Genomic DNA, 57,671 nt, shown 5'->3' on the forward strand with positions numbered 1-57,671 from the left:
GTTGGTCACCAAGAGCGAATCCTTCATCAAAGGCGCCACGTTCAAGGAAATCGCCCGGTTTGTCGGCGACGGACTCGTCATCAGCGACGGGGAGAAGCACAAGAGGCACCGCCGGATGCTTCAACCCCATTTCACCCGCGCCCACATCCAGCATTACGCCGAACAGATGACCGACATCGCTTCCGCCCATGCGGAACTGTGGAAAGACGGCGAGGAACGCCTATTGACGGAGGACCTCTTCGGCATTACGTTCGACATTATCGCCCGCACGGTGTTCACTTTCGAGTCCGGCGAGGAGTTGATGAAGATCGGCCGCTCCTACTCCTCGATCAACCGGATCGCGACGGAGAAGATGCGCACGCTGTTCAAGCTTCCGCTGTTCGTGCCGACGAAGCGGAACAAAGAGTATTTGGACGCCATCAAGACGCTAGACGAAATCGTCTACACCCTCATTTCACAACGTCGTACCGAAAAGGATACCGCCCACCGGGACCTTCTCTCCGTACTCATGTCCGCCGTGGACGAATCCGACCAATCGGAATTCTCGGACGAACAAGTGCGGGACGAACTGATGACGATGTTCCTGGCGGGCCACGAGACGACGGCCAATACGCTCTCTTGGACGTTCCATTATTTGATTCAGAATCCCGAGGCGGAACGGAAGCTTCGCGAAGAATGGGACCGGGTTCTGGGAGAACGAGACGCAACGGCGGACGATTATCCGCAGCTCACCTATACGCAGAACGTGCTCTGGGAGACGCTTCGGCTGACGCCGGCGGGATATCTGACCGGCCGTACCGCCGCGCATGATGTGATAGTCGGCGATCATCAGTTCCGCAAGGAGGAAATCCTTTTCATCAGCTCGTTCCCGCTTCACCGCAGTTCGGACTATTTCCCCGATCCGCTCGTTTTCCGGCCGGAGAGGTTCGAGAACGAGATGCTGAAGACGATCCCCCAATTCGCCTACTTCCCGTTCGGCGGAGGACCGCGGGCTTGCATCGGCAACCACTACGCCATGCTGGAGATGGTCATGGTCCTGTGCGCGATCGGCCGGCGTTTCCGCTTCCGGCTCGCCCCGAACCACCATGAAATCGTGCCGGAGGCGCTGCTCACCCTTCGGCCGAAAGGCGGTATCCGAGTCATTGCGAATAAGCAGGAGGTGAACTAATTTGCGAAAAAAAAGATACCTCGTCGCGGTTGCAGCGGCGGTCGTTCTGTGTGCCGTTGTTCAAAGTGCGGCAGCTGCGGATATCAGAAATGGAGGACATAACGAGCCGCCTGTCGGCGGTGCAGCCATTGCGAACGGCGGACATAACGATCCACCTACGGGAGGATAAAGTTGCTGCGAGGCAGCCCGAAAGCCGCAGGGAGCGTTGCGCTCTACTGCGGCTTATCGTTGCTTTCTAACGTTCCTGACCTGTCCCCGAAACTGCTGCGCCTGCGCCCCGCGGAGGAGAAATAACCCACCGAGCTTTAGCCTCATGTGCGGCCGAAACGTTGCAGCGGTCTTGAGCATGGGATGAGAATGAATTTACAAGAAGGTATCCACGGAAATAAACTGCGGAGGAACATGGTCTGCCAACAAGATTCGATGATTTCCCTCATAGAAGTGAATCCCTGCACGGTTAGCTTCAGCCGCATTGATTTTAAGGATGACCGGATTCGTATCCTTACGTTTGCCCACCGCTTGCGCGATTTCGATTTCCGTCGAGAGATGCACGTACTGCCTACTCATTGGAAATAACCCTTCACTCATAATGATTTTCTCTAAATTTCTTGAAGTCCCGTGGTACAGCTGCGGGGGTGGTGATGCCGGCGTCTTCATGATTTTTTGAGCAGTAGAATGCCCATAGAGCGCCCTGATTTTCTGGCCGTCGATTTCGTGACGCGTCTTGTCCGAAAGTTGAATCATCGTAACCAGGTGAGAGTGATCCAACGACTCCCACTGCTTATCGGATCGCAATGCCTCGATTAATTGCTCCACGCCTACCCAGCCTTCAGGGTCCAACTCTAACTCATACTCCCAAGGGGCATGCCTTAGTGCGTATGAAACCTCTTTGCTCAATTTTAAGTAGTCCATTTATTCGCGCTCCTGCCGCTTCGACTTATTTCCTAATCATTCTTACGATGAACCTGCTGACATCCCGAATCACTTTCCAGAAAAACAGCAATAAAAAGAAAATCGCAGAGAATACAATGGCGGAGGCACCGAACCGATTCCATATGGACGGTCCGTCGGAGCCGTTGAACACAGGCGGGGATTCGTAATCTCTTAATACTTGTTCTTCGGCGAGCTTTACCCATTTATCAATCTCTTGCTGCGAGACGTTCGGAACCATGGACAGGTCTTTAAACACCTCAACCGAATGCCCAAAGATGATATCCGATTCGAATACCTCCGGATCATTCTTCCTTACGAACGCAACAGCTTCGGTATCCGTCATGGTTTCATCTTGAAAAGAATCCCCGGAAATCGAAACGCCGGATTCATACGTTTGAATCGGATCATTCTCATACTTCTGTATCACCATCTCGTCGACAAGAATCCGTTTGTCAAAATCATCCCACCTGATCTTCGTAATCACATGGCGCAGGATTACCTTGTCATCATCCAGTAAATCCGCGCTTACAGCAGTAGGGCTGAGGAGTAAACAGGCGATAGTGAATAAACATATTTGCAGCTTTTTCATGTAACACCGACCAGTATCTTAATCTCGTAATCTAAAGCTTCTTTAATGACGACATTACTAATGTTTTCAATTTAATCCTTTGGCGCTTACGATCATTTCATCCCATACCTCGTAATACTCATAGAGTTCTTCATCGGAATCTTCCACAAGATTCATTAAGAATGCGTAAGGACTCATTTCGTAACCTGCCAATCCGCCGACGTCATAGCACGTTGCCCGCTTCTTCGTAGGTGAAGGCGTACCACGTTGCGTCGCTGTATTCCTCGCGGGTTTTGCGGTTCATGAAGTCATAGGTATACTTCGTCGTGACGCCGCCCGGCTTCGTCTCCTGGATCACGTTGCCGGTCGGGTCATAGGCGTACGTGAATAGGTTCCGTAGTTCGGCGTTCACTCAGGTCATACGACCTGCCGTACGTAGGTATAACGCATCACTTCACCTACTTTGTTGTACTCAACCGAGGTGCGTCCATCGAAGTCCGGTGGCGGTTCCCTAAGAGGATATAAAAAAAGACCACATGGAGTTGTTATACTCGCATGTGGTTTATACAGCCCCCATTAAAACTCATTTAATCATTTAGTATTAAATATCCAAAACGGACGATCATAAAATCTCTGGTTGTTCCCATTTAAAGAGATTTTCAAAAATCCACTATTCAAGAGTAGGGACACTTATATTTCCACAATCAACATATCTATGGATAGTTTTGTCGATTCTTCGAAGCATTACAAACAAGGGGGGAGGGGCTTTAAATCAATTGACTTTGCCGGAGGCGGTAGTTTTTAAAGATCTTACCTGTCGGTGTCAACCAATGCCTTTAACCCTTACCTTATGGAAACAAACGGCTTGCCCGCTGTTGATTCGTGGCCGCAGGGCGGCTTGCAGCCTTTTTCTACCGTTGCGGACAGGATTCCTGTCATCGGTATTGTGAAGGCTGCAAGCCACTCCTGCGGGGGAATCAACTTGTGGGCAAGCCGTTTGTCTGGGCATAAGGTTAGGTTTAGCATGTTGCGAGAGGCGTAGGCTTTGGGCAAAAAAGAACCACATGGAGTAACACCCGCATGTGGCTTAATGAAATAACTGTTATTGTATTAAAAAAGTGCTAAATGATCATCTTCCACTTCGCCAGTGAGAGAAAACACAATTGAATAGCGACCTGCATACATGTCTTTATAATGCAGTTCCACAGTAATGACAACATGGTTATAGCCTTCCTCGGGCCAATTTGTAATCCTTAAAGCAACGCTATCGACAGATAGTTTCAAGTCACTCTCGTTAAAATCTGGAAACGTTGCTTTGAATTCTTCTTCATGCTCTTTTCGAAAATTATTAAAATAGTTCCAAAAACTCTTTATACTCCTCTCTTCCAAGTTATTCACAAACACAAAATTCTTAAGGCTTTGTATGTCCATATGATCACCTTTCACTTAAGGCTAATGCCTTCCAAAATAGGTGAAGACAACCTGTTTAAGTTTTTCGTCCCAGTTACCATAGAGGCGATAATCACCAAACTCTTTTGATATATTTTTTAATTCATACTGATACCATGTTCCGTTTATTTTTTTTCCTTTACCTGTAAGCCTTTTAATTCCCGCTTCTCCCTCTGCTCGAACAAAGCCTTTTTCTAATGCTTTTAAGAACTCAGTGACGCCTTTTTTGCCGATTTTGTTTCTAACCTCATTATAAACCGAATGCTTAATGAAACCTTCTGCAATTTTCTTTATGGATAAGGCTGCTGCTCCTCCGCCAGATAAATATGACATTTTATCTGAGGACCAGACCAAGAAACCAAATCCCGTTGGATCGTTCTCAATCCAATCAAAGGTGCTTGCCCAAGCGATTGCATTGACCATTTCCTCTGGAATCGCAAAGTCAGAAACTTGCATAATATCCGCTTCGGTATAACCTTTTTCTTTGAACCATTTCGCTTTCCTTATCCCATTACGTAACTTTTCAGCCTCTTGAGCCCAGTATTTCATTTTCTTTTGATCGCCAGCTTTAAATGCCTTTTGCCATTGCCACTTCATCTCATTAATTGTCCAGTTTGCAGTTATTTCAGTAGCCCAATGACCAGTGGGATCCACGTAGTTCATTGGATTATTGTTAACATACACATACAAATTCAAACTCTGCGGATTCTCGATCTGTCCTTCATAACTATCCTCAGAAATAAACCGAGCGGAACGAGCATCGTAATAACGAGCCTGCAGGTAATAGAATTGCGTCTTACGATCCCAATAGTAGCCTGCATAGCGGATCGGGTTTTCCTTGACCAGATCCGTCGTGATGTCAGCCGTCGGCTCGGTCTCGGTTCCTACAGTCAGTGCTTCTTCCACGGTAACCGATGAATCGACCGGCGTCGGAGCTGCTTCTTGTGTCGAATTAGAATCAGCAGTTGCGGACGCTTCTGCGGGTGCAGTTGCTTCCGTACTAATTTCTCCGCTCGGCACCGGACCTTTCACCTTGACTTGGCCCTTCCCATTGCCGTCGCCATTGCCATTCCCGTTACCCGTACCGTTGTTCTGCCCGTTGCCCGGGTGGTAGTCCGGAACGGTATTGCCGGTGTCGTCCTCTGGGCCTTGGACGGAGCCGGGGCTGCCGTTGCCGGTGCCGAGGTCGCCGATCCAGCCGATGCCTTCGCGGACGCGCTCGCCGTAGCGGTTGTACATGCGGGTGACGAGACCCCAGGCATCGTACTCGTAGCGGGCGGCGACGTTGCCGTCCTTGTCGGTCAGCGCCATGACGTCGCCGTGGCCGTTGTAGACGTACCAGAACGTCTGGCCTCTGAACGTGATCGACAACGGGCGGTCGTTGGCGTCGTAGGTGTAGGTTTTGTCGGATTCGCCGTCGTTCTCGTCTCCGGTGACGATCTCTTCGGTGAGTACCCACGTGTCGCCTTTGTAGCGATAGGTCGTCGTTTGCTGAGTCTCGCCTCGGTGATTAAACTGCGTCTTGGTCACGCGACGGCCGAGCAAATCGTAGGTGTACTTCTCGCCGAACCCGTCCGGGAACGTCACCTTGGTAAGCTGCCCCAAGGCGTTCCATTCGTACTTGCTGCGTCCATCGGTCAGCAGGTTGCCGGCATCGTCGTAGACATAGTCGTACTCTTCGTAGCGGGTCAGATTCTCCCGATGGATCAGCTGATTGCGGGAGTTATACGTATAGTTCGTGCCGATGACCGTATATCCCTTGCCGACCTCGCGGATTCGTTCGAAAAGCTTCGTATGCTCGCCCGGCGGCAGGTTGACTTCGCCGTTGACGATGTTGTCAATGGCGGCCAGGATATGCTCGATTTGGCCGGTCTCGAACATGGTCGCAACATCGATGTTATCACCGAACTGTTTGCCGAACTGTTTGCCAAGCTTCTTGTAGAGGCCCAGCTTCTTGCCTTTGCCCTTCTCCAGCGCCTTCAGCCAGCCACAGCCGCCACCATTAGAAGAGTTGTCAGACGGGTCGTTGCCGTTACCTTGTCCATTACCTTTGCCATCGACATTCCCATGGCCATTGTCTTTTCCGTTTCCGTGTCCGTTGCCATTACCGTTGCCATTACCGTTACCGTTTCCGTTGCCTTCGCCATTTCCGTTACCATTACCGTTGCCGTTTCCGTTGCCATTGTCATTGCCGCCAGCATTGCCGCCTCCGTGATCTCCGGAGTTGCCGCCGCCGTTTCCGTTATTGCCATCGTTGCCGCCACCACTGTTTTCGCCTCCGCCGCCATTGCCGTTGCCGCCTGCAGGAGAAACCTTGATCACTGGAGCCGAGGCGTTCTTGCCATTCCCGTTGCCGTTGCCATTGCCGTTATTGCCGTTGCCGTTTCCTCCGCCATTGCCGTTCCCGTTGCCGTTGTTGCCTTTGCCATTGCCACCCTTGCCATTGCCATTCGGCTCGCAGGGCGCGGGAGTGCCGGAACCGGGACCGGGATCGGTCGGCGTCGGCAGCTTCGAACCGAAAGAGCCCAGCACCATCTCGACAAGCTCGTCGGTCGTGATGACCTTCTGCTTATCTTCCTTCGTGCCCTGAATGATCGTCTTCCGCACGGTACGGTTGCCCGCCCCGTCGTACTCGTAGAGCATGACGTCGCCTTCCGGCGTGTCGATGCGCTCGAGCTGCTCCCGGTCGTTGTACTTGTAGGCGGAAGCGTCTCCTTGATCCACGGCGGCGGTAATGAAGTCCCGCGCGTTGTACGCGTATTTGCTGGCATGCAGGTCCGCGCCGGCATGCGTTGTCTTCTGCGCTTCGATGAGATGGCCCGGCTTGTAATCGACGGACGTCACGGTGCCGTTCGGATATTTCACGGCTTTCACGTAACCGTCGGCGTCGTATTCATAGCCGTACGAGTAGCCGGCCGTGTCCGTGTAACGGGTCGGACGTCCCGCCGCGTCGAGCTCCAGCTCGGTGCGTTTGCCGTTCACGATTTCCGCGGACTTCTCGCCGTTCTCGTTGTACTCGTAAGCCACCGTGTTCCCGTTCGGGTACGTGGCCGACTTGAGTTGGTTATTGTCGTAGTACGTGTACGTGATCGTGCCTTCCGCGCCGGTGCGCGTCAGCACGTTGCCCGCCTTGTCGTAGGTGTAGGCGTACCACGTTCCGTCGCTGTATTCCTCGCGGGTTTTGCGGTTCATGAAATCATAAGTGTACTTCGTCGTGACGCCGCCCGGCTTCGTCTCCTGGATCACGTTGCCGTTCGGGTCATAGGCGTACGTGAATACGTCCTGCCCCGCGTCCGCGCGTACGACGACTTTCTGCAGACGGCGGCCGGCCTCGTCGTAGTCGTAGGTGGTGAGCTGCGAGTTGCCGTCCTTCTGGCTCGTGCGGTTCAGCGCGGCGTCGTAGGTGTATGCCGTGTCAGCCTGCGGTTCACGAACCTCCGTCAGGCTGTCGCGTTTGTCATAATCGTAGGTGGTGGTGCCGTAAACGGGACGCTGTTCTACGCGCTTGTTGCCTACGGCGTCATATTGATACGTATAGGTGCCGAAATTCGGCGTTTCCTTGGCGGTCATACGGCCCGCCGGATCATAGGTATAACGCGTCGCTTCGCCTACTTTGTTGTACTCGACCGACGTGCGTCCGTCGATGTCCAGCTCGAACCGCCGGACGTTGCCGAGCGGGTCCTTCTCCTGAAGCATGTTGCCGCGATAATCGTAGGTCCACTCCGTATCCCGTCCGAGCGGACGGCGTTCCGCGGTGACGAAGCCTGCCGGGCTGTACTCCTGTCTCACCCAGTGGCCCGACGGATCTACGCTCAGCGTCTGCTGCCCTTCTGCATCGTAGGCGTACCGAGTCGTATGGTTGTTGCCGTCGGTGGAAGCGATGAGCAAGCCGCGCGGATCGTACCGGTAAGTTTGGAAAATCCGCTCGCCCGTCATATCCGGACGCTCATAGTACGTCTCTTCCACCAGTCGGCCTTCCGGATCGAACTTGGCGCTCGTCAAATTGCCGTTCGGATCCTGCGTATACACGGCGTTCCCCGCCGCGTCGTAAACGTAGCGCGTTCTGGCCGCGATGTTGTCGGACGTAAGCGCCGTCGCTCCGTCTTTGTATTGCAGCATCGTCGTCATATGACCCGCCGCATCGTAGCGATAGGCGGTCGCATTAAGCAGTCCGTCGATCGAAACGAGTTCATTGCCGCGCGTGTCGTAGACGGAAAATTCCTTGCTGCCATCGGGGTGTTGAACCGAAATTTGCCGCCCCATGGCATCGTAATTGTATTCGGTTGCGCGTGTCGTTCCCGCGACGTTGTCCGTTTCCGTCTGCTGCGTCAAACGCCCATGAGGATCGTACGTATAGGACGTCACTAGCCCCGACGGTTCCGTCGTCTCCTGCAAATCCCCGGTCGGCGAATAACGGTGCGTCGTCACCGCCCATTGACCGTCTTTCAATTCCCGACGTTCTTCCAGCACGTTCCCCCAAGCGTCGGGTACGTATTGAATCGTCTGCGTAAGGCCGTTGCGGTCTACGGTTTCCACCCGTTCGTGAAGGCGTCCGTAAACGTCGGTCTGAAAACGGGTAAGCTGCCCTTCCTCGTTCGTAAACGAAGTCTCGTGACCAAACGCGTCATACGAGGTGGACGTAACTTCGCCGGCTTCCGAGACGGAGCGGACAAGCCGGCCGCCCGGGTCATAGGAATCCTTGCGCGAATAGACGACCGGATTGCCGTTCTCGCCTGTCGCCGGAATCAACGTCTCCACGGTCCGTCCCGTATACGAATAGGACGTCAAGTACCCGTTGCCGTCGGTTTCCGTCGACAAACGGTTCAAGTAGTCGAACGTGTACTTGCGCGTGGACAGCGTCTGTCCGGTATCTGCCGACGCGGAAGCGGCGAATGCCTGAGCAGTGCCGTCCCACTTGGGAACGGGGCCTCCGATGGATTGCTCTTTTACATTGCCGTTGCCGTCGTAGAGATAACGATCCCAGGAACCGTCGGGACGTTTCTCTTCTGCGAGACGCCCCGCACTGTCATAGCGGCGCTCCGTGACGGAGATCAGTTCCGGCAAGCTGCCCACCTGAACCGGCAACCCGGATGGCACGATCGCGCGAACGATCTGCTTCTCCTGCACGACGCGGTCCCATTCGTCATACGAGTATTCGGCCCTGCCGCCGTCCGGAGCCGTTACCGCCCGCTGGCGACCCGCTTCGTCATATTCGATCGTCGTCGTATAGCCGTTCGGCGACACGACGGTGCGGACCGGCTCGCCGGCTTCGTTGTACGAGGTGTCGGTGGTCTCTCCGCGCGTGTCCGTATGGGACGTCAGCAGCCCCCGCGAATCGTACGCGTACGTTTCTTTCACGCTGCCGGTCGTTCCCGCTTCCAGCGGAACGGTCTCGCGAGAAAGCATGTTGCCCATGCCGTCGTACGTATACTTCGTTTGCTTCAGCCCGTCGGACTCCTCAATCAGGTTCCCGCCGTCGTCGTAGCGGTAGGTGCGGGTCAGCGTCTTCGCGGCGTCGTTCTTGTCCCGCTGCACGTGTTTCGTGACGTGACCCCATAAGTCGTATTCGAAATCCTCGAGCAGACCGTCCGACGTTTCCCGGCTCATGAGCCAGCCGAACAACTTAAACGTTTGCGTCGTTACGGCCTCGTCCGGAGTACCGGCATCCACCGTGATCTTCGTGTGGTTGCCGTTCAGGTCGTTCTCGTAGGTCACGCGTGTGCCATCCGAGATCAAGAAGCCGTCCGCATTGTACGAATACTCGAAAACGTTGCCGTTTCCGTCGACCCGCTTGGAAATATCCCCTTTCAGGTTATATTCCTCAACCGTCGTGATCGGCTCACCCGCATTCACGCCTGCCGGATCGATCGCCTGCTGCGTCGTCGTTTTCTTCAGAATTTTACGGGCATTCTTCTCATATACGATCTTGACCTCATACCCGTCAGGTCCCGTCTCGCCGATCAAATCCTGGTCCTCATCGTATTCATAATGCACGATGCGTCCCGAAGGGCTCTGCTCCGCGATGACGTTATCAAAATCGTTGTACCTGTAGCGCGTCACGCGGTTCAGCGGGTCCGTCACTCGGATCAGGTTGTTGCCACTATACGCATACGTTGTCTTCGCTTCTTTCTTCCCGTCAACGGTCTGTACTTCCTCTATTCGCTCGGACGGATGCATCGCGTCGTCCCAACGGAGCGTATAACTGCCCGATGGCTGGAGCACCTTCGCTTCTTTCGAGCCGTATTCCGCGCCTAGAAACTCCTCTACTCCGTCCTGCTTGCGCGTCATGCTCATCCGCGTGATGCGGTTCTGATCGTCGTACAACCATTCCGTAATCACCGAATCCGGAGTGGCGCCTTCCACCTCGCGTTCTGCATAACCGTTGTCGATCACCTTCTTGACTCGATGCAGGTCGTCGTAAACGAAACGGGTCATTTTCCAGGAAGGATCCCGGTAGCCTACGAATTCACCTGCCTGGTTATACGCAAAGTAAAATTTGCGGGTGCCGCTGGTTGTCTCTTTGCCGTATATGTCCAAATCTTTGATGACGGTAGAGAGCAGATTGCCCGTTCCCGCATCGTAGTTGAACAGGACGACATCGGTGTTCTCAAAGTCATGGATTCTCTTGATGCGGTGATCATATCCGTGCTTGGTGGGAACTTCATCCCAATCGATCTGCATCTCCGTCGTATAGCGGTCCTGAATCAGCCATAACGTACCGTTGTTGTGGAACCGATACCGGAGCTGATTGGGCCATTCCATCAAATAGGCGTTCGGATCCCCCGCGCTGGAATTCGGAGAGAATTGAAAAATCGGATATTTCTGCTGCTGTCCGTTCACGTAAGTCTCGTAATTCACGCCGTCGCCCTTGGGCTTGAACCAATAAACCGTGCCGTCGAAACCGACCCAAGTCACGTTGCCGTCTTCCCACTTGGTGAGCCGCGAATCCAGGCTGAAGCTCCACCCGTATCCGAGATTGTTGTTAATCCGGTTCTGGTGGTTATAGGTCAGGTACATGCCCAAATTCACGCCCGGGCGCTCCTGCACGAACCCGTCGAACTTCTGCATGCCGTTGCCCGTCGCAAGGTTGATGCGGACAGTCTTCTCCGCCACGGTGGCTTCGGCGTTGGGGAGACTGCTCGAGTCCCCCGTTCCGGGAACGAACGGATAAACGGGCAGCGTATCCTCCGCCTTATTGCCGGCTGCGTCTTCGACGGTGATTTGAAGGGTCTCTCCCGCACCCGGGCGAACGGAAACCGCCGTCCGGAGCGGGCGGTTCGTCCAGTTTTGCGTCACCGAAGCGGCCCCCGCCACTTTCACGCTTTTCACGCCGCCAACGAAGTCGTGCGTTTCCACGGCAACCTGGCCGTCGCCGAGCGGATGGATGCCGACGATCTCAGGCGCGTGGCGGTCGAGCAGGATGAGCTGCTCTTCCGCTTCGTAGCTTGGTGCTTTCTTGGGCACGATGATCGGCGGGCCGCCTTTCACAGCCGGAGGCAGCACGAAGTTCACTGTCGGAGCGACAGCCGTCAACTTCCACCTGTAGTAACCATCGGGAAGCGGGTTGCCGTTGCAGTCGCCTTTCCACGAATAGGAATTCTCCCCGCTGGCGTCTTCCTTCCCGTTCACCAGCGTGCAGGTTATTTTCGTATCTTTCGTATCTTCACTTTTATCCTCGAGCTTATGGATATTTTCCAGTGTGACCGTCACCGTATATCCCGATGGAGGGTCCTGCGGCACCCCCTGTTGCTCTTTAATCCAATCCTGCAGCTTATCGTTCCAAGAGAGCTTCGCTTCCTTTACGCTCTCGGAGATATATGCCGGGGAATCGGCCATTTTCAGATACTGGCCGCCCGCCCCCGAGCGGTCGGGGTCAAGGTCATCCGTCTGCTCTTCCAGCACCTGAGTCCCCGTGAAAGAATAGTACGCGGGCGTAATGGTCCGGTCCGGACCGTCCTCCCACGTTTCCTGCGTGCTGGTCAAATTATCCTTCAGCTCGGCGAGCGCGCCTTCCAGCTTGTCCGCCGCTTCCGCCCAGACGGAAGCCGGCGCCAAACCCAGCACCAAGCTGACGACCAAAGTCATAGCCAATCCGCGAAACCAACCTGTTCCTCTCATCCTCTGCACCCCTGGACCGTTTTCCGGAAAAGCAAAAAAGCCGCAACGCCAAAAGCGTCCGGCTGCAAGAAACGATGCGGCACCCTCCACATTTCGGCGGTCTGGCGATCCAACTTGGGACCCATGACTTTGCGTCCCCATCTTGCGATGGGTTTGCCTTTTCGGTTGTTTGCGATGATTGCAAGATGAAAATTGTGGTTCTAGATGCTCACATTATAGCAAAAAATCCCTGTTTGAAAACCGATTTTAAGAGATTTTTACACTTTATTGTAGAATCATGTAGGACGATGGGTGCGGGCACAGAGGATCACACAGCAAATCTGCCGTCATGAATAGGCCACTTCATATCGGGCCCCGATCGGAATCACCTCATACAAATACTGGCGGATCAGCTCCTTCTCGACCTCGGTCACGTTACCGTCGCTATGGACGGTGAAGTGAAGCGTTCCGGTCCGATCGTCATACCGCTCGAACGACATGCCGGCGCCGGGCAGCATCCCGTTGATCAAATCGAGGACGCCGTTCGGGTCCAATTCCCTTGTCATCGCCGCTTCCACGACGCAATCCGGCAGCGGCGGCACGGGCGGAACCCCGTCCGTCCGCAACATGGAATACGCTTTCACTTCACAGCAAAGATAAGAGGGCAAATACCCGGCGGCGAACCGTTTCAGAGAAACACGGTCCCGCTCCGGCAAATCCAAGTCCTCGTGCCAGGCGTAAATCGCGACCGAATTCCTGCCCGCCGTATGAATCCTTACATACTTCAGATGGGGGTAGAATTTCCGGATCATCGCCTCCGACAACAGACGGGTTCCCATGATCATCACCTCGTCAGACAGGATAAGGATAGTTATGGATACGCTTGCAAGATCACGGAGTGAACCATTTTTGCACGAAAAAAAGGAACTGCTCCCCGCACAGAGAAAGCAGCTCCTTCCGTTTCAGAACTCCTCCGCCATCAGCTCCGAGTTCAAGCCGATGGCGGCCCGGCTTCCGTCTGCCGCCGCCACGACAAGCTGCGGCGGAACGATGTTGGAAACGTCGCCCGCCGCGAAGACGCCGTGGACGTTCGTATAGCCGAAATCGTCGGTCTTGATCCCTCCGTGCTCGTTGAACTCGCAGCCAAGCGTCCTTCCGAACGGAGTCGGGTGCGACCAGACCGGCGACACGAAGCCCCCCGCCCGGAGTTCGACCGTGCCGTCCTCGAACCTCACCCGTTCAAGCTGGCCGCCGCTTCCTTCCAGGGAGAGGATTCTCTGCTCGTACAGCCTGATGTTTTTGGCTTCGAGAATCCTCCTGTCTTCGCGGGAGACCACATAGAACCCGTTCGTGCACAGGATCAGGTCCCGGCTCCAATGGTAGATGGATTTGACGAAATCGAAGGCATGCTGGGTCTCCGAAATGACGACAAGCGGCTGGTCCCTTCTTTCCCAACCGTCGCAGTAAGGACAACTGAATAGGCTGGTTCCGTAATAGGCATGGATGCCCGGAACGCCCGGAAGCTCCTCTCTAAGTCCTGTGGCGAGCAGGAGCTTGCGGGCTTGATAGACGATCCCGTCCGCCGCCGCCAGTTGAAAAAACGGCCCGCTCTTGCGCACGTCGTTCACCCTCGTATTCCGAATCCTCACGGACGGATACCGTGCTAGCTCCTGATGCGCGACTTTCCGGAAATCGCCGGGGGAGATGCCGTCGCGCGTCACGAAGCCGTGCGTCTCCTGCGTGACCGCGTTCCTCGGCCGGTTGTCGTCGAACAGGACGACGTTCCGCCTGGATCTCCCCAGCACCAGCGCGGCGTTCAGCCCGGCAGGTCCGCCGCCGATGATTGCGCAATCCAGTATGGGTTCCACTCTCCTCCGCCTTAAACGATCATAGCCGCCTGTTGTATGTATATCCCCATTTTGCCCTTCCGATCTCTGGAAATAACCGTCGCGCCCAAGCCATATCTCCGCTCTTGCATATGATGTTTTAGCCTAAGTGAATCACTCTAAAATGAAGGAGCGTGCACGGTCATGGGTTTTTTTCCGGGTCCGGGGTTCCCGGGCGGAGGGTTTCCCGGCGGTGGAGTGCCGGGCGGAGGTTTCCCGGGAGGGGGGGTCCCCGGCGGCGGATTTCCGGGTTTTCCGGGGGGCGGCTTCCCGGGCGGAGGGTTTCCAGGCGGCGGCTTTCCGGGCGGGGGACAGGCGCCGACGTCGCCGCCTCCCCAATTCGTTCCGCAAATGCCGATTCAAGCCTATGCCGTTGACCCTGGCGGGATCAGAAGGTGTCTATTCCGGAACACGTATGTGTGGCAAACGGACGGCCAGCAGTACTGGTACTTCCCCACCTTCGTAGGCCGGAGATCGGTAGCGGGCTTTCGATGGTTCGGCTTCTTCTGGGCGTACTACGGGGTGGATTTGCGGCAAATCCGTTCGTTTACCTGCTTCTGAGCGCGATCGCCGGTCGATATGCGGGTCCAGCATATCGATTCTTTTTTTTATGGCTCATTATGGTAACGGTCAACAAATGCAGGTCTTTTTCTTCTTTCCCGTCCTGCCCATCTCGTAGACTTTGCGGATATATTCGGATGCCAGCGGCACCTTGCAAGCGGTCTGACCCGCGTTCACGTCCACTTTGCCAATAGCCTCCGCCGCCCGCATCGCTTCCTCGAACAAAGCCGGCACATAACAACCGACGGCGATGACGAAGGCGTTCATGTTGTACCGGACCCGGTTCCGTTCGTGATGGATCACCCGCTCCGCCTGGAGGAGCAGACCTCGGATTTCATTCAGATTGAGCCGCTGTTCGGCGTAATCGACAAGTAGTTCGCATACGTGCTCCAGCCCGCGACGGCGATCATCTCTTCCGGAGACGCGATCCATTCCCGGGCCAATTCCAGCGCATGCGGGCTTTCGGCCGCGATCCGCACGTCGAAGGACAAGTTAACTGCTCCAAGGGCTGTCCACAGGCGCTCGTGACCGACCTGCCGAGACAGCCCCCGCTGCCGGTCATACTCCGTATGACCGCGTATTCCCTCCATCACCCCATGCTTTACCTAAATCCAAGACTCAATATCTTCCTCGTCCGGCTCGTCCTCCAACAGACTTTCCGTTCCATGATCCCTTGGCGGCTCCTCGGCATTCCCGATCCGAAGCGAAGCGGACGGAACCTGAACCGCGCGCAGCACGGTCCTCTCCGCCGGAATGACCGTCCGGAGAGTGCGGACGCCGTTCCTCGCGATTTCGTTTAAGGTATGCAGTTCTGGGAAAACCGCCGGGCACTCTCTAAAAATTGTCTAAAGACCGGCCTTCCGCTGTATTCGGCAATCTCTCATTGGTAGAATATTCTTGTTGAAAGAATGAGAGGAGAGATAGATTTGGCGAGCTTACTCCGCAAGTTATCCGTATCGTTCCTGGCACTGGCGCTTACGTTGACATTAATGGCTTCGGCCGCATCGGCGGCGGACGCCGGCAGCGGAGCTCCGGCATCGACGCCCGCGATCGCCGCCCTTCAGAAGCTTGGCATCCTAGACGGCGAAGCAGACGGCATGTCCGCCCCGGATGCTCCGATCACGAGAGGCCAAGCGGCCATCGTGCTCCGGCGCGCCTTGAAGCTGGAGACCCAAGAGAGCGGCTCCGCATTCGATGACGTTCCGGCGGGATCCGAAATGGCCGAAGCCGTCGCGGCTTTAAAGAAGCAAGGCGTGGTGAGCGGCTACGGGAAATCTTACAAGCCCGGGAACCCGTTGACGAAAGAGCAGATGGCGACGCTGTTATCGCGGGCCTTCCATTGGAGCGACAACGGCATTCAAGTGCAATATTCGGACATGGCGACAATCGCCAAAGTCCACCAAGCGGACGCCGTCCGGCTGAAGCAGCAATTTATCGTGGACGGCAGCGTCTTCGACCCCCGGGGGCAGGTCACGCACGGGCAATTCGCCCAAGCCCTGTACCGGGCGCTGGAATTGGACTTGCGGGGGCCGGGCTACATTCCCCTGGAGGACTTTATCCGCCAACCGGCGCAAGTCGGCTTCCAGGTGTCGCCCGACGGCAAACGCCTGGCCTACCTGCAGCCGTGGAACAACCGGATGAACGTATTCGTGAAAACGATCGGCGATACCGATGAGACGCGGGTCACCGGCGCAACCGAGCGGAACATCATGGGCTTCGCCTGGGCGAACGACAATAAAATCATCTATGCCGCGGACAATGGCGGAAACGAGAACTTCCACATTTACAGCATCAACCTGGACGGCTCGGAAGCGAAGGACCTCACGCCTTACGAGAACACGACCGCCGGGCTCATCGACCAGCTGAAGGAAGACCCGGATCACATCCTGGTCGCCATGAACAAACGGGATCCCCGCCTCTTCGACGTGTACCGGATCAACATCAATACGGGCGCAGCGGAGTTAGCCGCGGAGAACCCCGGCAACATCAGCGGCTGGCTGACGGACCATGACGGCAAAATCCGCGTCGCCTTCGCCAGCGACGGCAACATCTCCACGGTACTGTACCGGGAAAAGGAAGACCAGGCGTTCCAGCCCGTTCTGACGACCGAAATCGGCGATACGTTCACGCCGGTCGGCTTTACTTACGACGACAAGCAGCTTTACGTCGTTTCCAATATCGGCCGCGACAAAACCGCCCTGATCCAATACGATCCGGCAACGAAGCAAAACGTAAGCACGATTTACGAAAACCCGGACAGCGACGTCGTCGGCATCATCCCTGCGGACAGCGAACAGAAGATTCTGGCCGTGATGTACGAGACGGACAAAGTTCATTACCATTTCTTGGACCCGAAATTGGAGAGCCTGTACAACAAGTTCAAAAACAAAGTGCCCGGCCGCGAAGCAAGCATCCTGAACGTGGACGCTCAAGGAAAAGCGATGTTCTACGCTTACGGAGACAAATCGATGGGCGCTTATTATTCCTACGATTCGTCGACGGACAAGCTGGAACTGCTCGCGGACGTCTCGCCCTGGCTCGACGAAAGCAAGCTGGCCGATATGAAGCCCGTTTCGTTCCAGTCGCGCGACGGTCTCACGATACATGGTTATTTAACGCTTCCCAAAGGCGCGGATCCGAAAAGCCTGCCTCTCGTCGTCAACCCCCATGGAGGACCTTGGGCCCGCGATTCCTGGGGCTATAACCCCGAGGTTCAGCTGCTCGCAAACCGCGGGTATGCCGTGCTGCAAGTCAATTTCCGCGGGTCGACGGGTTACGGCAAATCGTTCCTGAACGCGGGCAACAAGCAGTGGGGCAAAGCAATGCAGAACGACTTGACGGACGGTGTCCAATGGCTGGTGAAGGAAGGAATCGCCGATCCGAAGAGAGTGGCGATTTACGGAGCCTCCTACGGAGGTTACGCCGCACTGGCGGGACTGACCTTCACCCCGGACGTATACGCGGCAGGCGTCAGCTACGTTGGTCCCTCCAACCTGTTCACGCTGCTGGAGACGATCCCTCCGTACTGGGAGTCGCAAAAAGCGCTGTTCCACGAACGGATGGGCGATCCCGTCCTGGATAAGGATTTGCTCACGGCCGTTTCGCCTTTGTTCCACGCGGACCAAATCCGCGCGCCTCTGTTCGTCGCCCAAGGCGCCAACGATCCGCGGGTGAACAAGGCGGAATCGGATCAGATCGTGAATGCCCTGCGGCAACGGAACGTCGACGTTCCTTATATGCTAAAACAGAATGAAGGCCACGGATTCGCCAATATCGAGAACCAGCTGGACTTTTACCGGGCGCTCGAGAAGTTCCTCCACCGGCACTTGATGGAGTAGCGCTCCGATCGCGACATCTTACGGAAGACCGCTGCATTTGCTCCTTGATGGAGGGATGCGGCGGTCTTCTTGCGTTGGCGGGATCAGACGTTCATCTCGGGAGATTCGGCCATACCTTCCGTCATTCGGCGGAATACGATGTGTACATGCCGAACTCTTGAAGGATGTGTGTTTGCCGATGAACCTGTGGACCCATGTGGAGGAAACGTATGGGCTGAAGTTCCAAGATATCTTCAAGGTGCATGGAGTTCACCGAATCGAAACGTCCCAAGGCCGGTTCTGCCTGAAGAAGTACTCGTTTGCGGAGGATTCCGTCCGCTTCATCGCGAGATTGCTGTACGTTCTCCACGAACGAGGGTTTATGCGTGCCCAAGGCGTATATCCCACGTTGGAGCAGATCGGCTACATGAATCATGACGGCGTGTTTTACACTCTCACCAACTGGGTGGACGGGGACCGGCCCGAATTCCGCAAGACCGGGGATTTCAAGAAAGCGATTCGGACCCTGGCCCGTTTCCACTCCGCCGCACAGGGCTTTCCGGTTGCGGAAGCTCCGGAAGGGAGGGTGCGTTACGGGGAAGCCGCGGGGGATATCGAGGAGTACAAGCGGCTGCTCGGCCATTACGCGGAAACCGCGTTTCTCGTTCCGCTCTGCGAAGAGGCCCTCTGGCTGTTGGCCCAGCCCGACGCTCAGCAGGCCGTCGTTTCCGAATTTCAAGCGGCCGCATTCGTACACGGAGATTACAATTATCCGAACCTGATTAAGGACGGCCGGGGACGCCTGCACCTGATCGATTTTGAAAACACTTCCTTGAACGCGCGGATGAAGGATCTGGCGCACATTCTCCATCGAAACTTCCTCTGGAATGGAAGGGAGATGCTGCGGTGGATCGACTATTATGAGAGGAAGCGCCCGCTCAGCCCGCACGATCTGCATCTGCTGCACGCGCTGCTGACGGCGCCTTACCATGTCGTCCGCAACATCCGAATCGGCGGTTACCGCTATGCGAAATCGGTCATCCCCTCGTCATCACGCCTTCGGAAATACCGGCGGGAGCTGCGGGAGCTGTTGTAGCGGCGAAGACAAACGCGAAAAAAACCTCCAAAACCGCGCTTCAAGCGGTGAAGGAGGTTTTCTCCGTTCATTCGGTCACGATGCCGATTACAATACGCGCCGGCCGGTCACGTAACGGGTGCTCCAGTAGCCGGTGGTCATGCTGGAAATGCCGACACCGTCAAACGACGGAGAGTTGTGGATGAACTGGCCGTTGCCGAGATAGATGCCGACATGTCCGATCTCGGTGGACGAGCCGACGCGGAAGAACACCAGGTCGCCGCGGGCGAGTTCGTCCTTGGGGACGTAGGTTCCCGCATCCTTCTGATAGCGGGTGCCCCATTTGAGCGATACTCCTTCCATTCCGAAAACATACTTCGTGAAGGAGGAGCAATCCAGCAGGCTAGGAGGTTGATTCACGCCGAATTTGTAATGCGTGACGCCTTTCAGGTCCATCGCGTGCTGGATGACGCGATCCGCTTTGGATGCCGAAGGTGCCGCCGGGGCTGGCGTCGGCGACGGTGCAGTCGTCGGAGCCGGCGTCGGAGCGGGTGCAGGGCTTGTCTGCGTGTAAGCAATGTAATTAGGAGACAAGTATCCGACTTTGCCGTTTACCGATACTTTCAGCCAGTAGCGGTTTACCTGTTCCTGAACGTCGATGACAGTGCCCGGCTTCAGCAGCTGATAGACCGTGCCGCTCGTCGAAGGCGCGGACCGGAAGTTGACGCTGCGCTCCACCGTGGCGGGCGATGCGGATGCGACGGCCGACAGTGCAAGCGATACCAGACCAACCGCTGCCAGGGTAATGAAATGCTTCTTCATCGTATCCCTCCCTACGAGCGATGTTACTAGATTCATAGGGAAGTGTCCTTCGCAAAAAATATCCAATACCGCAAATCTGATAAAAATGAAGGGTTTCTCATTTTAGGCAATCGCGCGGGATCGCGGTTTTTCCAACTTTCATACCCGGAAGAGGGCTGCTATTTTTAATCTCTGAAACCGCATACAAATACCCGCCGCAGCCCTGCGGCGGGTATTTGCCGGTCCACTTTCGTTTTCTTACGTCACGCGTTTGCCGGCAGCCTAAGGTTTCAGGACCATCAAGGCGAAAATCGCCACGCCCAGGATTCCCGCCCACAAGTGAAGTGCGCGGACACGGCCGTACAATTGGATTGCCGCCGCCGACCCTTCCCGAGCGCCTACCGACTCTTGCGCCACCAATACCCGTTGCAGCTTGGATGCCGCCGGATTCAGGAAGCCGACGACCAGCACTTCAATGGCGACGTACACGAGCAGCGTGCCGAGAATCCAGACCTGCAGCCAGCTGCCGTAGGATCCGAGCCAGAAGAGCAGCAGACCGGAGAGCACGGCGAGCGTCCCGAATATTTTCGGGAACATCTCCAGGCGATTGACCAGCAGAACCGTCCGCAGCATCTCCTGATGCGTTTCCGCCTTCCTCATCACGAACGGGAAAGCGAAAGCCGGGCCTAATCCAAGCACGGCCGACAACACGTGAACCAATACCAACCATTCCATGAAGAGCAACCCCTTGTCAAATCGGAATCTTCCTCATGATAATGGCAGTGCCGGCGCTTCCGATATCGGTAAGATTACGTATCTTTCTGAGAAGGCGGGGGTAATTCTGTATCTTACGGTGCCAAATCGTGGGCCGGGTCCCCATCCAGCCCCTTCTCCACCACGTATCTCGTCAACGCGGAACGGGAACCCACCTCCAGCTTCTGATAAATCCGCTCCAGATGGGTCGTGACCGTCCGTTTGCTGATGAACAGCGATTTCGCGATTTCCTCGTTCGTCAGGCCTTTGGCCGCGAAAACGGCAACCTGGCGTTCCCGGGCGCTAAGCACCGTATGGAAGGGATCCGTCCGCTTGGCCCATTCCATGGCCGCCCGTTCTATCGCCTGACGGAACAGCAGCCTGCGGTCCGCTTCGGGCAGCGGTTCGGCGGCTCCCACGGCATCGCCGATTCTGGCGCCGAGCAATCGGAGGAATCCGTCTTCCGAGCGGTCGAACAGATCCGCCTCCGCCGTCGTCGCTTCGCAACAGACGATGCCGACCAGCCCTTCGCCGGAGAACACGGGAACGCCCAGAAAACTGGCCGCGAGCTCATGCTCCGGCTGCTCGCCCAGATATTCCGATTTCAAGCCGCCGGGAAGTCCGGACTCCTTGCGGATCGAATGAACGTACCGCAGCTGGGAGCGGATATTCCGCAAACGAATGACCCGCCGTTCCGTCCTTGCCAGGACCGCCAAACGCCTCATCGGCTCCATCGCCTCTTCCGCGCCTTTGCCTGGCGGCATGCCGCGGGAGGCGACCGGTTTCAGCCCCCCATCCTCCGTTTCCGGAATCCAGCAAGAGGCACGGCTCCAACCGAGCCGGTCGGCCAGCTCCTCCAGCAACGCCCCGAACCGTTCCGACAAAGGCGCGGCTGCCGGCATCTCTTCCAGGCAGGGCCGGACGGACAACACCTGAAAAACGAACACCGACCGAAGCGGAGGGGGATTCTCCTCGCCCGCCATCCAGGAAACGGCCAGCAAATCCTGGCGAATCCGTTCGAAGAGCGAGCCTTCCGTCTCCACGCGGAGACGGCGGGCTTCCACTTCCCAGTGCGTGAAATCTTGGGGATGCACGAGCCGCAGCAAGGCGACGGGATTCTCGTCCAGGTTTCGTGCAGTTTTGCGCAGAAGCTGATCGGCTACCGCGACCCGTGCGGCATCCACGGCCCATATTCTGGAGAGATTCGCCAGGTTGGGCGTGCCGTCGGCGGAAGCGGTGACGATCGTGGAAGGAAAAATGCCATCGAACAGAGGAAGGATCGGGGTCGTCAGCATGTCAGGAGGTCCCGCTCCTCTCCGGAATCGGACAGCCGGCTGAAGGGCCCGGCGTTTGGATGTAATAAGTATTCCCGACCAGGATAACGGAAACGCACTCCATAGGCGCGACCGCGATCGGCGGCACGAACATGTCGGGAAGCGCGATCCGGATCCGATTCTGCTCCCGTTTCAAGAAGGCGCAATCTTCCGTGTCCATGGCCTGGACTCCCGCGAACGTTCCTTTCACCTGATACGACTCGTTATCGACCCCGGAGGTCAGCAGAACGGCAAGCCGGCTGCCCGACCGGACATCCTCCCGAATACGCTGCCACTGGACGTTGCGAATATAGACCCGGAACGCACCGGATTCGGCTTCTGGCCGGCAAGCATAGGCCCTGCAGCTGAACAGCGCCCGATCCGGACGGCAAGCCGCCAGATGGATGAATTTCGGAACCTCGCGTTCCAGGAATCGGCCGAATGCATCGGGCCAGCTCATATGGCAAACCTCCCATGCCTTCAGTTTAGAAAAAAGCCGGACTCCTGTAAACGAGAAGGATTCGTAATCCGACCGATACCGGAAAGGCCTTCCGCTTCCTAGAATGGGAATGAATCCGATGAAGGAGGTTCGTTCCATGAAACAACGATTCAACATGTTCACCTTGATCCACAAAGGACTGCGGCACGCCCTGAACCGTCTTGTCTGGACCGCCGGCAGGCTGGACGTCGCGAATGCCGCGGAGAGGCAAGCTTTCCTGGAGGAGTTCCGGCACGTTGCCGAGATGCTGCATCGCCATGCGCTGGACGAAGACCGGTTTATCCAGCCGATGATCGACGAATGCGCGCCGGAAGTCAGCGCGGAGATGGAGACGCAGCACAACCGGTCGGAAGAATTGCTGAAGCGGCTTGAGCGTTACGCCGAGGAAATCGCCGGCGCCTCGCCTTTCACGGACGAGACTCGCCATGCCTGGCTTCTCTTCGTCGATGAATTGGGCCGCTTCACCGGCGACTATTACTTGCACCTGTACCATGAAGAATGCGTGGCCATGCCTGCCCTGTGGAAGGCTTACGACGATGCCAAACTGATCGAGACTTCCGTTCGCCTGCGGAGCGAAGTGCCGCCCGTTATCCAGGACCATTTTCAGAGGTACATGATTCCGGCCCTGAATATGCAAGAGAGAACGCTCCTGCTGACGACCTTGAAGAAATCGGCGCCTGAGCCGGTGTTCCGGGAGGCATGCCGCTCCTTCGAGAAGCTGCTTCCGCCGGCAGAATGGGAGGCGCTGCAGTCGAGGCTGGAAGCCGCCGTGTAAGACGCAAGAGAGCCCGGGGTTCGATGACCCGGGCTCTCTTCCTTGGCTTCAAACCTGGAACTGGCCGACGAGCGCGCGCAGCTCGACCGACATGTCCGAAAGCGCGGAAGCGGATGCATTGATTTCCTCCATGGACGCAAGCTGCTCTTCCACGAACGACGATACGTCCCGCATGCCGGAAGCGGTCGTGTCGGCGGCATCGGAGATGACGCCGATCGAGAGAACCATCTGTTCCGTACCGGCGGACATCTGTTCCGCGGCGGCGGAAACCTCCTGCATCTGCTGGGCGACCTGGGCCGCCGCATGCTGAATTTGCTCGAAGGCTTGTCCTGCCAGATTGACGGCCAGAATGCCTTCCGTCACCTCTTGTTTGCCCGCCGCCATCAGCCGTACCGTGCGGGAGGTCTCTTCCTGGATAGCCGAGACCATTTGGGCAATCTGCCCGGCGGACTCCGCTGACTGCTCGGCCAGCTTGCGCACCTCCGCGGCGACCACCGCGAACCCGCTGCCATGCTCCAAGGCCCTGGCCGCCTCGATGGACGCATTGAGAGCGAGAAGCTTCGTCTGGGAAGCGATCCCCGTCATCACCTGCACGATTTGGCCGATTTGCTCCGACCGTTCACCCAGTCCTCCCACGGCTTGTGCCAACCGGTTCACCGTCTGCTCCACGGCGTCCATCTGCCGGACGGTATCCCGGATTTTATCGTTCCCTTCGGTTGCCAGCCGCGCCGCGCGGACCGCGTTCTCCGTGACGTTCTCCGCGTTCGAGGCGATATGACCGGCTCCGACGGACATCTCTCCGACGGATGCCGCGCTTTCGCGGAGGCTCCGCATTTGTTCGTCGGAGCGGGCCGCTACGTTCTCGATCGTCGAGACGATTTGCCCGGAAGCCTTGCTGATTTGTTCCGTGCCGGACGACAAATTTTCCGCGGAAGCGGCCACATGTCCTGCGCTTCGTTCCAATTGGCGAATCAGACCGCGGAGACTGCCCGACATTTCGTTGAACGATCGGGCCAGATCGCCGATCTCGTCCCGGTTCTTCACCCGAATCGCATCCCCCGTCAAATCCCCCTCCGAAATCCGCTTGGCCGCCTTGGCCATCCGAACGATCGGCTTGGTGATCATGCGGGACATGAGGATAACGATGAGTACCCCCAGCAGGAGGGCGAAAACGCTCACCAGAGTCACGAAGCCGATCCCTGTACGGTTATGCTTGATCGTAACGTCCAGACTCGCATCCGAAACCTGCTTGTTCAAAGCAATGATATTCTCGATGGTGCTGAGAGCGTTGTCGAACGGAGTTTTCAATTCCCCGGCAACCCGGTTCGCCGTCGCGGTGTCGTTGGCCTTGCCGGCGTCGATCAACTTCGGCATCAAGGTGCCCATCGTCTGTTCGTTTGCCGTGAGCACGGCCCGAAGCCTATTCTCTTCCCCGGCGACATCTTGGGAGTCGTACTTTTTTTGCAGGCTTAGCAGATCTTGGATGGCGACGTTGATCTGCCCTTCCAGCAGCTTCTTCTGCCCGGCGTCGCCATCGATGGCCAGCCGCAAGGCCAAGCGTTCGATATTGACGATGTCCGATTTCATGTCCCCCAGCAGTGTGATCTTCGGGATGACGCGGTCCTGCAAATTCTCGGCTTCCTTCCCCATGTTCAACATCGTGCGGGTCGATACGACCGCATTCGTGATGAAAAGCGCAAGCACGACCGCGAATCCGATCATCAATTTTTTCCCGATGGTAAGCTTCATTCTTGGCACCGACCTGTCCGCCGTTACGCGATGGAGTGGGTTCACAGGGTCCAGAATAATTTGGAAAGCTGAAACGGGGATGAAAAACTGCTGAAAAGAAGCTGAAACTGCACAAAGATCCAAGGGCAGCTGGAAGCGGGATCTCGTTGCTTGTGCTGCAATCCGCCGCCGGAACGAAGCGTTCCTCCGTCCGGAGTCTGTCGCGGAACAGACGAAGAGCGGGTTGCGGTTCCATTCTCCGGACCGTCGTGAATCTCCCCGGAAGCCGTTAGTCTGAAGTTGACGAAATGGGAAAGGGAGGAAATTCTTATGTCCGCCGCAAAGACCATGCAAAGCGAATCGACGCGGTTTTTCCAAGGGGAACAAGGGTTGGTATGGACCGGGCTGCTCGGCTTCCTGCTGGCCGGCGCATGCGCTTTATGGGTGATCATGAAGGGCGGATCCGTTCCGCCGGAGGGGGACGTGTCAAAGGCGTTCTCCTTCAACGCCGCGCTCGGAATGTTCGTAGTGTCGACGGCGGCGATACTCCCGTTCTCCGGCATGGGCAGCCGAGTTCGCGCCGTTTTCCGCTGGACGTACATCGCCCTCTGCTTGTACGCCTATGGCGTGGAAACGGTCCAGCACTTCCGCGGCATCAATCCCCGGTTCACGCAATCCGGGACAGCTGCGGACGCCTTGCTTGGCGCCGTCTTCGGCCTCGTGGCCGTTCTGCTGGTCGTTTTCTACCTCATTCTGGCCGTCCAATATTTCTTCGCGAGATCCCGCGGCGATCGCCCGATCTTGAACTTGGGCATCCGATACGCCATGATTGCCACCGTCATTTCTTTCGCCGCCGGGATCTGGATCTCCGTACAGCAGGACCGCTATACCGGCACGGGCGGGAATATCATCTGGCTGCACGGTTTCGGCTTCCATGCCTTGCAGGTCCTGCCGCTCGCGGCCTGGCTGGCCGAACGGACGGCTCTCCCCGGCAGGGAGAAGCGACGAGCGGTTCATGCCGCCGGTATCCTCTATCTGGCGGGACTGAGCTCGATCGGCGTCCAAACGATGCTCGGCCGCTCCATATGGGAATTATCCGCCTTGCCGTTGTCTGCGCTCGCCTGTTTCCTGATCGGCACCGGAATCGGGATCGCCTTGCTGCGATCCTCGCCGCCTGGCCTTCGCCAAGGCCATAACATTCCTCCCAAGCATAATTCGGGGCCGACATCCTCAAAATAACGTCCGGGGACATGTTCTTCGTGTTGGCCGTCTTTCCGATCATAAGTACCGTCAGGAGGAAGCTTGAATCTGCTTGCTTCGGAGCTGTCCGCATGCGGCGTCGATGTCCGTTCCATGCTCCAACCGGACGCTGCAGCTCACTCCCTGCTTTTTCAACGTGTCGTCGATCCTCGCCGCCTGGCCTTCGCCAAGGCCATAACATTCCTCCCAAGCATAATTCGGGGCCGACATCCTCAAAATAACGTCCGGGGACATGTTCTTCGTGTTGGCCGTCTTTCCGATCATAAGTACCGTCAGGAGGAAGCTTGAATCTGCTTGCTTCGGAGCTGTCCGCATGCGGCGTCGATGTCCGTTCCATGCTCCAACCGGACGCTGCAGCTCACTCCCTGCTTTTTCAACGTGTCGTAGAACCCGTCGATCGCTTCTTTCGAGCTTCGCTGATACTGACTGTGTTCATCCACCGGATTGTAGGGGATCAAGTTTACGTTCACGAGCGGACGCCGGCTGCCGATCAGCTCCGCCAACTCAAGCGCATGCTCACTGCGGTCGTTGATGTCTCTCAGCAAGATATATTCGATCGTGATTCTCCGCTTCGTTCTCTCCAAATAATAATCGATCGCCTGCAGCAGCTTTCCGATCGGGATGGCGCGGTTGATCTTCATGATGCGAGTCCGCAGCTCGTCATTCGGGGCGTGCAGCGAAATCGCGAGGTTCACCCCGGGATCGTCGTCGGCGAATTGCTTGATCTTATCCGCGAGCCCGCTGGTCGATACGGTAATATGCCTCGGGCCGATGGCCAGGCCTTTCGCGTCTTTGATGACCGCGAGGAAATCGAGCAGGTTGCTATAGTTGTCGAACGGCTCTCCGATCCCCATCACGACGACGTGGCTCACCCGTTCCCCCCGGCCCGCCCGGTCGAGATGCAGCTGCACGTTCATGATCTGCTCCACGATTTCCCCGGCGGACAAATCCCGGCTCTTGGCCAGCAGCCCGCTCGCGCAGAAGCTGCAGCCGATGTTGCAGCCCACCTGCGTCGTGACGCAAACCGACAGGCCGAATTTGTGCCGCATCAGAACGGTCTCGATCAGGTTGCCGTCACGCAAGCGGAACAGAAACTTGACCGTCCCGTCCACGGATTCCTGCCTCGTGTGCTCCGCCATCGTTTGAATCTCATGCCGTTCCTCCAGCAGCTGCCTCAACTCCGGCCTTACGTCCTCCATGGCCGAGAATTCCGTCACCCGCTTGCGGTACAGCCAATCCCACACCTGCAAGGCCCGGGATTTCTTATGCCCGCTTTCCTCCAGCCACCGGACCAGTTGCTCGAAAGTCAGGCCGTATAGGGAAGGTTTCATGTCGATGTCCTCATTTCGAAAGCTGTCTCTTCAGGACCCATCATACCGCTCAATCCCGAAGCCGGCAATCCCGTACTCGCGTCGAGACGGATTGCCGGTCTCCGCCATGACGCCGGGAAATAAAGCGCGCCGCAACAAGATTGAGGAGCCGGATAGCCGTAGAGGTCATCCTTTGCGGAATTATTGTGAGCTTATCCATGCCGATCCATCCGCTGCCCGCGCGTCCATCCCCTGATCCTAGTGTCCGACGGTCCCGCCAGCAGCGCCAGGCGTTCCCGTCCGATGTCGTCCCGGGATGGATGTTGAGAAATTGTTGAGGTTTGTCGTTTATAATCGAATGACAACATGCAAGAACAATCTCGAGGTGACCTCCCGATGTATTTGCATGGACATTACAATTACTGGATCGTGCTGCTCTCCTTCGCGATCGCTGCGCTGGCGTCCTACTCCGCCCTGAACCTCGCCGCCAAAATATCGCGCGTCCAGGGCCGGGCCAAAACGGGGTGGCTGCTGTTGGGCGCTTTCGTGATGGGCAGCGGCGTATGGTCCATGCACTTCATCGGCATGATGGCCTTCCACCTGGACATCCCGGTCAACTACAACGTGACCGTCACGATCCTGTCCATGGCGGCGAGCATCGTTTCCTCCTATATCGCGTTTCGCATTACGCTGCCGCAGAACATCAATTGGAGAAATTTCGCGGTCGGCGGTTTTTTCATGGGCATCGGGATCGTCGCCATGCACTATACCGGCATGTCGGCTATGCGCATGAACGCGATGCTCAGTTACGATCCCTTGTACTGGACGCTGTCCGCGCTGATCGCCCTTGCAGCTTCCTATGCGGCGATGCTGCTGTTCATCCGGTTCCGCGGCGATCCCAAAGCCAGCTGGTGGAAAGGATTGGCGTCGGTCGTCATGGGGATCGCCATCTGCGGCATGCATTATACCGGGATGAGGGCCGCCCGATTCTGGTGCGGAACCTCCGTCTCCGGGCAGGCGGAACCCTCGGAAATCAATTTGTTCCTGCTGATCGGCGTGGCGGTAACGACCCTGGTCATCCTGCTGGTATCCTGGGGCGCCATGTTCCTCGACCGGCACATCCTGGAGAAGCTCGCGTACAGCGACTCCCTGACGGGGCTGCCGAACCGTCACGAGATGAACCGCTATTTCGAGGAGCACGCAGGCAAATTATCCGGCACCGCCGTGCTGTTCATCGACCTGGACCAGTTCAAAACGATTAACGATACACTGGGGCACGGCGTCGGCGACAAGCTGGTGCAGAGGGTCGGCGAGCGGCTTCAGGCTTTCTTGAACCCCGACTGCCTCGTCTTCCGCATCGGCGGGGATGAATACCTGGTCGTACTGAAGGATAGTAAACCGGGACAAGCAGAGGGGTTGGCAGAAAACATTCTGGAGGCGATCAAAGCCCCTTATTTGATCGAAGAGAACGAGCTGTACGTCACCGCCAGCATCGGGATCAGCAAGTCTCCCGAACACGGCACGGACCGTTCCGCGCTGCTGAAGGCGGCGGACACCGCGATGTACAACGCCAAGAACGCGGGCAAGAACCGGTACTGCCTCTTCGACGAGGAAATGGACAGATCCCTGATCCGCAGGATGACGCTGGAGAAGGATCTTCGCAAAGCGGTGAAGCAGCGGGAGTTCTTCATCGTGTACCAACCCAAATGGAACGCGCAAACGGATCGCCCCGTCGGCTTCGAAGCGCTGCTTCGCTGGAATCATGGCACGCTCGGCATCGTCCCTCCGGAGGAATTCATTCCGCTCGCCGAAGAGACGGGACTCATCGTCCCCATGACGCGCTGGATACTGGAAGAAGCCTGCCGCCAGAACAAGCAATGGATCGAAGAAGGGATGCCGGAGCTGCCGGTTTCGGTGAATTTGTCCGTGCGGGTGTTCCTAAGCCGGAGTCTGGTGGACATGGTCGGGCAAGCCCTTCTCGAGACCGGGCTGCCGTCACGTCTGCTGGAGCTGGAGATCACGGAGTCGATCGTGCTCTACGACCTGGAAGATATCGTGAACCAGCTCAAGCCTCTGCGCGATCTCGGGGTCGTCATTTCCATGGACGATTTCGGGGCGGGCTACTCCTCCCTCGGCTCGCTGGACCGCATCCCGATCGACACCTTGAAAATCGATAAGACATTCATCCAGGAAAGCGATTCGGCCTCCAAACGGGCCATCATAGGCGCGATGATCGTCATGGCCACGCAGCTTCAGCTGAACGTGGTGGCGGAAGGGGTCGAGAAGAAGGAGCAGATCGATTTCCTGAGCGGCATCGGCTGCAACGTCATGCAAGGATTCTATTACGGGAAACCGATGAAACCCGCCGAATTCACGAATTGGCTGCTGCAGCACGCGTAAAAAGGGACGTTCCCCCATTTACCGGACCATGAGGATAGGTGGCGGTTTCGCTCGTCCCTTCCTCCGAATACGATTAGTCGAAGCGCTTCCCAGCCCCGGCGTGTTCAGAGCCCGCGGCGGCGCCGGCGGCCTGAGGCCGAACCGGGTGCTGTTCAATAACAACACGGGCAGTACGGTCCGGATTATCCTGAACATCGCGGTTCAGAACTCGGCCCGGAATACCCGGAACCTGGACCGCACGTCCAGCTGGCTGCTGAATTTAGCCGTCCTTCCGTCACGTTAATGCCGGGCGGGAGAGGAATAAGAATGAACGCCCTGGACGGTCTAATCGGTTCCAGGGCGTTCATTCGTTATGGCTCCTCCCGGTTCGCCAGCTTCTTCTGGGCGAGCCGGATCATTTCCCGGACCATGGTTCCGCCAATTTTGCCGCCGACGTGGCCGACCGATTCCGTGGACAGCTCTCCGTTGTCGCCGGGCTGCAAGGGGACGCCAAGCTCCTTGGCCACCTCGAACTTCACGTCGTCCGGCCGGTTCGGATTCACTTCGTACCCTTCCCGCCGCATGACTTCGGCTTTGAAATTCCGCATGCCCTGTTCGGCGCCGGGCACGACGTATCTCCGGTTTCTTCTTGCCATTCCCGCCCACTCCCTTGCTTTTCTCCATAACATGCCCGGGAGCGGATCAAGTTATCCCTGAAGGCAATCCCCTCGAAAAACTGGGGATATCGAGGCCAGTTATCCCCAGAATGCCCCCACTTTATCCACAATCCGCACAGACGCGAGCGTTCCCGTATGGCTTCCTCACTTGGCGGGAGCCGGATTCGTGTTTGCCGGCGTGATGCTCGTTTCCGACTTCGGCGCGCAAAGGAACGAAAACGGGGCTGCCCCGACAGCCGATACGGCCATCCGGACAACCCCTGCGCTTCCTCATCGGACAACCTTGCGGGACGTGGCGGAGAAACCAATCCAGAACGCGAAGGCCACCACGGCAATGAACCCGAATCCTCCGAAAATGTCCATTTTCGAGGAGAAATAACCGAATCCGATCCCGACTATGCTCACGACCGCGTTTTCCCCCAGCGACTGGAAGGAACCGATCGTCGCCCGCATGGAGGAATCGGCCCGGTGGTGCAAGTAGCCGGAGGCGAGCGGTTCGATCATGCCGCCCAGCGTGCAGACGAATGCAAGCGCCGCCAAGCCTTCGAAGCCCCTTGAGAGCGAGAGAACCAGGAATCCGGCGGCCACCCCCGCGGTCACGACGGACAGCAGCGTCCGATACCCGAACACCTCCTTCAGCTTATAGGCAAGGAGGTTGCCCGGCAGCCTGCACAAGAAGATCGCGGCCGAGACCAAACCGAAATAAACGACCGGAACGCCGACCCGATTCAGGTACGTCTGCCAGAATTCGTCGACGAAATTGATTGCCGCTCCGGTGACCATGCCCGACAAGACGACGAGCCTGACTCCCGGATTGCGCCGGAAGAAGCGCAAGGAAGCGGTCCAATACGTCCGCATCGGCATCGGCCGGTCCACCGCTTGTTCTTCGCGGTACGCGGAAGGCGGTTCGGCGAGCGTAAACGTGACGGCCAGGCAGATGAGCATGCTTCCCAAGGAAATCCAGTAATTGAACTCGAGACCGTAACGGCCCGCGAGCAGGCTCCCGCATAAAGCGGCCAGGATCGTCGAAGAGATATCGACCGAGTTCAGGCGGCCCAGAATCTTCTCGAACGCTCCCTCCCGGCCGGCTGACCGCAAGGAATCGTACAGCAAGGCATCCCCGGCCCCGCTGGCGGCCGAGCTCCCGATCGCCGCGAGAAAGACGACCAAGGCGAAGTGCCAGAATTCGGACGCATACAGCAAAATCAGAAATTCGAGGCAACCCATAGCCGCGGCCAACATCAGCATGCGCTTGCGACCCCATCTGTCCGCGATCATTCCCGTGGGAACCTCGAGCAGAACGTTCGAGGCGGCGTAGATGATCTCCGCATAGACGACCAACGGAATGGTCATGCCCCGCTCTTCCCAATACAGTCTCTCGATTACGTAAGCGGGAATGAGACTGTGGAAGAACCGGATCGCATACAGCTTCCCTATATTCGGCAACACGTTAGGCAAAATGTTCATATGGAGCTCCCTCCGCTTCGGATGATCAGGGTGTCAACCGAAGCTGGGGGCGCTCGCGAACGGTTAGCCGTTACGCATTAGCAGGGAGGTCTTGCGAAGGTCATCGCCATCTTCTCCTTTCATGTACGGGCTTTCCTGCTTCTAGTTTACGCGATCGGAACGGGTTTCGCATCTCGTGAAACGAGAAAAACGGCTACGCCGTCCTTTATGGACGGGTAGACGTTTTATCGGAGGTGATTCAGAAAAGGATGGCGGATTCGATACTTTCTGAATCACCGAGAAAAGCTGTCCCTCCGGCCGCACGGGACCTGCTGGGACAGCTTCTGCGTTTCACAATCGATTAAGACTGAATCTCGTTAACGATTTGACGGAATCCTTCGCTGAGCGGCGTAACCGGGCGGCCCAGCAATTTCTCGAGATCGCCGCTGACAACCTCCAGCGTGCGGTCCCGGATCCCCTTCTGGATCCCCACGAGAATCGGCACGACGAACTCGGGCACGCCCGCGCCCGACATGATGCCGGCATACGTTTCGTCGTCGACCTGCTGCACGGGAACTTCGCGGCCCAGGACGCCGGCGAGGACGGCGGCCAATTCTTCTTGGGTTAACAGTTTGCCGGAAAGCTCGTAAACCGTATTCTCATGTCCGCTTCCCGCCAGAACTGCCGCGGCTGCATGCGCATAATCGCGGCGCGCCGCCCAGCCGACCTTGCCGGAGCCCGCGGACGTCAGCCAAGGCGCTCCGCCGAGAATGGCTTGCACCGTGCCCGTCTCATTCTCCAAGTACCAGTTATTCCGCAAGAAGGAATAAGGAATGCCCGTCGCGCGGATCGCTTCTTCCGTCACGCGGTGCACTTCGGCAAGGAACAGCGACGATTCGCTTGCATTCGGCGCGCTCGTATACGCGATGAAGCCGACGTTCGCGCGTTTGGCCGCCGCGACGGCAGCCTGATGCTGGCGGATCCGGGTTTCGGTGTCGCCATCCGCCGAGATGATCAGCAGACGGTCCACGCCGGCGAACGCCCGATCCAGCGTCTCCGGCCGGTCGAAATCGCCCTGCCGGACGTCTACGCCCCGGTCTCGCAGGGACGCCGCTTTCTCCGGGTTGCGGACGCTGACCGCCAAGTCTCCGGCCGGCACGGTTTCCAGCAACTTCTCCACCACGAGAGATCCCAATTTTCCTGTCGCTCCGGTTACCATCATTTTCATGACCATGATTCCTCCACTTTTGGTAAATTTGTTGTAACCTATGTTGTTATAACAACTCCGATTACAACTTGGTTATAAAAAAAGCCCTTCAGAGGCTTTTCTTATTGAAACCGGGAAATGAGCTGGTCCACCGTGACTTGAGCCAGCCTCCGCTCCATGGCGGATTGGGCTTCCGTCAGCTCCGCGCGGAGGGCGGACTCGATGTTGCGTCCCACCGGACAATTCGGATTCGGATTGTCATGGAAGTTGAACAGCTGCCCTTCTTCGATCACTTGCACGGCGCGGTAGACGTCGAGAAGCGTGATCTGAGACGGTTCTTTCCGCAAGGAAGCGCCGCCGACTCCGGCACGCACGTCCACCAGACCCGCTTTCTTGAGCATGCCCATGATCCTGCGGATAATCACGGGGTTGGTGTTCACGCTGGCCGCGAGAAAATCGCCGGTACATTCCTTGGGGCTGACCGCGAGCAAGATAAGGACATGGACCGCGATGGAAAATCTGCTGCTGATCTGTTTCACAGGTCTCACCACCGTTGTAACCATTGTAGTTACTTCTTGACGGAATGTCAACACGAGCTTGTCTTGAGAGCGTCCGAAAAAGGAAAAACACGAAACGTATCGAATTATAGCAACATGACATGGATAACGAGAAGCAAACACGCCCTGAAATATATCGCCACGATGATTCTTTTTCTCTCCGCCCTGCTAGGCATGCGGTGGCTGTGGGCTCATCTGTATCCAACGCCCGAGCATCCGACTGCCGTGCAAGGCGTTCTTGATCTCCGCGGATGGGACTTCAAGAGCTCCCCATCCGTTCCCTTGGATGGAGTATGGGAGTTCTACCCCGGAAAACTTCTGAAAGACGGGGACTTGCGGCAGCCATCCGCCGACCGCCCGCGCTTCATTCACGTTCCAGGAGATTGGCGGAGAGACATGTCTGCAGGATCCGGCTCCTCGACCGGTTACGGAACCTATCGGCTGCGCATTCTCGCGAACACGGAGCCGGATCAGCATTTCGCTTTCTGGATCCAAGACATTCAGGCCTCCGCCGCCATCGAAATCAACGGACGCCTGGCCGGCTTGATCGGGCTCCCGGCAGACCGCGCGGAAGCGTACAAGCCCCAGCGGTATCCCGATACCGTCTACTATACGGCACACGGAGAGCAAGAGATCGAACTGCTCGTTCGCGTCGCCAATTTCGAGAACCCGTTCCTCGGCGGCTTGGTCAAGAACATCCGTTTCGGCACGGAGAAGGCCGTCGATACCGAACGGTGGCACTCGGTCGGCTTCCAGTTCGTGACCTTCATCGTCATCCTGCTGCATGCTGTCTATACGTGTATCCTATACTTCTTCCATCCGCGGGAAAAGACGTTTGTCGTCTTCTTCCTGCTGCTCTTGACGGCCGCCTTCACCGTCATCACCGCCGACAATCAGCTGTTGCCAAGATGGATCCCTCTGAGCTTCGCCTGGGCTTTGAAAATCCGGGTGCTGTCTTACCTATGGATAGCTTTCTTCATCCTGCTGATGGCGAGAATCTTCGGGAAGATCCGAATCTGGACGGTGCCGTTCCGCGCGTACTCAGCCGCCCTCGCGGTCTATTCGGGGTTCCTGCTGGCCGCGAATTCGCCGCTGATTTACTACTCTATCGAATATAGAATCTTTTCGGCGCTCTACCTGTTCCCATTCGCCTGGTTCTTCTATCTGATCGGCCGGATGCTGACCCGAAAACAACCCGAAGCCATCTTCTTGATGATGTCCGCCACGAGCATCATCTCCAACGTCGTCTGGGGAGCGTTCGAAAAATATTCGCCGACTCCCGGCGTGTACTATCCGATCGATCTGATCACGGCCATCGTCGGTTTCTCCGCATACTGGTTCAAGCAGTACTTCCGCAATGCCGCGGAAAACGCGCGCCTGACCGAACAGCTTCGGATGGCCGACAAGCTGAAGGACCAATTTCTCGCGCAAACCTCGCACGAGCTGCGGACGCCGCTGCACGGAATCATGAACATCGCCCAGACCGTGGCGGACAAGGAACGGAGGTCGATGGACGGCAGAAGCCTGAAGGACATGGAGCTGCTCGTTACGGTCAGCCGCCGCATGTCGCATTTGCTGGACGATCTGCTCGACGTCGTGCGATTGAAGGAAAACCGCATCACGCTGCGCAAGGAGCCGCTGTCCCTTCCCCCGCTCGTATCCGGCGTGTTCGGCATGCTCCGGTTCATGGCGGAAGGCAAGTCCGTCCGCCTCAGCATGGACATCGACGAATCGATGCCGCCCGTCTTGGCGGATGAGAAGCGGCTCGTCCAGATTTTGCTCAACTTGCTGCATAACGCGCTGAAATATACCGACAAAGGGACGATCGCCGTTTCCGCCAGGGTGGAGAACGGGCTCGCCGTCATGGAGGTATCCGATACCGGGGCCGGAATGGACGAGGAAACGAAGGCTCGCGTATTCGGCCCTTACGAGCAAGGCCCGCTCGGCATCAGCGACGGGCGGGGAATCGGTCTCGGCTTAAGCATTTGCAAGCAGATGGTGGAGCTTCACGGGAGTGAACTTACGGTTCGCTCCGAGCCGGGCCGAGGCTCGGCGTTCCGCTTCTCCCTGCCGCTCGCCGGTCCGTCCGGTCTTCCTTCTTCCCGGAACCTTCCCCCGCACGAGGCATCGGGATTCGAGGAGGTTGCCGCTTCATGGATCGAGACGGACGCCGCGGACGAAGTATGGTCCGCCTCGCAGATCCATTCGTCGCCCCTTGGGGACGGAAAAGCGAACATCCTTGCGGTGGATGACGACCCCGTCAACCTGAAGGTGCTCGCCGGCATCCTCTCGTCGGAGCCTTATCGCGTCAGAACGGCGACTTCCGCGCGCGAGGCGCTGGAATTGCTCGAGTCGGAGCCTTGGGATTTGATCATCGCCGATGTCATGATGCCGCACATGTCCGGTTACGAGCTTACGCAGAAGGTGAGGGAACGATTCTCCGTTGCGGAGCTTCCGGTGCTGCTGCTGACCGCGCGCAGCGAACCGGCGGACATCTACGCGGGCTTCAAGTCCGGGGCCAACGATTACGTCACGAAGCCGGTCGACGCGCTCGAGCTGAAATACCGGATCCTGTCGCTGACCACCATGAAGCGCTCCGTCCACGAACGGCAGCGCATGGAGGCCGCTTACCTGCAGGCGCAAATCCATCCCCATTTCCTGTTCAATACGCTGAACTCGATCATGGCGCTGAGCGACCTGGACCAGGAGCGAATGCGGAAGCTCGGGGACGCCTTCACGTCCTATTTGCGGATCAGCTTCGATTACCTGAACTCGGGGAAACAGGTTGCCCTCACCCACGAGCTGGAGCTCGTCCAAGCCTATCTGTATATCGAGAAAGAACGTTTCGGAGACAGGCTGAACATCGAGTGGGAAGTAGACCCGGAAATCGAGCTGCTGCTGCCTCCGCTGACGATCCAGCCGCTGGTCGAGAACGCGGTGCGACACGGAGTCTTAAGCCGGGGCAAAGGCGGCACGGTCCGAATCCGAATCGTCCGCGGGGAGAAATCCGCAGGGATCGAGGTGCGGGATGACGGCAAGGGGATGAAACCGGAAACCGTCCGGCAAGCGCTCCTTTCGGCCGGCATAAGCCGAGGCGGAATCGGGCTGTCCAACACGAACCGCCGTCTGACGCAAATGTACGGAAAAGGCTTGTCCATCCACAGCGCGGAAGGGGAAGGCACGACCGTATCGTTCTCCGTTCCGTACCGGGATGCGCGGGAGTTGCAGGACAAGCAAGAGGCATAAAATGAGGATCGCCCTTCCCTCTGCCTGCATCGGCTTGGGGAAGGGCGATTCTATATCTCTGATCCCATTTGATAACGGATTACGGAAGTTGCTTAACCGTTACGGTGAAGGCCTTCGTGTCGAAAGCGGCTCCGTTCACGATGATCGCCGTGAGCGTCACCGTCCTTTCGGCGGTACCGGCTGCGGGACGAATGACCGTTCCGTCGTCCTTGACGATGGAGGCATCGCTGCTATACCACACGATGGTAGAGCCGTTCGCGCCTACCTTCGGCAGCGTCAGCTTGGCAGTGACGCCAGCCGCGCTGTCCGCGCCGCTGAACCCGATGGCCAGGGCGGCCTTGTCGGCGGCGACTTTCTGCGCGTCGGTCAGCTGCTGCTTCACGGTCACGGTGAACGGCTTCACGTCCGTGACTCCGTTGCTGGAGATCGTGGCGATCAGCGTCACGACCGCGTCTCCTTGGCCGGCTGCGGGGCGGTTTACGGTTTTGCCGTCGTTCGAGATGATCGCCGGAGCACTGGAAACCCACGCGATCGCAGAGCCGTTCGCCCCCACCGTCGGCAGAGTCAGCTTGGTCGTCACGTTGGCGGCGGAATCGCCTTGCGCGTAGCCGATCGCGAGCGCGGCCTTGTCTGCGGCTACCTTCTCCGCATCGGAGAGCTGCGCTTTCACGATCAGCGTAAACGTTCTGGAGTCGGTGACGCTTCCGCTCGTCAGAATCGCCGTCAAGGTGACCGTGGCGTCTCCTTGGCCGACCGTCGGACGGTTCACGGTTTTGCCGTCATTCGATACGATGGCGGGTGCGCTGGAAACCCAAGCGATCGCAGAGCCGTTCGTGCCTTTCGCGGGGAGCGTGACCGGCGAAGTGACGAAGCCGGCGTTGTCATTGCCGCTGAACCCGATGGCCAGCGCGGCTTTGTCGGCGGCGACGATCTGCGCGTCGGTAAGCTGCGCCTTCACCGTGAGTTCGAACGTTTTCGTCGCGGTTACCGCGTTCTTCGTGATCGTGGCGGTCAATACGACCTTCACGTCCGCGTCGGCCGGTCGCACGACCGTCTTGCCGTCGTTCGAGATGACCGCGGCATTGCTGGAGGTCCAGGTAATCACGGAGCCGAATTTGCCGGCCACGGGCAGGTTCAGCGCCTGCGTGACGGCTGCAGCCGTGTCCGTTCCGCTGAATCCGATGGCGAGCGCCGCCTTGTCGGCCGCGACGATTTGCTCGTCGGTTGTCGCTTGCTCTTCGCGCTTCTGCTTCTGCCGCTCGATCGCGCGTTTGATCGCTTCCCGGGCTTTCGGATTTTTGACGTGATCCAGCGCGTTCTCGAGGCCGGTCTTGTGTTTCTCCTGTTTGATCGGCTTTCCGTGCGGTTTCGCCATGGCGGTATTCGCGGCGGCAAGCGACAAGGCCAATACCGAGACGACTGCGAGATGAATCTTCTTCATTCGTTTCAACCTGCCCTTCGGGAAATGTGAGGAATCTTTTACCATACACATTCGGAAGGGCTGGGCCTATTTTAGGGGGTTGTTGGAAAATTTATTTTGTTCGTCTGCCGATGGTTCCGATTCGCGGCGTCACCCGATCATCGCCCTCATAGAAGCCCGACAACTCATAACGCGCTTCGTTGGCATGACGATATTGCTCGAGCGTACGCGCCTCCGGATCGACGATCCAATACGCGAAATGACAGTCTTCCATTTTCCTCCCCGTCCATCCCCGATACGACTAATTTTCCTGAAAGCTCCCCCATATAATGTCTCTGAGTGATAATGTCAGATCTTCGGAGGCTGGTCCCCATGACAAATAACGGATCCCCCGTCATAAACCTGAGACCTCAGACAGCCCTTCGCGGCCACGGCAAGTCCAGAACCGCGCTAATCCTACAAGGAGGATATCTTCCTCACAAACCGAGAGAGATTGCGGAGATTCTCGCGGGTCTGCTGAGAAAAGAAAACTTCCAGGTGGAAATCTCGAATACGTTGGACAGTTTGCTGGACAAGGAGAAATTAAGAAGGACGGATTTGATCGTTCCCGATTGGACCCTGGGCACGCTCACGCAGGAGCAGCTGCGGAATTTTCTGGATGCCGTCAGCCGCGGAACCGGCGTCGCCGGGATGCATGGCGGCATGGGGGATGCGTTTCGCGGCGAAATCGATTATCAGCTTATGGTAGGCGGACAATTCGTCGCCCATCCCGGAGGCGAGGGAGTCACTTACCAGGTGCACATCGTGAATCGGAACAACCCGATCACGGCGGGGATTCGGGATTTCACGGTTACTAGCGAACAGTATTACATGCTGGTTGATCCGGCCAACGAGGTTCTCGCCACCACCCGTTTCCAAGTACATCCGCCGGAGGTTTGGAGAGAAGTGATCATGCCGGTCGTCTGGACGAAGAAATACGGCAAAGGACGCGTATTCTATTGTTCGCTGGGACACTCCTTGAACATCGTCACCATGCCGGAAGTCCTGACGATGATGCAGCGCGGCATGGTTTGGGCTGCCCGATGATTCCCCGGAAGGATCCGAAGGAAGTGAATCCATGAGAATATGCGTTGCTCCTGGCGGGCATACCCTCCGGACGATCGCAAATCAGCATCGGGTCGATATCGCGGAACTTCTGGCCTTAAATCCTACGATTCGGGATCCCGACCGGAATATACAAGGGGAGCCGGTGAAGCTCCCCCCGTTCGTCACGCCGGCCAACAATCCGATCCCTCCCGTTTGTCCGCCGGATCCCCCAAGCCGTTACTTGGATCAATGGATACCGCTTACCCCGCTTGAGCAAATGGAAAAAACGGACTATGACGTGCTGATCGTCGGAACGGGAGCTGGCGGCAGTGCCGTGCTATGGAGGTTATGCGAGCGTCTGCGGGAAAGCGGCATCCGGATCGGTATCGTCGAAGCGGGCGATCTTCTCTTGCCTATGCATTCGTTCAACATCCCGACGCTCAACTTGGAGCGGTGGCGGCAGTTGTTCGAAAATCCCAAAATCTCCATCCCGATCGGCATGAGACTCCCCGATTTCCCCGCGGGAACCTTGCTTCACGCGCTGGGAGGAAGAACGCTGTTCTGGACCGGCGTCACTCCCCGCATGCATGGATCCGCGCTGCTGAAATGGCCGGTCTCATTGGAAGAGATGAGCGCTTACTATAATATCGCCGAGCAGGTGATGAGCGTGAACCGGGACTACACCAAAGGGTCCCGGGTCACGGAGGTTCTGGTCGACCGGCTACGGGCAGGCGGCTTTACCGAAGCGTCCGGCCTGCCGATGGCCGTCGATTTGGACGTGACGAAGTACGGGCAAGTCCATTCCAACGTCTTTTTCAGCAGTTTGGATTTTTTCGCTCTATCGTTAAACCGCAGGTCTTTCGATTTGGCGGTCAATGCCCGCGCGGTAAGGGTGCTCCACGAAAAAGGAAAAGTCGTCGGCGTACAGGTAATGACACCGGACAAGAGGTCGTTTTTTATCAAATCCAAGAATGTGGTCGTCTCGGCAGGAGCGCTGGAAACCCCGCAGCTATTGCTCCATTCCGGAATTCAAGGAGGAGCCGTCGGCCATTATCTCGCCATCCATTCTTTCACCATGGCGCATGGACTTTTGAACCGGGAGGACTTCCCTGAGCAATTGGGGACGCTCGGCATTCTCATTCCCCAGACGAGCGAACGGCAGCCTTATCAAATTCAGCTGTACGGACCCGGAGGCTACTTCTGGTACAAGTACGAGGACGAACCTCTGCGGAACGAATTTACCGTTCGTTTCGAGGGGTTCGGCGTGGTCGAATCGCGGTTTGACAATCAAGTGTATTTGGATCCCGCTCGCGTCGACGAATACGGCGTCCCGGACATCCAGATCCGATTCTCTTACAGCGATAAAGATTTGGAAGTCATCCAGCAAGTCGTCCGCGCGATCCGGAAAGTTTCCGAAACCATTCGGGCGCCTTTCGTTTCCCTGGACGGAAGGCCCAAGATTTGCCTCATGCCCGCGGGTCAAGACAATCATGTCTCGGGAACTTGCCGCATGAGCGAGGACAGCCGGGAAGGAGGTACGAACCGTTACGGCGAGGTGCACGGCATGTCCGGATTATTCGTAGCCGATAACAGTGTTGTCCCGCTCGTAGGAGCCTCCAATCCGACTTTATCCACGGTATCCCTCGCCATTCGCACCGCGGACTACCTCATTTCGAAGCTTTGATTCCGCGGCGTGATTTCGTGCCCGGTCAGCTGCTTACGGTTTTGAAATAGCGGTAAACCTTCTCTAATTTCTTGCTGTGTCTGCCCTTCGGACTTTCCATGTTCCCGAACTCGAAAAACTTCACTTTCCTGATGCCGACATACTGAAAGAGAGCTTTCTTCATCAGCACTTTGTGGGCGTTATACAGCCAAAATAACGGATACAGCGGCGGCCCCTTCATGGTGGAAATGCAAACGACCGACTTTCCTTTCAGAAGTCCCTCCGGCAGCAGCCTTCCATGATCTTGATAGGCGAAGCCCGAGGCAAACATTTGGTCGATATAGCCCAGGAGCATAGCCGGAGGACGTCCCCACCAGATCGGATACACGAAAACGATTTTGTCTGCCCATAAAAGTTGCTCCCTGTACTTTGCAAGGTTCGGATCTTTATGCATGTCTCTCCTGCGCTTGTTCTCGTTGAAAACCAGGAGGGGATCAAATCCCTCATCGTATAAATCCAGCACTTGGACTTCCTCGATGCCGGGGTTCTCGCCGCTTCCTTGAATGACCTTCTGCAGAAAGGCATAGCTTAAGCTCTGATGATTCGGATGAGTGTAAATGATCAGCGTCTTCAAAGCGCCACCTCTTTTGTTTATCATTTGATAAGTAAAAGGTAACACCTTTGTCTTTTAGTTGTCAAATGATAATTGTTAATTGATAATGATTTTGCTATCGTTACCGTAAGAGGTGAGCGTTGTGGACCAGAAGGCGTTTTTCCAGAAACTCGTTTCGTTCGCGACTTCCGTTCATCAAGTGACGAATGAAATGACGAAGGATATTAAATCGGATGACATTACACTTGTGCAATATGGCATTCTTCAGTATATCGCCGTCAGTCAGCCCGTTACCCTGAGCGAAATCAGCGATTGCCAGCGCATCTCCATGCCCAACACGAGCCGCGAGATCAAAAAATTATGCGAAAAAAAACTATGCGAGAAAGTTACGGATCCCCAGGATCGGCGGAAGCAGTATATCCGTCTATCCAGGGACGGAGAGGTCCTCATGAACGAGGATTTCAACCGCATGGAAGCCATTTTCCTGAAGCGAATTCAAGGGGCTTCGGATAAAGAGATGGATGAAATCGGACGGGCTCTGGACTTGCTTCATACGAAAGTGTTTTATGTGGATGCGAGGTAGACGGCGCCTGTTGCATCCTACTCGAACCATGCCCGTCTTAACCGAATGATCCCTTCGCCAATCCGCTCCTCGTTAACTCCGGCAAACCCAAGCAGGACATAGGATTCTGGGCACTGGGCCGGATCGGTCCAATGGATAGCGGGGGAATATACCTTCACGCCGTGACGGGACGCGAGATCGATCAATTCCGGGGCACTCCGGCCATACACGTCCAGGATCAGGTGAATGCCGGATTTCTGCCCGATAATGCCGACGCGCCCGCCGAAGTACTCCTGAATGGAGCGTATCAGCGTTCTGTGCCTCGATTGGTACAGGGTTCTCATTTTACGGACGTGCCCCTCGAACCCTCCACCTCTCATGAACAAATAGACGGCGGTCTGAATGAGCGGAGACACCGCTTGGCTGTAAGGCTGCATCTGCCGCTCATATACCCTGGCGAGAGACTCCGGCAGGACCATATAGCTGAGCCGGGCGCCCGGCAGGAACGATTTCGAGAACGTGCCCAGGTAGATGACCCGGTCCCCCGCATCCATCGCCTTGAGCGCCGGAATCGGCTGGCCCTGGTAGCGGAATTCGCTGTCGTAGTCGTCTTCCAGTATAAACCCGCCGCTCTCGTACGCCCACTGCAACAGTTGCGCCCGTCTTCGGACAGGCATCACGATGCCGGACGGAAACTGGTGGGACGGCGTCACGTACACCGCTTTCGCGCCGCACATGCGCAGCCGGTCGACCCGGAGCCCGTCTTCGTCGAGCGGAATGGGCACGATCTCGCGGCCATGGTTGGCAAACACGGCCCTCACCCCGTTGTAGCCCGGCTCCTCCATGGCGACTCGATCCGCGAGGGGCAGCAGCTGGCAGAGCAAGCTGACCGATTGCTGCGTCCCCGCGCTGAGGAAAATCCGGCCGGGAGAGCAGACGACACCGCGGGACTGGTACAAATACCGGGCGATCTCGTTCCGAAGCCCGAAATGGCCTTGCCGTTCCCCGTAACCGTAAACCTCGTCGAAACGGTCGTTCAGCGCGTCCGCCAAGCATTTTTTCCATGCCTTGACGGGAAACCGTTCCCGATCCACGTCCCCGTATTCGAAATCGATCGCGTCCGGTTCGTCCCGGCGCGCCCCCTCATGCTCCCCGCGTTCCGGCTCGGCTCCCGAGGTGATGCCGCTGCCTCCCAAAGTCAGCTTCTCCATCGGAAGCACCTGAATCCCGCTGCGCAGCCTGCTCTGGATGTAACCCTCCGCCATCAGCTGCTGATAAGCCGTCTCGACGGTATTTTTGCTTACGTTCAGATGGGAGGCCAGCTGCCGGATCGACGGAAGACGTTCGTTTTCCCGGAGAACGCCGCCTTCGATCTGCCGTCGGATGTAAGCGTACAGCTGATGATAGAGGGGGGATTTATTTTGCTTGTCTAGGTCCGGGGTTAAGCTGATCAACTCTCTCACCATCTGTCCCTATGATTTATTTGATCATTGTCACTTTAGGTCAGGACACATTGGGCCTAGAATGATCTTATCACACACCGGAGGAGAGAGAGGACCATGTTTCCCATTCGCATGCAAAAACGCGCATGTACGGACAACGCGAAAATCCAACGTTTTCTTGACCTGGCCAAAACGGGATTTCTGGGCTTGTCGTCAGACGATGTTCCTTATGTCGTTCCTTTGAATTTCCTGTGGCGTGACGGCGCGGTCTACTTTCATGGAGCGGCCGAGGGGAGAAAAGTCTCGGTCATGGAGAGGAATACGCGGGCGTGCTTCACGGTCAGCGAGGAGTACGGTACGATCGCCGATCCGGTGCCCGCCAATACGGATACCGCCTACATGAGCGTGATCATCGACGGAACCGTGGAGCCGGTAACGGACTTGTCGGAGGCGACGGAAGCGATGCAAGGCATGCTGGACAAATACGTGCCCGGTTATTACGACAAGCCGCTCGCGAGGATCCACGTGGAGAAATACGTCTCCTCCATGGGCAGCCGAACCGCCGTATTCAAGCTGGTCTCGTCTTCGGTCTCGGCCAAAGAGAAGGAAGTCGACCCCGCGCACATGTTTTATCCGGGGAGGACGATCCGAGGCGACAAGTAAACCAGCATAAGCGCGAGCTTCAGAACATCAAATAGGGAATGGAGAGTTTGCGGCAGATTCTGTGAGCAAGGGGTGTATCCTATGGGAAACGATCCACGAAACGGGGGAGCAAATCCGAACGTTCCCCAGCCGATCAGGCCGGACGGCGCGGGCGCAACCGATTTCGGTCCAAGAGACGTCATGCGCGATATGGAGAACCCCGACCTGCTCGTTCCGCCGGTCACCGATGCCGGAACCGTTCCCAATCTGAAGTTCTCCTTCTCCGACACGCATATGCAGTTGAATCACGGCGGCTGGTCGCGGCAAATCACGGTTAGGGAGCTGCCGATCGCCACCACGCTTGCCGGCGTCAACATGCGTCTTACGCCGGGCGGCGTGCGCGAGCTGCATTGGCACCAGCAAGCGGAATGGGCCTTCATGATTTTGGGCCGTGCCCGCATCACCGCGGTCGACCAGGACGGACGGAATTTCATCGCGGACGTAGGGGAGGGCGATCTATGGTACTTTCCGCCCGGCATTCCGCATTCCATTCAAGGATTGGAGGAAGGCTGCGAATTTCTGCTCGTTTTCGACGACGGCAGCTTCTCCGATCTCAACACTTTGTCCATCTCCGATTGGTTCGCCCACACGCCGAAGGAGGTCCTCGCGGCGAATTTCGGCGTGCCGGAGAGCGCCTTGGTCGGCATTCCCAAGGAACAGCGCTACATTTTCCAAGCCGAGTTGCCCGGTCCGCTGGAGACCCAGAAGGTTCCCGATCCCTACGGCACCGTGCCGAAGAGCTTTACTCACCGTTTGATGGCCCAGACCCCGATCGTCACGCCGGGAGGGACCGTGCGCATCGCGGATTCAACCAACTTCCCCATATCGCTCAGGATCGCGGCGGCGCTGGTCGAAATCAAGCCGGGCGGCATGAGGGAGTTGCATTGGCATCCGAATAACGATGAATGGCAATATTACCTCACGGGCACGGGACGAATGACCGTATTTGCGGCAAACGGCACCGCCCGCACCTTCGATTATCGGGCGGGCGACGTAGGCTACGTACCGTTCGCGTTCGGTCATTACATCCAGAATACCGGCGACCGAAGCCTGTGGTTTCTGGAGATGTTCAAAAGCGACCGCTTCGCCGACGTGTCCCTGAACCAATGGATGGCGCTGACGCCGAAGCAGCTCGTGCAGGACAATCTGCACGCCTCGCCGGCGCTGATGAACTCGCTGCGCAAAGAGAAGTGGCCGGTCGTAAAATACCCGGCCACGTAACGCTCCCCATCGTAACTATGGTAAAATATAGGGCAACCGCATCTGACGATCCGACGATCCGCCGTGATGTTCAGTTCGGGCCGCGGCCCTAAACGGGACGTAACCCTGGTGAAATTAAACTGGAGGACCTGCCTCGATGGAAATCGGAATCAGCACTTTTTTGGAAGCAACGCCCGACCCGGCCACGGGACAAGCCGTCAGCCACGCCGAGCGGCTGCGGCGCGCGGTCGAAGAGATCGTACTGGCCGACCAGGTCGGCTTGGACGTGTACGGGGTGGGTGAGCATCACCGTCCCGATTACGCGGGCTCCGCCCCGGCGGTCGTCCTTGCGGCTGCAGCTGCGATGACGAAGCGAATCCGGCTGACGAGCGCCGTCACCGTGCTGTCCTCGGACGATCCGGTCCGCGTCTATCAAGCCTTCTCCACCCTGGACGGCCTCTCGGACGGCCGGGCCGAAATCATGGCGGGACGCGGATCGTTCATCGAATCGTTCCCGCTGTTCGGATACGATCTGGACGATTACGACGAATTGTTCGACGAGAAGCTGGAGCTGCTGCTGGCGATCACGAAATCGGAAAAGGTAGCTTGGCCGGGCAGCCGGCATCGCGCCGCCATCCCGGGCCTCGGCGTCTATCCCCGGTCCGTCCAGGATCCGCTGCCGGTGTGGATCGCCAGCGGCGGAAACCCGCAATCGGCCGTCCGAGCGGGAGCGCTGGGGCTGCCGATCGCGTTCGCCATCATTGGCGGCATGCCGGAGAGGTTCGCACCGCTCGTCGAACTCTACAAGAGGGCTGCCGCGCAAGCCGGGCACGATCCCGCGCGGCTGCAGATCGCGACGCATTCCCACGGCTTCGTCGCCGATACGACCGAGCAGGCCGCCGATCTGTTTTTCCCCTCCACGCAAGCCCAGATGAACGTCATCGGGCGCGAGCGGGGATGGCCCCCGTACACCCGCGAAGCCTTCGACGCCGCGCGCAGTCTCAGAGGCGCCCTCTACGTGGGCGATCCGGAATTCGTCGCGGAGAAAATCCTGCTTCTTCGGCGGAATTTGGGCGTCACGCGCTTCTTCCTGCACGTGAACGTAGGGACGATGCCGCACCGGGAAGTATTGCGCGCCATCGAACTGCTCGGCACGAAGGTGGCGCCGCTTGTCCGCAAGGAGCTGTCCCGGACATAACCACGCTCCTCGTTCCCGGTTTGAGAGGAGTGATGAAGCTCCCTGTACTTTCGCGAACTCAAACTCAAACCCTCGCCTCTCTCAGACGGTATCGCTGATTCAGCAAATATCCGAACAAAGAAGCGAGCGATTGCTGAAACAACATGCCCAGAACGACAGGAATCGCGACCGGGGCGGGGAAGTATGCGACAGCAAGGACGGCGCCGGCGCTGATGTTGCGCATTCCCCCGTTGAAGGTGAGCGCAATGACGATATCATCATCCCAGCGCATGAGCTTTGCCGCCAGCCATCCGATGACGTATCCGAGCGAAGCCAGCATCAAAACAAACAATGCGGTCCCGAGCAGCTTGAAGCTGATATCCCGCAAGTATTGCGCGATTACGGAACTGTTGATGGCCACGACAATGCCCATCCCGATCTTCGCAAAGGGGCTTAGCCGCGGACTCCATATCTCCTTGGCTCTCCCCTTGGTCCTTTCGTTCAACAGCATCCCCAGCAATGAGGGCAGCACGATCATGAGAAATAAACCCTGCATCATCTCCCCGATGTCCATCTGAACTTTGGCTCCTATGAGTACGGAAAGCGTGAAGGGAACCACGAAGGGGGAAAGAAGGGTGTCCAGGAGGATGATCGAAAGCGTCAGAACCGTGCTTCCCCTGTAGATGGCGACCCATACGAGGCTGCTGATTCCCGTAGGGATGGCGGCAGCGAGAATCAGTCCCGTAACGGTATAAGCATCATCGCTGAAAACCACATGACCCAGCCCCATGGCAATCAAAGGCATCAGCACGTGGAGAATGAACAGACAGGTCAGCAGAGGAACCGGCTGTGCAACCGCTTTAAGAAATTCTTTGAAACTCGAGCTTGTACTGCCCGCAAAAGTCATAAACGCAAATATCCAGGGGGAAAGAAAAGTGAACCCGGATAAATGACTGCCTAGCAGAACGCCCAGCAATACACTGACCGGCGTAATGAGCGGCATCATTTTCTCCAGTCTGCGGTTCAGGGAATCCAGCATCGCGGCATAACTTCCTTTTTGTTTGAGCTGCTTTGTAACAAAGTCTACCACGTATGCGGACTTGTTCAAGTGAGAAGTTGCCCCGTATGAAAGGTAGTAACGTCCGGTATACTAAGTGATTCGAATTACACTTCTTACATTTGTATCCCAAAAGCTATAGAATCATGGTAGAGCTCGATTGAATACAAGGAGGATCCGTCATGAGAACGATCAAGCTGGGACCTACTCCCCTGGAGGTACCCGTCGTTGCCGTAGGCTGCATGCGCATCAATTCGCTGGACAAGGCCGCCGCAGAGCGCTTTGTAAAGACGTCGCTGGAAGAAGGGGCGAATTTCTTCGACCATGCGGACATCTACGGCGGGGGCAACTGCGAGGAAATTTTCGCGGACGCCGTCCAGATGAACGCGACGGTGCGCGAGAAGCTCATTCTTCAGTCCAAATGCGGCATCCGCAAAGGCATGTTCGATTTCTCCAAGGAGCATATCCTTGCATCCGTGGACGGAATACTGAAACGCCTGAGAACCGACTACCTGGACATTCTGCTCCTGCACCGTCCGGATACGCTCGTCGAACCGGAGGAAGTCGCGGAAGCTTTCGACGCGCTGGCCGCTTCCGGCAAGGTGCGCCATTTCGGCGTCTCCAACCAGAACCCGATGCAGATCCAGCTGCTGAAGAAGCACGTAAAGCAGCCGATCGTCGCCAACCAGTTGCAGCTCAGCATCACCAACGCGACGATGATCTCCAGCGGCTTCAACGTCAACATGGAGAATGAAGCTGCGGTGAACCGTGACGGCTATATCCTCGATTATTGCCGGCTGAACGACATCACGATCCAGCCTTGGTCGCCGTTCCAATACGGGTTTTTCCAAGGCGTGTTCCTGGACAACGACAAGTTCCCGGAGCTGAACAGGAAAATCGACGAAATCGCCGCCAAATACGAGGTGAGCAACACGACGATCGCCATGGCGTGGCTGCTGCGCCATCCCGCGAACATGCAGCCGGTGACCGGCACGATGAACGTCGAGCGGCTTAAGGATTGCCTGAAGGCCGGCGATATCCGTCTGACGCGAGAAGAATGGTACGAAATCTTCCGCGCGGCCGGCAACGTGCTTCCGTAAGACCTAGGAGAATGGAGAAACCTCGAGTCAACCGGGACTTGAGGTTTCTCTCGTCCGGTACCATCCAACCGTCGCGGCCAGCGCATCCTCCAGCGGCGTTGCCCGCAGCCCGAACCGGTCCGAGAACTTGCGGCTGCTCACGGCGAAGTCCTTCTCGAATGGATAAAACATCTCGATGCTTTCCCTTGCCGAGGGAATGAACAACCCTCCGAACCGCAGCATCCCACGGAAATCCAGCATATCCTCGACACGTGCCCGATCGAATACGATTGATCATTTGCCATAGCGCTTGCTGCCTCCTGGCCGTTGCCATGAATCTATTATCAGGTTAACTCCTCATTCGCCGCTCCCCTGCCTAGCCCCTTCTTCGTGCCGCCCGGAAACAAGCTTCAAGAACGTGCAATATCGTGACAAGACGCGAACAGCGCGAAGATTCATAGCCAATCGCTTTTCCAAATGGATGTTTTTTGCCAATTTCTCGGATTGATCGGTGAAAGCGCGCTTTATATATTTTGTTTAGCGAGCCTGAAAAGGAACTACGATCATAAGAAAGGAGCGTAGAGAATGCCTATGAGCAGAAGAAAGATGCATCGCCGCCTCCGGCATCTGATCCGCGCCGCGGGCGCGTATTGGCGACTGAGAACGACCGGCTGAGCGGGGTACAACCCGGCTTCCGGATTCCTTAAAAGCGCGAAGCGGCAATCTTCTTCCAACGTGCCGCGAGAAACTCTAGATCGGCGACGAACGGTTTCATCAAGTTGGGGCGCCTTCGCACCGCAAGCGGATGGTAGGTAAACGAGACGGGAATCCCGGCATATTCGTGCCAACTCCCCCGGAGCGCCTTGACGCTGGCATCCTCTCGTGAGGGGAGCAGCGTCTCGGCCACGACATTCCCGAATCCGAATAACAGAAGCGGCCGTTTCTCCCGCAATTGCAGCTGCGAAATGCGAAGCGCAAGACTCTCTTGCCAGCGGCTTGTCGTAGGCCCGGATCGGCCGGCATTTGAGCAAATACGTTACATATACGGCGTCCGTCGGGAGGCCCGCCTCTCTCATGCCCATCTGAAGCGTCTCGCGCGTCCCGCAGACGAATGCGTTGCCTTGCCGATCTTCCCTTGCCCCGGGGTTATCCAGAAGGAGGAAGATCGGAGCGTCCGGATTCCCTTCTCCCCAGATGACACGGGTGCGCTGCCCGGACAATTCGCAGCGGCCGCATTCCCGCGCATGCGCCGGCGCCGCCTCTTCGGGCAGCGTCTCCGCTTCGAACGGTTCATCAGACAAACGTGCCACCGCTTATTCCCCCTTCCTCTTTTTGCCATATGTCTTGCATTTCCGATATTCCTGATTTATATTCGTGGTGTACGATTCTCTAAAAACCGATATAATCCGATCGTCTTCGACAATCGGATCCGGCATCGCACGACAAAGGCAAACCCGCCGAAAGGCGGCGACGCAAAGCTACAGGGGCTACGGCGGACGTGAAGGAATCCCGCTATGCCAGCCAGTTGCCGAAGCGACGGAGCGCCTCCGTCCATTCATCCTTGTGCATGGGCGGGGGCTTTTTGCGTTTCTATCAAATGCTTCAAGGAGGTGAGGCGCGCCTGCCCGGATGCGGAAATCTTCAGCGCACATCATCGTGCATTTACACGAACAAGGAGATGAATTCATGATGACGGACCAGATCAACAAAATGCTTGCGGGGAAACTGGCCATTCTGAAGGAATCGGGAAGCCCCGACCTCGCCCTGGTCGGACCCGTGCGGCTTCCGGTGCAATTGGAGCATCAGGAAGTCACGTTCCGGTGGTATTCCTGGGTGACGTTGGACAAGCCCGGCTATCGGATCGAAGATATCCTGCAGTCGTTACCGAGCGCGAATCTCTCTGCAAGCCAGCAATCTTCCGTATTGGTCTACGGCGATTTCGCCGATGCGGACCACTCCTTGGTCCGAATGCACAGTATTTGCCATACCGGCGACATCTTCGGAAGCAAACGGTGCGATTGCGGCTATCAGCTGCGCCGCTCCTTGCGGATGATCGCGGATCATGGCAGCGGAGCCCTCTTCTATCTGGCGAATCACGAAGGCCGGGGAATCGGCTTGTTCGCCAAATCGCTCGCCTACCTATTGCAGGAAGCGGGCTTCGATACGGTAGAGGCCAATCTCCAGCTGGGGCTTCCGGACGACGCGCGTTCCTACGAAGAGGCGATCCGCGTGCTTCAAAGCCTTCGCCGAAAACCGGTCAGCCTGATCACGAACAATCCTTACAAGCTGCAAGCGCTGCGCGAGAAAGGACTCGCGATCGATCCCCATTACCCGATCTGGGGAGACGTATCCAGACACAATGCCCGGTATTTGGCGACGAAAATCGAGAAATCGAAGCACATTTACCATGCCGGAACGGACAACGTCAAATGGGGATGAGGATGCGGCGAACTTGATCGACAAACGAGGGTAAGGCGTATGCAACAAAAGGGAGTACCTCCCCGGAGTCGGAGGAGATGCTCCCTTCGCGTTTCCTAAGCTAACGTCTCCCACTTTTCCCACATTTCCCGCGGGTTCCGCTCGTAAATTTCCCTCTCCCGGAACAGATACGCATGCATGACGAATTCGCGGCGGATGGTGGCGAAATCGGGATGGAAGCGTTCGATAAACGCATTGATCTCTTTCTCCGTATACGTCCGTCCGGGCTCGAGCTGCTCGGCCAGGTGTTCCAGCACGATCCGCTTCTTCTTCAGCTGGGACGGAATATGCTTAAGCCGCCCGTCTGCCGTAAAGAAATTCTTGATCACGGATTGCTTCAGCTTCTCGTTGCGCTCTTCCATCGTGTCCAACTCCTCCGGATGACCCTTGCGTCCGGCGATCAGCTTCTGCATCGCCGAAGAGTAGGCCTCCATAAAATAATGGTTCAGCGAGAAATAGATCGTGTTCTTGTCGCGCCGTTCATGGATGAGGCTGACGGATCGAAGCTTGGCGGCGTGATGGGTGATGGTGGCAGGAGACAGGCATAGTTTCTCGGCCAGCGATTGTCCCGTCATTTCCCCGTCGCTGAGCAGGATCAGCATCCTCACCCGCGTCGGATCGGCCAACGCTTTGTGGTAGTTTACGATTTTGTCCAATTGCATGGCGCAGTTCCTCCATTTCATGAAATTAGATTACCATCTAATTAGATGTATGTCAAATTAATTTCTGAGGGGGAAATCGATTTGACAAAAAGCGTTTAGCTACTGTACACTTCTGCCATGATGAATAATGGTGAACTCGCAAAAGAGAAAATTAGCAATGCCCTTCTGGATGTGTTCAAAACGTTTTCGAAACTGGACAGGAAAAATAGGGATTACGGGATCGGCGAGCCTTTGTTCCATTCGGAGATTCATACGCTCAACGAAATAAAGGAGCATGAAGGCATCCATATTACGGCACTGGCCGAGTGCTGCGGAGTCACCAAGGGCGCGGTATCCCAAGTGCTGAAAAAGCTCGAACAGAAGGGGTTGATCGCGAAAGAGAGGGATGTTCGCAATCAATCCAGGTTCATTTTGAAGGTCACCGCGAAAGGCGAAATCGCCTATGCCCGCCATTTGGAATATCAAGACCGATTCAAAAGAACGGTCGTTGAGCTTTTAAGGGATGCTCCCCATGACAAGGTGGCATTTGCAAAAAACTTCTTAATCCGGGTAGAAGAACGTTTGAATCAATGGTAGATGCGTCTTCCCGCATCTTCCCGTTTTTTCGGAATAAGCGTATAGCAACTAAACTCTATGATTGTTGATGGAGGTTATGTTATGGAACCCCTTATTGTGCTCGTGGTCGTCACGCTCGCCATCCTTGTTGCCGGAGCCGCAGGGATAAACCGTCTGCGGCCGTGGCCCGTTGCGCTTCGAAGCGGCGTTGCGGCTATGTTCATATTGACCGGATCGGTCCATTTCGTCTTTATGCGGGACGAGATCATCCGCATGGTCCCTCCGGCCCTGCCGTATCCCGATTTGATCGTGACGATCACCGGCGTACTGGAATGGGCCGGGGCCATCGGTTTGCTATGTCGGCCCACGGTCGCTTGGGCAGCGGGCGGGCTCTCCCTTCTGCTGATCGCGATGTTCCCTGCTAATGTATTCATAGCCCTGGAAGGCCTCGCGACAAGTCCGGAGGATGCTCTGATTCCCCGTACGCTCATGCAAATCGTCTTCCTGTCAGCGACTCTCGCGATTCTGATCTTCTACCTCCGTCATAGACCGGTTGGGAAACAAAAGCACTAATCTGGAGGCCCTTTACGGCCATCGGCATGATCGTGTTCACGCTGACCGGCAGTATCCTCTTTATCAAAACACTGCAGGGGGCATGCTCTTTTTGATGAATCACAACTCCGCCGGCAGACCCTGCCGGTACATCGTAATGCAATCCGTATGGCGCTTAAGAGTCTCGATCGTTCCGGGATTCGGCAAATGGTAGATCACCGGATAATCCCTCTCCTCATACTCCGGCCGGACGGGAAACGCCAGCTTCTCCTCCTCCAGCGAGAACCGCGCATCGATTCCGGGTTTGTTTCCACGGGCGTCCAGCCGGATCCAGCGGCCCAATGACGGGATGTACACGGCGTTGAGGGCGTGGATGCAGTAACCGGTATCCGGCGTATCGCCGAGCGTGAGTTTCTGGTAACAGAACCCGGCCGGGATCCCTCTGCTCCGCAAGATTCCGCATAAGAGATTGGATTTGGCATAACAGATGCCTTCCCTGTATTGGAGGACATCCGAAGCCTTGCAGGTGACCCGGGAACTCTGAAGATCCCAGGAGTGGGCGACATGGTCACGCACGAATTCGAATGCGTTCCGGATAAAATCGATCTCATCGGACGATCGGGCGAAGATTTCATCGGCCTTCTCTCGGATGGAAGGATGGAGAAAATCGACTTCTTCCGTCGGGGCCAAATAATCTTGCATGGAATCGGTCGAGCAGGTCAGCATCATCGTTTTATCTCCTTGGGCTTCGTTTGATCGTGAAGCCATCTTAACATGCTGTGTCTTCCCGTTGAAGACCTATTTGCAAGGTGATCGCTTTCGAAGAAAAAGGCCCGCAACAGCCCCTTGCCGAGCCGTTCGAGCCTTGTTCCGCTATTGTTCGTAGACCGCCGAGAACCGCCGAGATCAAGTCCCGCAAAAAGTCCGGTAAGGACGGGACGATTGCGAAAGCGTGCAATACTCGTCTTGATCGGGAGAGTACGCATAGGGGTTCGACAGCGCGGCCAAAAGTCGTTCCATGACGGTGAGATCGCCATCGTCGACCGCGGCAGCCAATGCCTCTTCCACCCGATGGTTGCGAGGGATGACGGCGGGGTTGCTTCGGTTCATCAACTGCCGGGCAGCATCCTTCGCTTCCGGCCCGCCGCCCAACCTCGCCTGCCACCGTTCCTGCCACCGGGCAAACTCTTCGGAGTCAAACAGATCCGAAGCCTCCGTACGATCCAACGTCAACGCCCGGAACGTATTCGTGTAGTCCGCGCCGTACTTCTGCATCAAGCCAAGCAGCTCCTCGATCAGGGACTCATCCTCCGGCTCCTCGCCCGTTAGCCCCAGCTTCGCACGCATTCCCGCAAGCCATTGCCGCTGGTATAACACGAAGAAGTTCGCGATCTCCGCCTCCGCCTGCTTGATCGCCTGCTCCTGGTCGTCATGAAGCAGCGGCAGCAGCGTTTCCGAGAACCGGGCGAGGTTCCAGGCGGCGATGGACGGCTGATTGCCGTAGGCGTAGCGGCCCTGTCTGTCGATGGAGCTGAACACGGTCGCCGGGTCGTAGGCATCCATGAAGGCGCAAGGACCGTAATCGATCGTTTCGCCGCTCAGGGCCATGTTATCGGTGTTCATGACCCCGTGAACAAAACCGACAAGCATCCACTTAGCAATAAGCGAGGCCTGGCGACCGATCACTTCCCGCAGCAGGACGAGATAGCGGTTATTCTCCGTCAGGGCATCCGGATAATGTCTCTGCAGCGTGTAGTCCGCCAAGGCACGAAGATCCTCTATCGTGCCAAACCTTGCCGCGTATTGGAAAGTTCCGACTCGCAGATGGCTGGCCGCCACCCGGGTCAACACCGCGCCGGGCAGATCCGTTTCCCGGACCACGGCTTGGCCGGTGGATACCACCGCCAGACTGCGGGTGGTCGGAATCCCGAGCGCGAACATGGCTTCGCTGATGATGTATTCCCGCAGCATCGGGCCGAGCGCCGCCCGCCCGTCTCCTCCGCGGGAGTAAGGCGTCCTGCCCGAGCCCTTGAGCTGGATGTCCACCCGTTCGCCTTGAGGGGTGATCTGTTCGCCCAACAGCAGCGCACGGCCGTCCCCCAACATCGTAAAATACCCGAACTGATGCCCCGCGTAAGCCTGAGCCAATGGTTCAGCGCCTTCGGGGACCCGGTTGCCGGCCAGAACGGCGACGCCGTCATCGCTCCGCAAGGCTTCCGAACTCAGCCCCAACGAGGCGGCCAACCGTTCATTCAGAATGGTTAGCTTGGGAGCGCGAACCGGGGTGGGAGGAAGGCTGGAGTACAAGGATTCCGGCAGACGGGCGTAACTGTTATCGAAATTCCACCCGGTCTCATCTTTTCGTTCATTCTCCGTCATCGTATCTTCCTTTTCGAGGGTTCGATACCTCATATGATTTGCCTTCAACAACTTATTATTCCAGGGTCAATCGGGATCCTGTTACTCCCGATAGCTGCGACTTATGTTTATCGAACGACAACCGAATCCCCTCCTTAGCCTCAGGATACCCCCATTATATCTCCATTAAAGCGAAAGCACGATGCTTGGCAACCAAATAACCCCTTCAGTGGAGGGGTTAACGTTTTCCCTATTCGGAGAAGAGGCTGATCAGATTGCCGTCGGGGTCCTGAACGATCGCATAGCGCTGCCCCCAGAAAGCGTCCCACGGCTCGCGATTCCCGCGGTATCCGCGCTCCGTGATGTTCCGGTACGCCTCGTCCACCGCTTCGCGGCCGTCACATCGAAACGCCAGTTCAATCCGGTGCCCCTTGGGCTCGTCCCATCCGCCGTAAATATCCGCGATCATTTCCTGTTTGTCGAAGGCGAGCCGGAAACCGCCTTGCACGACCTCGACGTGCATTTCACCGTCCGCGTTCACCGGGATATTCAGTCCCAAGGTACGATAGAAATCCAAAGCTCTGCCCATATCTTTGACCACGATGCCGACCAAATCGAGTTTGATGCCCATCCCTAATCAGCTCCCGTTTGCATTGGTTTCAATCTTTACGATAGCTTTTTCCGTTCGCCCTTGATAGATCGAATCGGTAACATACCACCGCCTCAACCTGTTTGAAGCCCTCTTGTATATACAAGGCCTGGGCCTTTTCATTCTCCGCATTCACGCAAAGCACGGTTCTCTCGTATGCGTTACGCTTCGCAAAATGCAAGGAAGCCCTTAATAATGAGCGCCCCAAGCCCTGACCTTGATACTCCGGGATGATGGCAAGGGGACCGATATTCATGATGGGGGAATTCTCGTATTCATCCGCAGCCGCCCTGACGATGCCGACAGGCTTCTCATGATGGTACAGAATCATCAATCCGTCTTCGATGTAATCATCGGAGGCTACCATCTTTGCAACCATGTCGGGCGTAATCGGCGTCTCGCTCCCCCGGAGCGTGGCGAATGCCGCGTTTCTGACTCCGCACCAAACCTCCTCATCGCGCCCGGGTCTGAAAGGTCTAATCCCATAGTTCTCCGGAAGTCGATAATCGGGCACTTCGAGCACGTCCCTGACGAGCAGGAACGTATACCGTTCCGCCTCGAATCCCTGCTCCACCATGGCGTTCTTCAATTTCTCGTTGATTACCGGCACGAAGAGAAACAGTTCGTCCAGGCCGTCCGTATGCATGATGAGGGACTTCATCAAACGGTCATAGCAGTCCCGATCTTCTACTGCCGAGTGAAAGATGCGAAAACGCCCCTTCTTCCCCCTTCGATAGTAATCGTTCAGGATGAGCGATGCCGCTGCCTCGATCTCTCCCCGCAGATTGACGACAAGGTAAGTGGGATTATCGTCATCGGGAGAAAACTCCCTTAAATGTTCGTCATAAAGGAACGAATCGTCGATTTCCCTTCTATGCTCCTTGCAATAAGAGACAAAGTCATCTCTTCTCACTTCCGTTAATCTTTCAAGGATCATGTTCCATCCTCCTTATCTTCGCGGCAAAATCCCCTTGAGGTACTCGCTTAAGGCTTCCGCCGCTCTCTCATGCGACAATCGGCCCGGGTGACTTCTAGCGCCAACCATCTGCTCTGTGGTATTCGACAGTTGGAAGACAGAAACCTTCCGGTCGTCCGTATGCTTCGCGTACCGCTCAACGGCACGGCGGATCGCAGGCATCATCGAGGTCCCCGGCATTCCGTCTGCCCATACGTCATCGCCTGCGTTTCTTTGAAGATCCGGACGTTCTTGACCGCCTCCGCATTCATGCCTCTGAACACGCAAGTCCAATGCCTTCCGGCCGTTACCATTTGCCTGCTTACGGGAACCGAATTGATCGCGAAGCCGATCCAAGGCTCACCCTCGGAATAACGCAGAGAAGCCTAAGCCGAGAGCCCCCTGCTCTGTCTCCTTTTCTGAACATACTGCTGCGCCAGCATGACACCCAGCGTA

At 57.0% G+C, this 57,671-nt stretch carries 50 protein-coding genes, 2 pseudogenes and 2 riboswitches (2 of these 54 running past the window's edge); of the genes and pseudogenes, 20 read left to right on the plus strand and 32 right to left on the minus strand.

Annotation, left to right across the window (positions count from 1 at the left end; translation table 11 throughout):
* Positions 1–1,168 carry the 3' portion of a cytochrome P450 gene (locus GE107_RS08230; protein WP_219639208.1) on the plus strand. It extends 197 nt beyond the left edge of the window, so the window shows 1,168 of its 1,365 coding nt (coding positions 198–1,365); its start codon lies beyond the left edge, outside the window; it ends in the stop codon at positions 1,166–1,168.
* A 363-nt stretch (positions 1,169–1,531) separates the two neighbouring features.
* On the opposite strand, the gene GE107_RS08235 is transcribed toward GE107_RS08230, so the two are convergent.
* The 7 genes from GE107_RS08235 to GE107_RS08265 all read right to left on the minus strand — a co-directional run bounded on the left by GE107_RS08235 (position 1,532) and on the right by GE107_RS08265 (position 14,083).
* The gene (locus GE107_RS08235; RefSeq protein ID WP_219639209.1) at positions 1,532–2,080 is read right to left on the minus strand and encodes an RNA 2'-phosphotransferase; all 549 of its coding nucleotides are present in this window, start codon (positions 2,078–2,080) and stop codon (positions 1,532–1,534) included.
* Positions 2,081–2,105: 25 nt separating this feature from the next.
* On the minus strand, positions 2,106–2,690 hold the full coding sequence (locus GE107_RS08240) for a hypothetical protein (protein ID WP_219639210.1): 585 nt from the start codon (positions 2,688–2,690) through the stop codon (positions 2,106–2,108).
* A 202-nt stretch (positions 2,691–2,892) separates the two neighbouring features.
* Positions 2,893–3,081 (minus strand): RHS repeat domain-containing protein, encoded by a 189-nt coding sequence (locus tag GE107_RS08245; protein WP_219639211.1) that lies wholly within the window; start codon positions 3,079–3,081, stop codon positions 2,893–2,895.
* Positions 3,082–3,779: 698 nt separating this feature from the next.
* The gene (locus GE107_RS08250; RefSeq protein ID WP_219639212.1) at positions 3,780–4,100 is read right to left on the minus strand and encodes a hypothetical protein; all 321 of its coding nucleotides are present in this window, start codon (positions 4,098–4,100) and stop codon (positions 3,780–3,782) included.
* A 21-nt stretch (positions 4,101–4,121) separates the two neighbouring features.
* Positions 4,122–12,236, minus strand: a complete 8,115-nt coding sequence (locus tag GE107_RS08255) for an RHS repeat-associated core domain-containing protein (protein ID WP_219639213.1) — start codon at positions 12,234–12,236, stop codon at positions 4,122–4,124.
* A gap of 92 nt (positions 12,237–12,328) precedes the next feature.
* A riboswitch (cyclic di-GMP riboswitch) is annotated at positions 12,329–12,404 on the minus strand.
* Between the two features lie 158 nt (positions 12,405–12,562).
* Positions 12,563–13,054: a hypothetical protein gene (locus tag GE107_RS08260; RefSeq protein WP_219639214.1), complete on the minus strand. Its 492-nt coding sequence runs from the start codon at positions 13,052–13,054 to the stop codon at positions 12,563–12,565.
* A 123-nt stretch (positions 13,055–13,177) separates the two neighbouring features.
* The gene (locus tag GE107_RS08265) at positions 13,178–14,083 is read right to left on the minus strand and encodes an NAD(P)/FAD-dependent oxidoreductase (RefSeq protein ID WP_370636312.1); all 906 of its coding nucleotides are present in this window, start codon (positions 14,081–14,083) and stop codon (positions 13,178–13,180) included.
* Positions 14,084–14,245: 162 nt separating this feature from the next.
* On the opposite strand from GE107_RS08265, the gene GE107_RS08270 reads away from it, so the two are divergent.
* Entirely contained in the window at positions 14,246–14,662 is a 417-nt protein-coding gene (locus tag GE107_RS08270; protein WP_219639215.1) for a collagen-like protein, read from the plus strand.
* Positions 14,663–14,731: 69 nt separating this feature from the next.
* Here the strand turns inward: GE107_RS08270 and GE107_RS26485 are convergent.
* A pseudogene (locus tag GE107_RS26485) lies at positions 14,732–15,135 on the minus strand (DNA alkylation repair protein); the annotation flags it as partial.
* A 453-nt stretch (positions 15,136–15,588) separates the two neighbouring features.
* Here GE107_RS26485 and GE107_RS08285 point away from each other — a divergent pair.
* Both GE107_RS08285 and GE107_RS08290 read left to right on the plus strand, forming a co-directional pair.
* Entirely contained in the window at positions 15,589–18,000 is a 2,412-nt protein-coding gene (locus GE107_RS08285) for a S9 family peptidase (RefSeq protein ID WP_255570316.1), read from the plus strand.
* Between the two features lie 178 nt (positions 18,001–18,178).
* Positions 18,179–19,075 carry a phosphotransferase gene (locus GE107_RS08290; RefSeq protein ID WP_219639218.1) on the plus strand — a complete coding sequence of 299 codons (897 nt, stop codon included), beginning with the start codon at positions 18,179–18,181 and terminating at the stop codon, positions 19,073–19,075.
* A gap of 87 nt (positions 19,076–19,162) precedes the next feature.
* Here the strand turns inward: GE107_RS08290 and GE107_RS08295 are convergent, their stop codons facing one another.
* The 4 genes from GE107_RS08295 to GE107_RS08310 all read right to left on the minus strand — a co-directional run bounded on the left by GE107_RS08295 (position 19,163) and on the right by GE107_RS08310 (position 22,381).
* Positions 19,163–19,876: a C40 family peptidase gene (locus tag GE107_RS08295; protein WP_219639219.1), complete on the minus strand. Its 714-nt coding sequence runs from the start codon at positions 19,874–19,876 to the stop codon at positions 19,163–19,165.
* Positions 19,877–20,137: 261 nt separating this feature from the next.
* The gene (locus GE107_RS08300; protein WP_219639220.1) at positions 20,138–20,590 is read right to left on the minus strand and encodes a DUF2269 family protein; all 453 of its coding nucleotides are present in this window, start codon (positions 20,588–20,590) and stop codon (positions 20,138–20,140) included.
* 113 nt (positions 20,591–20,703) lie between these two features.
* Positions 20,704–21,903, minus strand: coding sequence for a helix-turn-helix transcriptional regulator (locus tag GE107_RS08305; protein WP_219639221.1), 1,200 nt, complete (start codon positions 21,901–21,903; stop codon positions 20,704–20,706).
* 1 nt (position 21,904) lies between these two features.
* The gene (locus tag GE107_RS08310; protein ID WP_219639222.1) at positions 21,905–22,381 is read right to left on the minus strand and encodes a hypothetical protein; all 477 of its coding nucleotides are present in this window, start codon (positions 22,379–22,381) and stop codon (positions 21,905–21,907) included.
* A gap of 136 nt (positions 22,382–22,517) precedes the next feature.
* On the opposite strand from GE107_RS08310, the gene GE107_RS08315 reads away from it, so the two are divergent.
* Positions 22,518–23,195 carry a hemerythrin domain-containing protein gene (locus GE107_RS08315; protein ID WP_219639223.1) on the plus strand — a complete coding sequence of 226 codons (678 nt, stop codon included), beginning with the start codon at positions 22,518–22,520 and terminating at the stop codon, positions 23,193–23,195.
* A gap of 48 nt (positions 23,196–23,243) precedes the next feature.
* On the opposite strand, the gene GE107_RS08320 is transcribed toward GE107_RS08315, so the two are convergent.
* Positions 23,244–24,944, minus strand: a complete 1,701-nt coding sequence (locus tag GE107_RS08320) for a methyl-accepting chemotaxis protein (RefSeq protein WP_219639224.1) — start codon at positions 24,942–24,944, stop codon at positions 23,244–23,246.
* A gap of 309 nt (positions 24,945–25,253) precedes the next feature.
* Between GE107_RS08320 and GE107_RS08325 the strand changes: the two genes are divergently transcribed.
* Positions 25,254–26,162, plus strand: a complete 909-nt coding sequence (locus tag GE107_RS08325) for a hypothetical protein (RefSeq protein WP_219639225.1) — start codon at positions 25,254–25,256, stop codon at positions 26,160–26,162.
* A 51-nt stretch (positions 26,163–26,213) separates the two neighbouring features.
* Here GE107_RS08325 and GE107_RS27395 read toward each other — a convergent pair.
* A pseudogene (locus GE107_RS27395) lies at positions 26,214–26,324 on the minus strand (dual-specificity RNA methyltransferase RlmN); the annotation flags it as partial.
* 131 nt (positions 26,325–26,455) lie between these two features.
* Complete coding sequence (gene rlmN, locus GE107_RS08335) at positions 26,456–27,514, minus strand: dual-specificity RNA methyltransferase RlmN (RefSeq protein ID WP_219639226.1); 1,059 nt, start codon at positions 27,512–27,514, stop codon at positions 26,456–26,458.
* A gap of 375 nt (positions 27,515–27,889) precedes the next feature.
* Between rlmN and GE107_RS08340 the strand changes: the two genes are divergently transcribed.
* Entirely contained in the window at positions 27,890–29,893 is a 2,004-nt protein-coding gene (locus GE107_RS08340) for a bifunctional diguanylate cyclase/phosphodiesterase (RefSeq protein ID WP_255570318.1), read from the plus strand.
* Positions 29,894–29,993: 100 nt separating this feature from the next.
* A complete protein-coding gene (locus GE107_RS08345) occupies positions 29,994–30,176 on the plus strand; it encodes a hypothetical protein (protein ID WP_219639227.1) in 183 nt (60 codons plus the stop codon).
* Between the two features lie 67 nt (positions 30,177–30,243).
* Here the strand turns inward: GE107_RS08345 and GE107_RS08350 are convergent, their stop codons facing one another.
* The 4 genes from GE107_RS08350 to GE107_RS08365 form a co-directional block, all read right to left on the minus strand.
* Positions 30,244–30,528 (minus strand): alpha/beta-type small acid-soluble spore protein, encoded by a 285-nt coding sequence (locus tag GE107_RS08350; RefSeq protein WP_219639228.1) that lies wholly within the window; start codon positions 30,526–30,528, stop codon positions 30,244–30,246.
* Positions 30,529–30,819: 291 nt separating this feature from the next.
* Positions 30,820–32,016 (minus strand): MFS transporter, encoded by a 1,197-nt coding sequence (locus GE107_RS08355; RefSeq protein WP_219639229.1) that lies wholly within the window; start codon positions 32,014–32,016, stop codon positions 30,820–30,822.
* A gap of 340 nt (positions 32,017–32,356) precedes the next feature.
* Positions 32,357–33,223, minus strand: coding sequence for an SDR family oxidoreductase (locus GE107_RS08360; protein WP_219639230.1), 867 nt, complete (start codon positions 33,221–33,223; stop codon positions 32,357–32,359).
* A 101-nt stretch (positions 33,224–33,324) separates the two neighbouring features.
* Positions 33,325–33,765 carry an Rrf2 family transcriptional regulator gene (locus GE107_RS08365; RefSeq protein ID WP_219639231.1) on the minus strand — a complete coding sequence of 147 codons (441 nt, stop codon included), beginning with the start codon at positions 33,763–33,765 and terminating at the stop codon, positions 33,325–33,327.
* Positions 33,766–33,855: 90 nt separating this feature from the next.
* Between GE107_RS08365 and GE107_RS08370 the strand changes: the two genes are divergently transcribed.
* A complete protein-coding gene (locus GE107_RS08370) occupies positions 33,856–37,005 on the plus strand; it encodes a hybrid sensor histidine kinase/response regulator (RefSeq protein ID WP_219639232.1) in 3,150 nt (1,049 codons plus the stop codon).
* 79 nt (positions 37,006–37,084) lie between these two features.
* On the opposite strand, the gene GE107_RS08375 is transcribed toward GE107_RS08370, so the two are convergent.
* A complete protein-coding gene (locus GE107_RS08375) occupies positions 37,085–38,446 on the minus strand; it encodes an immunoglobulin-like domain-containing protein (protein WP_219639233.1) in 1,362 nt (453 codons plus the stop codon).
* A 91-nt stretch (positions 38,447–38,537) separates the two neighbouring features.
* Positions 38,538–38,699: a Uma2 family endonuclease gene (locus tag GE107_RS08380; protein ID WP_219639234.1), complete on the minus strand. Its 162-nt coding sequence runs from the start codon at positions 38,697–38,699 to the stop codon at positions 38,538–38,540.
* Between the two features lie 98 nt (positions 38,700–38,797).
* On the opposite strand from GE107_RS08380, the gene GE107_RS08385 reads away from it, so the two are divergent.
* Positions 38,798–39,511: a ThuA domain-containing protein gene (locus GE107_RS08385; protein ID WP_219639235.1), complete on the plus strand. Its 714-nt coding sequence runs from the start codon at positions 38,798–38,800 to the stop codon at positions 39,509–39,511.
* A gap of 31 nt (positions 39,512–39,542) precedes the next feature.
* Positions 39,543–41,195 carry a GMC oxidoreductase gene (locus GE107_RS08390; RefSeq protein ID WP_255570319.1) on the plus strand — a complete coding sequence of 551 codons (1,653 nt, stop codon included), beginning with the start codon at positions 39,543–39,545 and terminating at the stop codon, positions 41,193–41,195.
* A gap of 25 nt (positions 41,196–41,220) precedes the next feature.
* Here GE107_RS08390 and GE107_RS08395 read toward each other — a convergent pair whose 3' ends face one another.
* Positions 41,221–41,808 carry an NAD(P)H-dependent oxidoreductase gene (locus GE107_RS08395; protein WP_219639236.1) on the minus strand — a complete coding sequence of 196 codons (588 nt, stop codon included), beginning with the start codon at positions 41,806–41,808 and terminating at the stop codon, positions 41,221–41,223.
* A gap of 121 nt (positions 41,809–41,929) precedes the next feature.
* On the opposite strand from GE107_RS08395, the gene GE107_RS08400 reads away from it, so the two are divergent.
* On the plus strand, positions 41,930–42,370 hold the full coding sequence (locus GE107_RS08400; RefSeq protein WP_219639237.1) for a MarR family winged helix-turn-helix transcriptional regulator: 441 nt from the start codon (positions 41,930–41,932) through the stop codon (positions 42,368–42,370).
* A gap of 17 nt (positions 42,371–42,387) precedes the next feature.
* Here GE107_RS08400 and pdxR read toward each other — a convergent pair whose 3' ends face one another.
* The gene (gene pdxR / locus GE107_RS08405; protein WP_219639238.1) at positions 42,388–43,803 is read right to left on the minus strand and encodes a MocR-like pyridoxine biosynthesis transcription factor PdxR; all 1,416 of its coding nucleotides are present in this window, start codon (positions 43,801–43,803) and stop codon (positions 42,388–42,390) included.
* Positions 43,804–43,908: 105 nt separating this feature from the next.
* Here pdxR and GE107_RS08410 point away from each other — a divergent pair, with 105 nt between their 5' ends.
* The 3 genes from GE107_RS08410 to GE107_RS08420 all read left to right on the plus strand — a co-directional run bounded on the left by GE107_RS08410 (position 43,909) and on the right by GE107_RS08420 (position 46,891).
* Complete coding sequence (locus GE107_RS08410; protein WP_219639239.1) at positions 43,909–44,454, plus strand: pyridoxamine 5'-phosphate oxidase family protein; 546 nt, start codon at positions 43,909–43,911, stop codon at positions 44,452–44,454.
* An 81-nt stretch (positions 44,455–44,535) separates the two neighbouring features.
* Entirely contained in the window at positions 44,536–45,714 is a 1,179-nt protein-coding gene (locus GE107_RS08415; RefSeq protein ID WP_219639240.1) for an oxalate decarboxylase family bicupin, read from the plus strand.
* Between the two features lie 136 nt (positions 45,715–45,850).
* Positions 45,851–46,891 (plus strand): LLM class flavin-dependent oxidoreductase, encoded by a 1,041-nt coding sequence (locus GE107_RS08420; RefSeq protein WP_219639241.1) that lies wholly within the window; start codon positions 45,851–45,853, stop codon positions 46,889–46,891.
* Between the two features lie 64 nt (positions 46,892–46,955).
* On the opposite strand, the gene GE107_RS08425 is transcribed toward GE107_RS08420, so the two are convergent.
* On the minus strand, positions 46,956–47,909 hold the full coding sequence (locus GE107_RS08425; RefSeq protein WP_219639242.1) for a bile acid:sodium symporter family protein: 954 nt from the start codon (positions 47,907–47,909) through the stop codon (positions 46,956–46,958).
* 200 nt (positions 47,910–48,109) lie between these two features.
* On the opposite strand from GE107_RS08425, the gene GE107_RS08430 reads away from it, so the two are divergent.
* Positions 48,110–49,027 (plus strand): aldo/keto reductase, encoded by a 918-nt coding sequence (locus GE107_RS08430; RefSeq protein WP_219639243.1) that lies wholly within the window; start codon positions 48,110–48,112, stop codon positions 49,025–49,027.
* Between the two features lie 27 nt (positions 49,028–49,054).
* On the opposite strand, the gene GE107_RS08435 is transcribed toward GE107_RS08430, so the two are convergent.
* Both GE107_RS08435 and GE107_RS08440 read right to left on the minus strand, forming a co-directional pair.
* Positions 49,055–49,267, minus strand: coding sequence for a hypothetical protein (locus GE107_RS08435; RefSeq protein ID WP_219639244.1), 213 nt, complete (start codon positions 49,265–49,267; stop codon positions 49,055–49,057).
* Between the two features lie 302 nt (positions 49,268–49,569).
* Positions 49,570–50,316: a uracil-DNA glycosylase family protein gene (locus GE107_RS08440; protein ID WP_370636313.1), complete on the minus strand. Its 747-nt coding sequence runs from the start codon at positions 50,314–50,316 to the stop codon at positions 49,570–49,572.
* Positions 50,317–50,443: 127 nt separating this feature from the next.
* Positions 50,444–50,539: riboswitch (cyclic di-GMP riboswitch) on the plus strand.
* Between the two features lie 153 nt (positions 50,540–50,692).
* On the opposite strand from GE107_RS08440, the gene GE107_RS08445 reads away from it, so the two are divergent.
* Positions 50,693–51,445 (plus strand): GTP cyclohydrolase II, encoded by a 753-nt coding sequence (locus GE107_RS08445; protein ID WP_219639245.1) that lies wholly within the window; start codon positions 50,693–50,695, stop codon positions 51,443–51,445.
* Positions 51,446–51,540: 95 nt separating this feature from the next.
* Here the strand turns inward: GE107_RS08445 and GE107_RS08450 are convergent, their stop codons facing one another.
* Positions 51,541–52,146 (minus strand): DUF2087 domain-containing protein, encoded by a 606-nt coding sequence (locus GE107_RS08450; RefSeq protein ID WP_219639246.1) that lies wholly within the window; start codon positions 52,144–52,146, stop codon positions 51,541–51,543.
* A gap of 117 nt (positions 52,147–52,263) precedes the next feature.
* On the opposite strand from GE107_RS08450, the gene GE107_RS08455 reads away from it, so the two are divergent.
* Both GE107_RS08455 and GE107_RS08460 read left to right on the plus strand, forming a co-directional pair.
* A complete protein-coding gene (locus GE107_RS08455) occupies positions 52,264–52,722 on the plus strand; it encodes a MarR family winged helix-turn-helix transcriptional regulator (RefSeq protein WP_219639247.1) in 459 nt (152 codons plus the stop codon).
* Positions 52,723–52,803: 81 nt separating this feature from the next.
* The gene (locus GE107_RS08460) at positions 52,804–53,274 is read left to right on the plus strand and encodes a DoxX family protein (protein ID WP_219639248.1); all 471 of its coding nucleotides are present in this window, start codon (positions 52,804–52,806) and stop codon (positions 53,272–53,274) included.
* A 99-nt stretch (positions 53,275–53,373) separates the two neighbouring features.
* Here the strand turns inward: GE107_RS08460 and GE107_RS08465 are convergent, their stop codons facing one another.
* The 4 genes from GE107_RS08465 to GE107_RS08480 form a co-directional block, all read right to left on the minus strand.
* Complete coding sequence (locus GE107_RS08465) at positions 53,374–53,982, minus strand: transglutaminase-like domain-containing protein (protein WP_219639249.1); 609 nt, start codon at positions 53,980–53,982, stop codon at positions 53,374–53,376.
* A gap of 177 nt (positions 53,983–54,159) precedes the next feature.
* The gene (locus GE107_RS08470) at positions 54,160–55,632 is read right to left on the minus strand and encodes a protein adenylyltransferase SelO (protein ID WP_219639250.1); all 1,473 of its coding nucleotides are present in this window, start codon (positions 55,630–55,632) and stop codon (positions 54,160–54,162) included.
* Positions 55,633–55,861: 229 nt separating this feature from the next.
* Entirely contained in the window at positions 55,862–56,242 is a 381-nt protein-coding gene (locus GE107_RS08475) for a VOC family protein (RefSeq protein ID WP_219639251.1), read from the minus strand.
* 28 nt (positions 56,243–56,270) lie between these two features.
* Positions 56,271–57,197, minus strand: a complete 927-nt coding sequence (locus tag GE107_RS08480) for a GNAT family N-acetyltransferase (RefSeq protein WP_219639252.1) — start codon at positions 57,195–57,197, stop codon at positions 56,271–56,273.
* A 129-nt stretch (positions 57,198–57,326) separates the two neighbouring features.
* Between GE107_RS08480 and GE107_RS08485 the strand changes: the two genes are divergently transcribed.
* Positions 57,327–57,590, plus strand: coding sequence for a hypothetical protein (locus GE107_RS08485; RefSeq protein ID WP_219639253.1), 264 nt, complete (start codon positions 57,327–57,329; stop codon positions 57,588–57,590).
* 11 nt (positions 57,591–57,601) lie between these two features.
* On the opposite strand, the gene GE107_RS08490 is transcribed toward GE107_RS08485, so the two are convergent.
* On the minus strand, positions 57,602–57,671 hold the end of the coding sequence (locus GE107_RS08490; RefSeq protein ID WP_255570320.1) for a TRAP transporter permease. The gene runs 1,847 nt beyond the window's last position; the window shows 70 of its 1,917 coding nt (coding positions 1,848–1,917); its start codon lies beyond the right edge, outside the window — the gene reads right to left on this strand; it ends in the stop codon at positions 57,602–57,604.

The organism is Cohnella sp. CFH 77786, assembly GCF_019400745.1.
GTDB lineage: Bacteria > Bacillota > Bacilli > Paenibacillales > Paenibacillaceae > Cohnella.

Bases quoted from the DNA above. Each gene is read 5' to 3' on its own strand.
- GE107_RS08235 (WP_219639209.1), bottom strand. From the start codon at position 2,080: ATGGACTACTTAAAATTGAGCAAAGAGGTTTCATACGCACTAAGGCAT.
- GE107_RS08240 (WP_219639210.1), bottom strand. From the start codon at position 2,690: ATGAAAAAGCTGCAAATATGTTTATTCACTATCGCCTGTTTACTCCTC.
- GE107_RS08250 (WP_219639212.1), bottom strand. From the start codon at position 4,100: ATGGACATACAAAGCCTTAAGAATTTTGTGTTTGTGAATAACTTGGAA.
- GE107_RS08255 (WP_219639213.1), bottom strand. From the start codon at position 12,236: ATGAGAGGAACAGGTTGGTTTCGCGGATTGGCTATGACTTTGGTCGTC.
- GE107_RS08260 (WP_219639214.1), bottom strand. From the start codon at position 13,054: ATGGGAACCCGTCTGTTGTCGGAGGCGATGATCCGGAAATTCTACCCC.
- GE107_RS08270 (WP_219639215.1), top strand. From the start codon at position 14,246: ATGGGTTTTTTTCCGGGTCCGGGGTTCCCGGGCGGAGGGTTTCCCGGC.
- GE107_RS08290 (WP_219639218.1), top strand. From the start codon at position 18,179: ATGAACCTGTGGACCCATGTGGAGGAAACGTATGGGCTGAAGTTCCAA.
- GE107_RS08295 (WP_219639219.1), bottom strand. From the start codon at position 19,876: ATGAAGAAGCATTTCATTACCCTGGCAGCGGTTGGTCTGGTATCGCTT.
- GE107_RS08300 (WP_219639220.1), bottom strand. From the start codon at position 20,590: ATGGAATGGTTGGTATTGGTTCACGTGTTGTCGGCCGTGCTTGGATTA.
- GE107_RS08305 (WP_219639221.1), bottom strand. From the start codon at position 21,903: ATGCTGACGACCCCGATCCTTCCTCTGTTCGATGGCATTTTTCCTTCC.
- GE107_RS08310 (WP_219639222.1), bottom strand. From the start codon at position 22,381: ATGAGCTGGCCCGATGCATTCGGCCGATTCCTGGAACGCGAGGTTCCG.
- GE107_RS08315 (WP_219639223.1), top strand. From the start codon at position 22,518: ATGAAACAACGATTCAACATGTTCACCTTGATCCACAAAGGACTGCGG.
- GE107_RS08320 (WP_219639224.1), bottom strand. From the start codon at position 24,944: ATGAAGCTTACCATCGGGAAAAAATTGATGATCGGATTCGCGGTCGTG.
- GE107_RS08325 (WP_219639225.1), top strand. From the start codon at position 25,254: ATGTCCGCCGCAAAGACCATGCAAAGCGAATCGACGCGGTTTTTCCAA.
- rlmN (WP_219639226.1), bottom strand. From the start codon at position 27,514: ATGAAACCTTCCCTATACGGCCTGACTTTCGAGCAACTGGTCCGGTGG.
- GE107_RS08340 (WP_255570318.1), top strand. From the start codon at position 27,890: ATGTATTTGCATGGACATTACAATTACTGGATCGTGCTGCTCTCCTTC.
- GE107_RS08350 (WP_219639228.1), bottom strand. From the start codon at position 30,528: ATGGCAAGAAGAAACCGGAGATACGTCGTGCCCGGCGCCGAACAGGGC.
- GE107_RS08355 (WP_219639229.1), bottom strand. From the start codon at position 32,016: ATGAACATTTTGCCTAACGTGTTGCCGAATATAGGGAAGCTGTATGCG.
- GE107_RS08360 (WP_219639230.1), bottom strand. From the start codon at position 33,223: ATGAAAATGATGGTAACCGGAGCGACAGGAAAATTGGGATCTCTCGTG.
- GE107_RS08365 (WP_219639231.1), bottom strand. From the start codon at position 33,765: ATGGTTACAACGGTGGTGAGACCTGTGAAACAGATCAGCAGCAGATTT.
- GE107_RS08370 (WP_219639232.1), top strand. From the start codon at position 33,856: ATGACATGGATAACGAGAAGCAAACACGCCCTGAAATATATCGCCACG.
- GE107_RS08375 (WP_219639233.1), bottom strand. From the start codon at position 38,446: ATGAAGAAGATTCATCTCGCAGTCGTCTCGGTATTGGCCTTGTCGCTT.
- GE107_RS08380 (WP_219639234.1), bottom strand. From the start codon at position 38,699: ATGGAAGACTGTCATTTCGCGTATTGGATCGTCGATCCGGAGGCGCGT.
- GE107_RS08385 (WP_219639235.1), top strand. From the start codon at position 38,798: ATGACAAATAACGGATCCCCCGTCATAAACCTGAGACCTCAGACAGCC.
- GE107_RS08390 (WP_255570319.1), top strand. From the start codon at position 39,543: ATGAGAATATGCGTTGCTCCTGGCGGGCATACCCTCCGGACGATCGCA.
- GE107_RS08410 (WP_219639239.1), top strand. From the start codon at position 43,909: ATGTTTCCCATTCGCATGCAAAAACGCGCATGTACGGACAACGCGAAA.
- GE107_RS08415 (WP_219639240.1), top strand. From the start codon at position 44,536: ATGGGAAACGATCCACGAAACGGGGGAGCAAATCCGAACGTTCCCCAG.
- GE107_RS08420 (WP_219639241.1), top strand. From the start codon at position 45,851: ATGGAAATCGGAATCAGCACTTTTTTGGAAGCAACGCCCGACCCGGCC.
- GE107_RS08425 (WP_219639242.1), bottom strand. From the start codon at position 47,909: ATGCTGGATTCCCTGAACCGCAGACTGGAGAAAATGATGCCGCTCATT.
- GE107_RS08430 (WP_219639243.1), top strand. From the start codon at position 48,110: ATGAGAACGATCAAGCTGGGACCTACTCCCCTGGAGGTACCCGTCGTT.
- GE107_RS08435 (WP_219639244.1), bottom strand. From the start codon at position 49,267: ATGCTGGATTTCCGTGGGATGCTGCGGTTCGGAGGGTTGTTCATTCCC.
- GE107_RS08445 (WP_219639245.1), top strand. From the start codon at position 50,693: ATGATGACGGACCAGATCAACAAAATGCTTGCGGGGAAACTGGCCATT.
- GE107_RS08450 (WP_219639246.1), bottom strand. From the start codon at position 52,146: ATGCAATTGGACAAAATCGTAAACTACCACAAAGCGTTGGCCGATCCG.
- GE107_RS08455 (WP_219639247.1), top strand. From the start codon at position 52,264: ATGATGAATAATGGTGAACTCGCAAAAGAGAAAATTAGCAATGCCCTT.
- GE107_RS08460 (WP_219639248.1), top strand. From the start codon at position 52,804: ATGGAACCCCTTATTGTGCTCGTGGTCGTCACGCTCGCCATCCTTGTT.
- GE107_RS08465 (WP_219639249.1), bottom strand. From the start codon at position 53,982: ATGATGCTGACCTGCTCGACCGATTCCATGCAAGATTATTTGGCCCCG.
- GE107_RS08470 (WP_219639250.1), bottom strand. From the start codon at position 55,632: ATGACGGAGAATGAACGAAAAGATGAGACCGGGTGGAATTTCGATAAC.
- GE107_RS08475 (WP_219639251.1), bottom strand. From the start codon at position 56,242: ATGGGCATCAAACTCGATTTGGTCGGCATCGTGGTCAAAGATATGGGC.
- GE107_RS08480 (WP_219639252.1), bottom strand. From the start codon at position 57,197: ATGATCCTTGAAAGATTAACGGAAGTGAGAAGAGATGACTTTGTCTCT.